The sequence below is a fragment of the Pleionea sp. WD8-19 genome (genome assembly GCF_055326765.1).
Window position 1 is genome coordinate 57672 of sequence record NZ_JBUZOU010000016.1, and the last position, 57671, is coordinate 115342.

Below are 57671 nucleotides of genomic sequence, written 5' to 3' on the forward strand. Positions count from 1 at the left end.
TTCATCTTCTTCCCAGCCAAGCTTGCGCAACATATTCACCATGCGCTCTGGTGCAAAAATCCGCATCAGATCATCATCTAAAGAGAGAAAGAAGCGGCTCAACCCCGGATCACCTTGACGACCAGCACGGCCTCGCAACTGATTGTCGATACGACGAGACTCATGGCGTTCGGAACCGAGTATCGCCAAACCACCAGCATCCAAAACCTGTTGATGGCGTTGTTGCCAATCCTGCTCCAATGCTTCAATTTGTTTTTTAATTTCAGCTTCTGGCTTACCTTGCAATTGAGATTGTAATTGCGCAATTTCAGCTTTTAAATTTCCACCAAGCACAATGTCGGTACCTCGACCAGCCATATTGGTAGCAATGGTCACGACTCCTGGACGACCAGCATCGGCAATAATTTCCGCTTCTTGCGCATGAAATTTGGCATTTAACACCTTATGAGGAAATTTCTTTTTCTTCATAAGAGCAGACAATAATTCGGAAGTTTCAATGGAAGCCGTACCCACTAGAACCGGTTGCCCTTTCTCACGGCACTCTTCGATTTGTTCAAGCAAAGCTTTATATTTCGCGTCTCGCGTTAAGAAAACAAGATCCGCCATATCGTTACGGATCATAGGCTTGTTGGTCGGTATCACCACCACTTCCAATCCGTAGATTTGTTGTAATTCAAAAGCTTCGGTATCAGCGGTACCGGTCATACCTGCAAGCTTGTCATAAATTCGAAAATAATTCTGGAACGTGATTGAAGCCAATGTTTGGTTTTCGTTTTGAATGGAGACACCTTCTTTTGCTTCAACGGCCTGATGCAACCCTTCGGACCAACGCCGACCCGGCATGGTACGGCCAGTGTGTTCGTCAACAATAACAATTTCACCATTTTGGACGATGTAATCGACGTCTTTTTTGAACAAGGTGTGTGCACGTAATGCCGCATTAACGTGATGCAATAACGAAATACTTTGCGCGGAGTAAAGTGACTGCCCCTCTGGTAACAAACCAACTTCTGTCAATAACTCTTCTACTCGAACTTGCCCCTGTTCAGTAAAATGCACTTGGCGAGACTTTTCATCGATGGTGTAATCACCTTCTTTTTCGACCACTTCGCTGTCGTCTTCACCATGAACGATTTGCTGTTCCAGTCGTGGAATCAAGCCATTCATTTGTTTGTAAAGAGCGGAGCTGTCTTCTAACGCGCCAGAAATAATCAATGGTGTACGTGCTTCGTCAATTAATATCGAGTCAACCTCATCGACAATAGCAAAGTTCAATTCACGCTGAACTTTTTCTTCAAGACTAAACGCCATGTTATCGCGTAGATAGTCAAAACCAAATTCATTATTGGTACCGTAAGTAATATCACACCCGTAAGCTTGTTGTTTTTCTGGATGCGACTGCCCGGATAGCACACAACCCACCGACAAACCCAAAAACTCATACAAAGGACGCATCCAATCGGCGTCACGTTGTGCCAAATAATCGTTCACTGTAATGATATGAACCCCTTTACCACTAAGTGCATTTAAGTAAGCGGGTAAAGTGGCTACCAGTGTTTTACCTTCACCGGTACGCATCTCGGAAATTTTGCCTTCGTGCAGCACCATGCCCCCGATTAACTGCACATCGAAATGACGCATTTTCATAACGCGCTTACCAGCTTCGCGAACGACCGCAAAGGCTTCATGCAGCAGCTCATCCAGCGTTTCGCCTTTTTCCAGGCGCTGTTTAAACTCCGTGGTTTTTGATTGCAGTTGTTCGTCGGTTATTTTTTCTAGCTCGGCCTCGAAGCTGTTAATAACATCAACTCGCTTTTGTAATCGTTTTAAAATGCGTTGATTTCGACTACCAAAAATCTTGGTTAAAAATTGTCCGAACATGTCGTTTCTCTTATCTTTATAAAATGCGTTCGCCTTTCTAAGGCACCGCATTGTACCTTATTAACCCGGCCGGTAAAACGCATTACCGACTAGGATACGCACAATCGATGTGTTCCACAGCATCGCCTGGAAGTGAAGCAAACTTAATGGGGCTGTAGCAACAAAAAACAAGGGGACTCAAGCGTGTTTATCTTTCATTTATCATCAATGAAAGATAAACACGCTTTAATACAAAAGAAAAAGACAAAAAAGCCGGCGATTGCCGGCTCTCTTTATGATTTGCTGCTCCGATTAATATATCGCAACGGATTAATCTGCTTACCGTCTTTAAGAATTTCATAATGGACGTGTGCGCCTGTTGAACGGCCAGAGTTGCCCATTTTTGCAATTTGCTGATTTTTCTCAATCACTTGGCCAACTTCAACCAACGCTTCTTTATTATGAGCGTATCGAGTGACGAATCCGTCGCCGTGGCTGATCTCAACCAACAAACCATAGCCGTATCGCTCACCAACAAAAGTCACAACACCCGCTGCGGTTGATATTACTGCCGAACCTTCTTTGCCTGCGAAATCTACCCCAGCATGCCAAGCTGGACGTCCTGTGAAAGGATCAGTACGGCGTCCATAAAAAGATGACATCCATCCTTTTTCAATCGGTCGACCAGAAATATATCGCTCTACCCCAATATGTTTATCTAATACCAATGACTCTAATGCCGATAACTGTTGTTCTCGACTCAGTAACTGCGAGCCTAAATCGTCAAGTAAACTGAAAAAGTCAGGAGAAGTTGCTTTCTCTACGGACTCATCCAACTCCTCTGGCCCACCAATAGCCGGTGGCACACCAAAATTAAACTCTTTCGCATCAAGCCCTGCAATGCCAGCAATACGTGCACCTGCAGCATCCAGTCGACGAACATGTGCTTGTAGAATTCCAAGTCGAGCCGTTAACGCATTCAGTTGCTTTTGCGACATGGCTTTGGCTTTTTCCAGCTCCTGGCGTTGATCACTGAGTTGGTTACGCCAATTATCGATTGTATCTTCATCAACCTTAGCTAGGAGACCTTGGTATTTTGCGAACTGATAACCACCGACGGCAGTGATTACCGGTAACGCTAATGCAAAAGCCACCAGAGCAAAAATGCCTGCTTTGGTCACTTTTAAGCTTCGGATCCCATGACGAGATCGCTGTAAAATGGTAAAACTCATTTATCCAACACCCTTAGCGAATTTAAGTGTCACCCTTTTTGAGAGCGGGGACTTTGTTTTTGTTATAATGCGTTATTCCGTTTTAGATCCCCTAGTTTATCATCTGAGAATCTCAAATGAAGCAACATTTGCCAGAGCCTATCAATATCATATCGGACAAAGCTGAAGGATCTTTAAGGCTAATTTTGGACAATTTAGCAAAAATCAAGCAGTTAGACAAAATAGTTAAAACTAAATTGAGCTCAAAGTTACAACCGCATTGCCGAATTATCAACTATCGAGATAGCGTACTTGTTATTGCAACCGAGTCCAGTATCTGGGCAACCCGGTTAAAGTTCGAATTACCACAGCTACTTTCTCGACTTCGTAACGATGGATTTCCTGGACTTGCAGCAATTGATGTAATCGTTTCGGAGTCGCTACACAAAAACTAGAACGCCATATACCAAAACGCCAAAGTCCTGCAAAAAGACTTTGGCGCAAACCTATTATAAGCCTTCACACCGATAAGATCGGATTCATAATGTAAGAAATCGGTGCTGCTGTAGCGTCTTCAAAAGTGACCGTTTCCCAGGCTTCTTCGTCAGCTATTAAAGCTCTCAACAATTTATTGTTTAAAGCGTGACCCGATTTAAAACCGGAAAAAGCGCCAACGAGACTATTACCTAACAAATAGAGGTCGCCTATCGCATCCAGTATTTTGTGTTTTACGAATTCGTCTTCATAGCGCAAGCCATCTTCATTAAGAATGCGATAATCATCAAGCACTATGGCATTTTCTAGGCTTCCGCCCTGCGCGAGGTTTTTAGATCGCAGATACTCAATATCATTCATAAAGCCAAAGGTACGTGCTCGGCTGACTTCTTTAACAAATGAAGTACTGGAAAAATCGATAACAGATGTTTGTGCACGCTCTTTAAATACTGGGTGCTCAAAGTCAATGGTAAATGAAACTTTGAAGCCATCAAAGGGTTCAAACACGGCTTTCTTGTCGCCATCTTCAACCACCACGCGCTTTTTAATTCGAATGAACTTTTTCGCTTTGCTTTGCTCCTCAATCCCTGCGGATTGAAGCAAAAATACAAATGGCCCTGAACTGCCATCCATAATGGGTACTTCAGGTGCAGATACATCTATATAGGCATTATCAATACCTAATCCGGCCATCGCGGCCAACAAATGTTCAACAGTGGAAATTCGGACATCGCCTTTAACCAGGCAAGTTGATAACGTGGTATCACCTACGTTTTCAGGAGCGGCAGATATTTCTACGACAGGATCGAGATCAACGCGTCGGAATACGATACCGGTATCAACCGGAGCGGGGCGTAAAGTCAGGTACACTTTCTCACCCGTATGCAAACCAACACCGGTTGCCCGAATGGCAGTTCGCAATGTGCGTTGTCTAATCATTAAGCGTTACTCCACAATATTGTCTAACTAGGAGTTCCGTTCCGGATCTGCCATCCATGAAGGGGCGTGATCCTACCAGATCCCATTAGGCATGGAAATAAATTTAGAGCATTTTTTACTCAATATGCAAAATATATCAACTTTTCCATGCCTATTTATCATTTTTACGCATCTCATTGATATTTGAGAAGTTCTCAATATGAGTTATTTATCAATTAAAATGTAACTCACGAATAAAAAACGGCCGCAAACAGACGCAGAAGGGGGGCATCTGTTTGCCAGCATCGTTCACTCAAGCGTGCTTGAGCTGTCGCTCTTGTACCACTAAGATCAGTCGGCTTGTTTTCGCAAAAACGCAGGAATATCGAGGTAGTCCATATCGCTACCGACCGCTTTCGCTTCACCACCGTTTTGTTTACGAATCACCGTTGGCCGATCCAATTTTTGATAATCCGTTGTGCCGTCTGGCTTTTTCGCTTCTTGAGTATTCGAAACCAATTTTACCGCTTGCTCGCCTTTGGCCAGAAGACCCGTTGCCACCACTGTGACTCTCAACTCATCATTAAGTTCCGGATCAATTGCTGTTCCAACAACTACCGTGGCTTCCTCGGAGGCAAAGTCCTGAACGATACTACCCACTTCAGCAAACTCATCAATGCTCAGATCTTCACCACAAGTAATGTTCACCAAAATTCCGCGAGCACCCGACAAATCCACATCTTCCAGCAAAGGACTGGCAACCGCTGTTTCAGCAGCAATTTTTGCACGATTGTCACCAGAAGAAATTCCGGTTCCCATCATGGCCATTCCCTTTTCTGACATGACGGTTTTTACATCGGCAAAATCGACATTGATTAAGCCCGGTCGCGTGATCAATTCGGCAATGCCTTGTACCGCACCGTGCAATACGTCGTTGGCAGCACGAAACGCTTCGGTTAAGGCTTTTCCTTTAAGCACGGATAAAACCTTGTCATTAGGAACAATGATTAACGAATCCACATGACGACGTAATTCAGCGATCCCTTCTTCCGCTACCGTCATCCGTTTCTTCAATTCAAAGAAAAAAGGTTTTGTCACAACCGCAACGGTCAAAATCCCCATTTCTTTTGCAATTTCCGCAACAATAGGTGCCGCGCCGGTTCCGGTACCACCCCCCATTCCCGCTGTGATAAATACCATATCGGTATCTTTTAAAACGTCCTGGATGCGCTCACGATCTTCCAACGCAGCTTGACGTCCCACCTCCGGATTAGCACCTGCTCCCAAACCTTTGGTGATGCTGCCACCCAATTGAATGGTTGTGCGTGCATTAGAACGACCTAGTGCTTGTGCATCGGTATTAGCACAAACAAATTCAACACCGTCGATATTGGCGGCAAGCATGTGTTCTACAGCATTACCTCCACCACCACCCAGGCCGATCACCTTGATAACTGCATTGTCCTGACAGTTATCGATCAGTTCAAACATATTAGGCATAGTTATTTCCCCTTCTTATTACAACTTCTCGATTTACACTTTTAAAAACCACTGAACCAGTTTCTCATACGCTCAAAGATAGAAGTAAAACTTCCATTTTGTCTTGGCGAATAATGGTATTCTTTGGTTTGTTGATGTCCGTACAACAACAGACCGACGCCTGTTGCATAAATCGGATTACGCACGACATCCGACAAACCTTTTACAAACTGTGGCATACCCAATCGCACTGGCATATGAAACACTTCTTCTGCAAGTTCGATCAGCCCTTCCATTTTTGAAGAGCCTCCTGTTAGCACCACTCCTGCCGGAATGATTTCTTCGAAACCACTGCGGCGTAATTCAGCCTGAATTAAGTTAAATAATTCTTCATAACGAGGCTCAACAACTTCCGCTAAAGTTTGACGAGACATACGTCTTGGTGCGCGCTCTCCTACACCCGGAACTTCGATGGTGTCTTCGAGCGAAGTTAACTGTCGCAAAGCACAAGCGTATTTTATTTTGATGTCTTCAGCATGTTGCGTTGGTGTACGTAAAGCAACGGCAATGTCGTTTGTCACTTGATCTCCAGCAATCGGAATGACTGCCGTATGACGAATCGCACCTTCGGTAAAAATGGCTATATCCGTAGTACCGCCTCCAATATCAACCAGACAAACACCCAGCTCTTTTTCATCTTCCGTCAACACCGAATAACTCGATGCCAACTGCTCTAAAATGATATCGTCGGTATCGAGTCCACATCTGCGCACACATTTAACGATGTTTTGCGCTGCGCTTACCGCTCCGGTTACCATATGCACTTTCGCTTCGAGTCGTACACCAGACATACCGATAGGCTCGCGAATACCTTCCTGATTGTCGATCACAAACTCTTGTGGTAATACGTGAAGAATTTTTTGATCCGCCGGAATAGCAACTGCTTTTGCCGCATCAATAACACGATCCACATCCTGCGCGTTCACTTCCTGATCTCGAATCGCTACAATGCCATGCGAGTTCAAACTTTTTATATGGCTTCCCGCAATGCCGGTAAATACAGAATGGATTTGACAACCCGCCATCAACTCGGCTTCTTCTACAGCACGCTGAATCGATTGCACCGTAGATTCAATATTAACAACCACACCTTTTTTCAAACCGCGTGATGGATGCGAACCAATACCAATAATATCGATTTGATCATTTGCATTCACTTCACCAACAATGGCAACCACTTTCGAGGTACCGATATCCAGCCCTACAATCAATTTCTTTTCCGGCGCTCTTGTCATAATAATTCTCTTTTAACCCCGTTACTTTTCGGCAACCTGCTGTTCGGGTAATTCAGGTTGCCAGCCGACCGCAACGCCCGACTGATAACGTAAATCAATGTAAGCCACTTGCGTATTCCGCTGCATTTTTATTTGCTCTATCACTACTAAAAAACGCTCCAATCTTTCCGTTAGATCTTTCTTTCCTAAATGTAATTCAATATTGTTCGCTAGTTTCATCGTCCAGCCATTGTGCGCACTAAACTTTAGATGCGTTATCCGAAAGTCGTCCTGTGGCATTTGCTCAGAAAAAAAGTGATACATGGATAGTAAATCCGAAATCTGTCCATAGTGACCTTCTAATTTTGGCAAATCGGTAAACTGACTTGCATTATCCGGACTGAATACAACGCCTTCTTGACTGATTAATTGACTATCGTTTAAGTTAAGCCAAGGCTGATGCTCTTCAACCTCTACGAGCAATATGTTGGGCCAAACTTTTCTTGCCGAAACCTCTTTTAACCAAGGATGCGTCAGTAAAAGTTTCGATACCTGTTCCACATCAAGGGTAAAAAACGATTGATCAATTTTTTGCTTTATAAACTGTTCAAGTTGTTCGGCAGAAACAAATTCAGCGTGATTGTTAATTCGAACATTCCAAGACTGTACGGACTGATTTTTTGAATCTTGATCGACCACCTCGATTGATGCGCTGGCTCTAAACTCCAATTGTTGCCACCATACCGTGACTTTTGGCGCCGACCAATAAACCAACCCTGCCAAAGCGGTTACAAACACACCGGCAAATGAACGACGCAACAAACCACTCAAATTGCGAGAAGGCGCGCTATTTTTTACGGTCGCCATACGGCGTTTACGGCTACTCATAAACTGGTTTTCAAAATTTCCAATGTCAGTTGGTCAAAATCTATTCCGGCCTGTTTCGCAGCTTTCGGCACCAAGCTAGACTCTGTCATTCCCGGAACTGTGTTGGCTTCAAGTAATTTAAAGCTATTGTTGGCTTTGTCTCGAATAAAATCGACACGTCCCCAACCGCTACATCCCAATGCTTTAAAAGCTTGCAATGCAATATGTTGTATTTCCTGTTCTTCTTCTTCACTCAATCCACTTGGACAAAAATACTGTGTTTCAGTGGAGTGATATTTCGCTTCGTAATCATAAAATTCACGAGGCGTTACCATACTGATACTGGGTAACGCTTTGTCATGTAAAATCGAAACCGTGTATTCACAACCATCAATAAAAGACTCAACCAGAACTTCATTATCGTATTGACGAGCTGACTTTATGGCTTTCGCTAAACTGCTCACCGAGGTTACCTTACTCATCCCTACACTCGAGCCTTCATGTACAGGTTTCACAAAAAGCGTTGGTCCCAATCGCGCAATAATATTACGCAAGCTGTTTTCGTTAACATCAAAATCTAAGTCCACCAAAACATGTGCAGCCACAGGAAGCCCTAACGCTTTCCAAATCATTTTGCTGCGCCATTTATCCATAGCAATGACCGAACTTTGCACACGACAACCGGTGTAAGCAATGCCCATATACTCGAGCACGGCCTGAATGGTGCCGTCTTCTCCGCCACGACCATGTAATGCAATCCATGTGCGATCCACTGCAAGTGATTTAAGCTCGCTGATGTTTTGCTCCTTTGGATCAAATGCAATTGCATCCACACCTTTGCGTAGCAAGCCGTTTAATACTGCAGTTCCTGACTTCAATGAAATATCACGCTCAGCGGAGCTTCCTCCCATAAGTACGGCAACTTTACCAAATTGTTTTTTTACATCGACCGTCATCACATCAACTCTTTATAAAAACCGAATGTTTATTGTCTGCCCAGTTTTTTGCCAGGCGACCAATATCACCCGCCCCCTGAGTTAGCACCAGATCACCGTCTTCCAAAACACCCGCAATTAACTCTTGTAATTTTTCTGTGGATTCCACATAAATAGGATCCAGCTCACCGCGTTGCCGAATACTGCGACACAACGATTTACTATCGGCACCAGCAATCGGCTTTTCCCCTGCAGCATAAACATCAAGCAACAACAACACATCCACTTCCGATAATACAGAAACAAAATCTTCATAGAGATCACGCGTTCGCGTATAACGATGCGGTTGGTAAACCATGACCAATCGCTTATTTGGCCAACCTTCGCGTACTGCTTCAATGGTCGCCTTAACTTCGCGAGGATGATGACCATAATCATCCACCACTTCGACTTCACCTTGGTAATCGGGTGAGCTCGCGCACGGAAACACACCGTAAGAGTGAAACCTTCGACCAATGCCCTGAAAGTTAAGCAATGCTTCTTTGATGGCATCCTCTTTTACACCTTCTTCAATACCCACAGTAATTGCGGCCAGAGCATTTAATACGTTATGTTTACCGGGTAAATTTAAATCGATCGCAATGGGGCGCGAGCCTTTTTTACGCACGACCTGAAAGCGACTCACATTGCCAACTTGCGAAAAGTCTATCGCTCGATAATCCGCTTTTTCATCGAAACCATAAGTTACATAAGGTCGAGATATTTTCGGCAATAACTCTTTAACGATAGGATCATCGATACACAACACTGCAAGTCCATAAAAAGGCAAGTTATGAATAAAGTCGATAAAAGTTTGTTTTAAACTGTCGAAATCACCGTAGGTATCCATATGATCCATATCGATGTTTGTGACAACACTCACCATCGGCTGTAAATGCAAAAAGCTGGCATCGCTTTCATCGGCTTCAGCAATAAAATAACGACTGGTTCCCAATCGTGCGTTACTCCCCGCACTGTTAAGCACACCGCCAATCACAAAGGTTGGATCTAACCCACCTTTCGCACATACGGTTGTGATCAAGCTGGTTGTTGTTGTTTTTCCATGCGTCCCAGCAATCGCAATTCCATGACGATACCGCATCAACTCGGCCAACATTTCAGCTCGACGAACAACCGGTATACGTCGCGTACGGGCGGCCTCAACTTCTGCATTGGAAGACGAAATTGCACTGGATACTACGACTACGTCGGCACCCAACACGTTATTCGCTGCGTGGTTAAACATAATATCCGCGCCCATAGAAACCAAGCGATCGGTGACCGGGCTTTCCGAACGATCCGAACCGGAAATTTCATACCCCTGATTCAAGAGCACTTCGGCAATTCCACTCATTCCAACACCACCGATACCGACAAAGTGAATGCGTCGGATCCGGCGCATTTCAGGAATTGGAAAATTTTGTACTTTTTTCTTCATGCCGCTTTACTCTTTATCAAATCTTCACACAGATCTGCGATTTGGGTACTGGCTTGCAATAAGCCTTTTTGTTTTGCCCTTGTCGCCATTTCTGTTATTTTATTTCGATTCTGAACCAAGTCGATTAATTCTTCTTTCACCCGTGCAATATCCGACTGTGCAACCAACACTGCCGCGTGCTCATTTGCCAGGCTTTCAGCATTTTTCGTTTGATGATTATCCACCGCATAGGGATAAGGGATAAAAATTGCAGCTAAACCAATCGCTGAAACTTCACTGACCGTTAATGCACCAGCACGGCAGATCACTATATCAGCCCATTGATACGCTTGGTCCATATCGTGAATGTACTCTTTAACTTCTGCCTCAACATTTTGATACCTTTGCTTAACGAGTGCTTCATTTCCTTTTCCGGTTTGATGCATCACACAGATTTGCTTCGCCGCAATCATTGGTGATAACAACCCGGGCAATTCGTCGTTAAACACTTTTGCACCGCGGCTCCCACCTACGATTAAAATATTAACGGCTCGACGACCTAAACTGGGCCGTTCAAAATCACGTATATTGACTAACGATGCGCGTAACGGATTGCCCGTTGTTTTTACTTTTTCAGAAGCCGCAAAGGAACCCGAAAAAGCTTCACAAACCACACTAGCAAATTTGGCCAACCAACGATTGGTCATTCCGGCAACAGCGTTTTGCTCGTGGATCAACAACGGCTTTCGACTTAATACTGCAGCCAATCCACCTGGCCCACTCGCAAACCCACCAAAACCGACCACCAACCGAATGTTTCGCTTTCGAATTATCGCCATCGATTTCACAACGCAGTTAGCTATCACAAAGGGAGCTTTAAGCAAGGCCAATTTACCTTTGCCTCGCACACCAGAAACAGCAAGTAGATCCATGTCAATCGCTTCGCGCGAAACTAACTCCTGCTCCATTCCACCTTGAGAGCCCAGCCAACTCACTTGATAGCCCCGTTGCATTAATTCTTTTGCTACCGCTAATGCGGGATAAATATGTCCACCAGTTCCACCCGCCATGATCATGATTGAGGGCATTGACTCAGTCATCTTGCTGCCCTCCTTTATTCACCGGTTGTTTGTTTTGCTGCAATTGCGTTTCGTAGTTAACTCGCAATAAAATCCCAACCGCAATACAACACATGACCAAGCTGTTACCGCCGTAACTGATAAACGGCAATGTCAAGCCCTTGGTTGGTAAAGCACCACTGCTTACTCCGATGTTTACTATCACCTGCAATATAAGCCAGATACTTATGCCATACGCCAAATAGGCGGCATAAGCTTGTTGCTGCTTTAATGCCTCTCGCGCAATTCTCATTCCACGCAAAAACAACATCATAAAAATGGCCATCACTATCGTAACGCCAACAAAACCAAATTCTTCAGCGAAAACAGCAAACACAAAATCGGTATGCGCTTCAGGTAAGTACGACAGTTTTTGAATACTGTTACCCAACCCTTCACCAAACCACTCCCCTCTACCGTAAGCAATCAACGATTGCGTTAACTGATACCCAGAACCATAGGGATCTTTCCAGGGATCCAAATACACCATTAATCGTTCATAACGATACGGCTGACTGATGGCCACACCAAACAAGGCAACACCAACACAACAACTGAGCAAAATAAATTGCCAAAGTTTTGCGCCCGCTAAAAACATCATACTCAATGTGGTTACTGTAATTACCGCTGCCGCTCCAAAGTCGGGTTCTGCTACCAATAAGACGGTGATTAAACTGACAACCAGTAATGGTTTAATAAAACCACGAATCTGTGTTTGCAATTCATCGGTTCGACGTACCAAGTAGCCTGCCATATAGGTAATCACAAACAATTTAACCAGTTCAGAAACCTGTAAAGTTATCGGTCCTAACGCAATCACCCGTTTGCTGCCATTCACTGTTCGACCAACCAACAAAACCACGACCAAAAGCAAAATTGCAAAGATCAATAACCAAGGGCCGTATTTTTGCCACAGCTCAATTTTAATGCCTAAGGTGACAAAACAACCGACTAAAGCAACCGCCAAATAAACAAAATGTCTTTGCACATAATACAAAGGATTCTGCGGCACCATTTTTTCCGCATAAGGTATAGACGTTGACACTATCATCATGCCACCAATTGCCAACAACACCAGTAACATCCACAGTAAGCGTGTGTCTAAGGCTTGGGTTATATTAAGCGTTAGTGCTTTTGAACTGCTCATTCAGCCTCCTGCACTAGTTGCACGAAATGATCACCACGCGCCTGATAGTTCGCATACATATCGAGACTGGCACAGGCCGGAGAAAATAAAACGATATCTCCAGCATTAAGAATGGCTTTGATATTTCGAACCGCTTCATTCAGATCGGAAACCTGTTCACAAACGTCAGCTGGTAGTACTCGCGTAAATAGAGCGGCATCTTTTCCAAATACCCAGGTTTTACGTACATGTTGCAAAATTTTGGGAACCAGCTCTGTAATATCAGCACCTTTCGCGTCGCCACCCGCAATTAAATACAGTGGCCGATTCATTTTCGCAAAGCTATTAATTGCTGCGAGCGCCGCACCAATATTGGTTGCTTTAGAATCATTGATCCATAACACACCATCGTGGCTTGCAACGGTTTGGCAGCGATGAGCAAGCCCCGGATAGTCACACAATGCCCGCTTCATATCGGACGAATAATTAATTTTCACCAACTGCAACAATGCGATACAAGCCGCCAGATTTAACCCGTTGTGAGTGCCTTTTAATTGCGACTCCGTTTCACTTAATAAATGCACATTGTTTTGTGTAATAACAAATCCTTCGGCATTCGACTCCACTCGAATATCCGCACTTTTTCCCGCTCCAAAGCTCAGTCTTTTTTCCGGTAATAAATCATCCAATGTTTTTTCGTCATCCAGATTAATCGCTACCGACTCCGTCATTCGATAGAGTCGTTTTTTCACTGCAGCATATTCTTCCAATGAATGATGACGATCCAGATGATCCGCACTGATATTTAACACCGATGCGGCTTGTGCATGCAGGCTGCTTAATGATTCGATCTGAAAACTCGACAATTCCAAGACATAAAATTCCGGCTGCTGCTCACGCAATAAATCCAACACGGGTGTACCAATATTACCGGCAACTATAGTTTTAATATTCAGTCGATTGAGCACAAAACCCAAACAATCACAGACCGTTGATTTACCATTGGAACCAGTGACAGCGATGATGGGTCGAGTGCATTCCTGTGCAAACAATTCAACATCACCCACTACTGGAATTCCCGCTTTGCGAACTTCTTCGAAAACTGGCGTTTGAGTATCGATTCCCGGACTGACAATGATTAACGAAGTATCGAGCAGCTTTCTTAACTCAAACTCACCACAATGAACTTCAACGCCTGGATAGTCTCGTTTAAACGCTTGTAACTTGGGTGGTTCGCTACGAGAATCCATCACTTTGACCGGCCAGTCTTTATGCAGACAATAGTTCACGCAAGAGATCCCGGTAATACCGAGTCCTATTACGATCACTGGCTTGTCAAAGTGCGTTAACATGATTTCGCTTACCGTATTTTCAATGTCGCTAAACCAACCAAAACCAACACCACGGAAATGATCCAAAAACGGACAATGACTCGCGGTTCAGGCCAACCTTTCAACTCATAATGATGATGCAGTGGCGCCATGTTAAAAATTCTCCGGCCGGTGAGTTTGAACGACGCCACCTGTAAGATGACGGAAACGGTTTCCATAACAAACACACCACCCATAATAAAAAGTACTAGCTCCTGCCTTACCGCCACCGCTAAAGTTCCTAGCGCAGCCCCTAAACCGAGCGCACCCACATCCCCCATAAACACTTGTGCGGGATAAGTGTTAAACCATAAAAATCCAAGTCCTGCGCCGACCAATGCACCACAAAAAATGGTCAGCTCTCCGACGCCTACGACATAAGGTATCGCTAGATACTCCGCAAACTTGACGTGGCCAGTAACATAAGCAAATATCCCTAAAGCACCTGCAACTAAAACGGTTGGCAAAATCGCTAAGCCATCCAATCCATCAGTTAAATTGACGGCGTTACTGGTTCCTACAATCACAAAGTAAGTCAAAGGAATAAATAAAAAAGCACCTAAAGCAATACCTACAGTTTTGAAAAAAGGCACGATTAATGTCGTTTCAACGGGCGAGCCAGCCGAATAAAAGAGATAACAGGCGGCCGTGATACCGACTACCGATTGCCAAAAATATTTCCATCGAGCCGGAAGTCCAGTTGGATCTTTTCGTATTAACTTTCGATAGTCATCCACCCAACCGATCACACCAAAGGCCATCGTGGTTAACAACACCACCCACAAATGTCGATTGTCAAGATCACCCCACAATAATGTCGATAATGCGATAGCCACCAAAATCAATGCACCACCCATAGTCGGTGTACCCGCTTTTGATAAATGCGTCTGTGGTCCGTCGTTTCGCACAGTTTGACCAATTTGATAATGCGTCAGTTTTCGAATCATCACCGGTCCGATAAACAACGAAATACCCAACGCAGTAATCACACTGAGAATGGCTCTTAGCGTCAAATAATTAAAAACATTAAATCCTGAGTAATACTGTTGAAGATACTCTGCAAGCCACAATAACATTATTGCGTTCCCCCTAAATGCTGATTCGACCATTGCAGCAAGGGTTCAACGATTTGCTCCATATGAGCACTGCGAGAACCTTTTAACAGAATGGCCATTTTTGTTTTTTGTAATTGTTCAATTAAATATTCCGTTAATTTTTGCTGCGATGAAAAATGAACAGCCGATTCCCCAAAAGCCTGATAGGCAAACTGACTTAAAACACCGATAGTTAACAATTGATCAACCCTGGCATTACGTGCATATACGCCCGCTTTATGATGATACTCGCGCGCTTCCGAGCCCAGTTCGCCCATATCTCCTAAAGCTAAAACCTTTACACCTTGTTGTTGAATGAGCACATCAATTGCGGCCGTTAGCGAGGTGTAGTTTGCGTTATAACTGTCATCAATGATGACGGAGCCATTTTGTAATCGATGGGTTTGCAGTCGACCTTTCACGCCGGAAAAACTTTGTAAATACTCGATAACTTTTTCCAAAGAAAGATCCAGCGCTTTACAAATACTGATTGCGGCGAGTGCGTTATAGACATTGTGTTTTCCGGGCACAGACAGTTGCACGGTTAATTGCTGAGTACCAACGGTTAGCACAAAGGCAACACCGCTTTCACCCTTTGTCTCAATATGTGACGCCTTCACATCCGCCATTTTTTCAATACCGAAAGTGATGGTGCGTTGCTTAATTTTATTACGCCAAAAATCGGCAAAACGATCATCGGCATTGATGACAGCTATACCTTGTTTTTTTAACCCTTCGTAGATTTCACCTTTTGCTTGAGCGACACCCTGCAAATCACCAAACCCTTCCAGATGCGCAGGTGCAACATTATTAATCAAAGCAACATCGGGTGCGGTCATGCCAGAGGTATAAGCAATTTCCCCCGCGTGATTGGCACCCATTTCAATCACTGCAAACTGTTCATCACCGCTCAATCGAAATAGCGTAAGTGGCACTCCAATGTCGTTGTTCAAATTGCCAAAAGTTGCCAGTGTATTGCCAAAGGATTGAAGCACATGATTCAACATTTCCTTAACCGTGGTTTTTCCGACACTTCCGGTTAGTCCAATAAATTCAGCGGATGATTTCTCTCGCACTCGTTTAGCAATCGCCCCCAAAGCAAGCCGCGAATTCTTAACAATCACCTGCGGGCAATCAAAGCTTACACGATGCTCAACCAATAGCGCTTTTGCACCTTGACTGACTGCTTGGTCAACAAAATCGTGCGCATCGAAATTGGTACCCTTTAAAGCAACAAACAAACTGCCTTCACTGTTTTGTCGAGTATCCGTGTTAATGCAGCTCACTTTTACATCATCACCAATCAATTTACCCTGAGTGACATTCGCAATTTCAGAAAGCATCAGTGAAATCATGCGACTCTCCCCGCTAAAACTTCTTTAGCTGCTTCAATATCACTAAAGTGAATTTTTTCATTTCCCAGAATTTGGTAATCTTCGTGACCTTTTCCCGCCACCAAAATCACATCCTTATCATTTGTGATCGATACGGCTTGCGCAATAGCATCACGACGACTACTGATGTAATTTACCAATTCCGGTTTTTTCAACCCCTCGCGCATATCATTAATGATCACAGCAGCATTTTCAGTCCGAGGGTTATCGTCAGTAAAAATGACTGTGTTGGAATACTTTTCTGCCACTCGCGCCATTAACGGCCGTTTACCCGGATCGCGATCGCCACCACAACCAAAAACGGTGACTATTTTGCCATTACAATGTTCTCGGGTAGCTTTTAATGCCTGTTCCAATGCATCGGGTGTGTGTGCGTAGTCGATGATAATTAATGGTTGCTCGGGTACGCGAACCAACTGCATACGCCCTGTCACCGACTTCAATTGATTGACAATTTCAAAAATGGCATCCGCATTACTTAACTTAATACCGAGTACAGCAACAACAGAAAGTAAGTTATAAAGATTAAAGCGACCAATCAAAGGAACTTTCAGTCGCCCCTTACCCCAAGGCGTAAAAACATTTGCACGAATTCCCTTTAAAGTGAGCCGAATATCTTCTGCCCAAATCCAGTTTTGCAAATCCGCTCCTTCTAATGGTTGCTCTAAGGTTACAAAAAGTTTTCTTGCCTTTATGGTTTTGTCTTTACGTAATTTACGACCAAAACGATCATCGACATTGATCACAGCCCACTTAAGACCTGAATGTAAAAACAATTGTTTTTTGGCGTCACCATAAGCTTCCATGGTTTTATGATAATCAAGATGATCGCGCGATAGGTTAGTAAATACAGCAACATCAAAGTTTACTGCGGTTACCCGACCTTGAACCAGTCCGTGTGACGACACTTCCATTGCGGCATTTGCACAACTGTAACTGACCGCCTTTGCCAATTCTTTTTGCAACGTTATTGCATCGGCCGTAGTGTTTTCATTTGGCATTTGCGCGCCGAACGGCCCACATCCCAAGGTGCCCAATGTCCAGCAACAACCATCTATCAGATGCAACGCTTGTGCTAACATTTGTACGCAACTCGACTTACCATTGGTACCTGTCACGCCAATCATATTCAAAAATTGAGAAGGATGCTGGTAAAAAAGATCTGCAATAGCGCTCAATCGCTGAGACAAATTTGGCACCAGCCAGCAAGTAATCGCTTGTGATTCGCATGCTTTAAGCATCGTATGTTGAACATCGGCTGCATCACACAATACAAAAATAGCTCCCTGAGAAATCGCGCTGTCGATGTAGTTACGTCCATCTTGCAAATGTCCGATCACAGCAACAAACCCATCACCAGGATTTACTTCACGACTGTCTAGTGTAAGATTTTTGATTTCCAGCTGTTTGTCACCACAATAACAGGTCACATCAGGCCATAAAGACTGCAGCTGCTCGAAGTGTATGCGATTAACCACGCGCACCTCCAAGACCCACTTTTTCTTCAGCTATTTGCATGTTTTTATCCGGCTTAACATTCAGTAACCGCAACGCTTGTTCCGCGACTTTAGAGTAAACAGGTGCAGCAACATCACCGCCGTAATAAACATCACCATCCGGCTCATCCAACATAACCACCATTGCAATTTTGGGATTACTTACAGGTGAAATTCCGGCGAAAAATGACAAATACTCATCGCCATAACCACCTTTAATGGCTTTGCGGGCAGTTCCGGTTTTACCCGCTGTTCGATAAGATTCCAATGCAGCACCCGTTGCCGTTCCACCTTCACTAACAACGGTTTCCATCATTGCTAATACTTTTCTGGCGTTCGCTTCTGAAAATATCCGTTGCTCTGCTAATGGCTTTTCTAATTTTAAAAAGGACACAGGCCGTTTGATTCCGCCACTACCTAAAACAGCGTATGCCTGCGCCAGTTGCAGCGGGGTTACTTGAAACCCATACCCATATGCCATAGTTGCTTTTTCAAATTGCGTCCAGTTAGGTCGCACTGAAAATTTTCCGGCACTTTCACCAGGAAAACCGCTACCAGTGTCGAGTCCAAATCCCAGTTTAAAAAACGTATCCAAGAAAGTTTCATCATTCAAAGCCAAGGCCAACTTTGTGACGCCGACGTTGCTGGATTTTTGTAAAATTTTTGTAACGGTCACAGTGCCTAAATTAACACCATCACGCACCCAGTTATTACTGACTTTGAGTTTTCCTGGGCTCGTGGTGATTAATGTATTGGGCTTTACAATTTGATTTTCCAGCGCGGTTAATACAGTAAATGGTTTAACCGTAGAGCCTGGCTCAAACATATCCGTTACGGCACGGTTGCGTGTCAATTGCGGTTTGCGTTGATCGCGACGATTCGGATTATAAGATGGCTGATTCACCATCGCGATAACTTCACCGGTATCAATATCGATAATCACGACACTGCCGGCTCGAGCACCGTGTCTGAGTACTGCCGCTTTTAATTCTCGATAAGCTAAAGCCTGTATACGAGAGTCAAGGCTCAAGATAATATCTTCACCCTGCTTAGCATCATCAACGATCCCTTTGTCTTCGATGACGTTACGTTGCAAATCGACAACGACTTTTTTCTTTCCAGGGTCGCCAATCAATACCTTGTTAAACGCTTTTTCGATACCTTCGAGACCATTTGCATCAATGCCAGTAAACCCCACAATATGAGCATTAATTTCTGCTGTAGGGTAATATCGACGTTGCTCGGCTTGCAAATAAACGCCATCAATAGCTAAACGATGAATAATTTGCGCTTGCTCAGGATGCAGTTGCCGCTTTAACCAAACAAATCGCTTGCCACTGCGCTGTTGAACAAAATGATTCAGTTCCGCTTGTGACATTTCCAGCAAAGTCGCTAATTGTTGCCAAGCTCGGGAATGTAAAATGGAAGGCGATTTTAACAATGTCGCCGGATCAATCCACACCGACTCCACCGGAATACTTCGTGCCAACTCGATACCGTTTCGATCACTGATAACGCCCCGTCGCGTTTCTATACCTTGCAAACGCACACTCCGCTTATCCGCTTCGTCGGACAAGCGACCTGACTGGTAAATTTGTAAATAAGCAGCTCGTCCAAGAATGGCAACAAATACCAAACCAATAACACCCAGCATTACCAGGTAACGCCAGGTGCATAATGGAATGCCTTTTGGTTTTCTTGCTTGCCCCATTTACTGCTTACTCATTGTGTTAATTTTCCACCAACACCTCGTCGTTGGCGACAACATTTTTCATCGCCAATTTATTTTTGGCTAAGCTTTCGATGCGATTGTGTTCAGCCAAAGCCCCCTGTTCGAGTCGCAACGCCTCCCATTCCATTTCCAGCTGATATTGCTCGTGCTTGAGTTGCTCTAGCAAAGCCGTTTTATTTCGAACTTGATGTGTCGTATAAGCGACTAAAATCGCATTAAACCAAACGGCAATTGCCAGCAATAAAACCCATCGACTCATCGATAACTTTTGCAGCAAAATCACTGGCAATGAAATTTCAAGTCGTTGTTTAATGAGCTGCCAAAACTTCATAACTTTTGAGCTACGCGCATAATGGCACTTCGAGATCGAATGTTCTCACCGACTTCGTTCTCACCCGGCTTTACCGGTTTTCCCAATAACTTTAATTGAGGTTTTATATCTTCAGCTCTCACTGGCAAGTCTTTCGGAAAGTCATCGCCTTTTGCGAGCTTTTTAAAAAATCGCTTTACGATGCGATCTTCTAATGAATGAAAACTGATCACCACCAAACGACCACCTACCGCGAGTATATCGAACGCAGCGGCCAATCCTTGCTCAAGATCAGACAGCTCCTGATTAATAAAAATCCGAATCGCCTGAAAACTGCGTGTTGCCGGATGCTTACCCGGATCTTTTTTGGGTACCGCTTCATCTATCAGCTTTGCCAGTTGATGGGTGGTTTGTATCGGATGCTCCTCTCGTGTTTCTATAATTTTTCGTGCAATACGTGTCGCAAATCGTTCTTCACCATACACTTTTAATACATGTCGTATATCCGCTTCTTTTGCCTTTGCCAACCACTGTGCCGCACTTTGGCCTTTCTCGGGATCCATACGCATATCGAGCGGGCCTTGCTTCATAAAGCTGAACCCGCGCTCGGCCTGGTCCAATTGCGGTGAAGACACGCCCAAGTCGAGTAAAATGCCCGTTACGCAGCCTGTCAGTTGTCGCGCTTCGATCTGCGACTTCATATCAGCGAAACTGCAATGACAAATTTCAAAGCGCGCATCGTTAACAAAGTTTTTTTCGGCAAAGTCGATGGCCTGTGGATCTTTGTCAAACGCTACCAAACGACCGTTTTCACCGAGCGCATTGAGGATCAACCGGCTGTGACCACCACGACCGAAAGTGCCATCGATGATCACACCATCGCCTGCAACATCGAGGGCGTCTACCGCTTCTTGCAACAGAACCGAGTCGTGTAATGCCTGAGTACTCATGGTTAAAACGCCAGATCGGGTAATTGTTCGGAGTCGAAGCTTTCGTCAGCCAGCAATGCCAGATCTTGAGCTTCCTGAGCTTTCCACTGAGCCTCATCCCAGATTTGAAAGGTTTCACCCTGACCGACCAACATGAGTTCTTTGTTCAAATCGGCAAACGCTCGAAGTTCGGCCGGCAACAACAAACGACCGTTGGAATCCATATCCACTTCTTTGGCGGAACCTATCGTAACGCGCTTAAACATTCGATAAGCCGGTTTGCTGCTGGGCAATGCACGGACTTGCTCTTCGAAATCTTCCCAGTTGTGGAGTGGGAACAAAAGGAGATTGGGGGTATCGAGTTCGTAGGGGTTTTTAGTGACAACCATGCGTCCGTTGCAAATATCGGCGAGGCGATCGCGATAGCGGGCCGGGATAGCTATCCGACCTTTCGCATCTAAATTGATAGAATTTGCGCCTCGAAACACGATTCACCCTCTTAATGACCCATTCAGCGTCCTGAATGAGCCATTGTGATCCACAATTTGTCACTATTCTCCACTTCTGTACACTATAGGTATGGCCTAAATCACAGTCAAGAAAAAATCTCGCTGAAAGAATAAAATTTTTCCTTATTTCACAATAAGTTAGATGTGGATCACAGAATGCGAGTAAGTACTTATCAATTAGTTCACTTTTTTCAAAGTATTACTACTTAAACTTAAAGTAATTTCTTAAGAAAGGATGAATTAGACAGTTTTGGAATGAATAATTGATTTAATATTACAAGATTAACTTATTGAGTGAGTGCCAACTTGAAAGTAAGCACAGTCTCACTTGAAAATATAAAAAATGGCTGGCCTGTAAGCCGGATTCTGTCGTGGACAGTCATTCTTCTAGGCCTTGTGTCGCCACAAAGCTCGAGCAACCTACCCGGATCCAGCGCGGGTCACGCCAGAGGATCCCTATTTGGTCTTACTTCAGGTGGGGTTTACCCTGCCACTCGTGTTACCACAAGCGCGGTGCGCTCTTACCGCACCATTTCAACCTTACCTGTGAACCGGCGAACCGGAACCATCGGCGGTGTGTTTTCTGTTGCACTAGCCGTAGGCTTTCACCTCCCAGGCGTTACCTGGCACCTTACCCTGCGAAGTCCGGACTTTCCTCCCCTTGCCAAAAGCAAGCAGCGACTGCCCGGCCAGCCAGAATGGATCATGCACTGGAATGAGTTATTTGACAAGCTTCAACCTTAATTAATCAGTGGACAGCTCGCAAAGTGATTCTGGCAGCCTGGAAGACGTAACTGTGGCTCACCCAATGGGTAAATTGCGATGCAGTTAAAGTACTAAGTCATTTTAAAGCGTTATCTTACATTTACTGCTGTCAACTGATTAGGTTCAACTTTGCAACTCCAAAGCACGCTGATACAAATCTCGCTTCGAGAGCCCAGTTAGATTTGCGGCGATTTGCGAAGACAGTTTAGTCGATAGATGTGGTAATAATTCCGACAGCACATGATCGGCGGTAATTTCGCTGACTTCAGGTGCTTCCGGATTGCCTTTCACCATCACCACAAACTCTCCGCGCTGTTGATCGGGATCCTGTTGAACACGTTGCACTAACTCAGCCAAAGGCGCAGATAAAAACGTTTCGAAGCGCTTGGTTAGCTCCCGTGCGATTACAACTTCGCGCTCCGGGCCTAATATTTCCAGCAAGTCTTTAAGACATGCGCTTATACGATGCGAGGACTCGTAAAACACCCAAGTTCTGGGCTCGGACCTCAAAGCGGCCAAACTTTTTTTACGTGCGCCTGTCTTAGCGGGCAAAAACCCTTCGAAACAAAAGCGATCGGTTGGCAGGCCGGCGGCACTCAAAGCGCAGATAATGGCGCTGGGGCCAGGCACAGGAACAATGTTAAAGTTCCGTTCGCGTAACTCGTGAATTAAATGATAGCCAGGATCGCTGATTAACGGTGTTCCGGCATCGGAAACTAAAGCCAGGTTCAAACCCTGCCGTAACCATTCAGCTACCTGCTCAACCCTTTGTCGTTCGTTATGATCATGTAAGGACGTTAACGAACCTTTGATCCCAAAATGAGTCAACAACTGCTGTGTACGCCGAGTATCTTCAGCCAGAACGCGATCAGCAGCCTCAAGGGTTCGCAAGGCGCGTTTGGAGATATCATCCAGATTGCCAATTGGCGTAGCAACCACATACAATGTAGCGGACTGTGAATCCATAGACGTTACACCCTGAAAACTTTGATATGATCGCGGCATCGCGAACATAATAATTGTAAAATCATTACCGGAAATAACCGATGAGCCGATTCGTTACCGTATTGCTGATACTTACGCTGTTATCCTGTGGCAAACAGTCCACAACCAGCAGCGTTAAAGACTCAATTAACAACGCCAATTATTATCTTGGGCTGGCTAGAAACAGTACGGAGCCGAAAAAAAGTGAATACCTGCTTCAAGCGGGGATTATTTTGGCACAAAAAGACCAACACTTGAAAGCGCAGGAAACATTCTCATTATTAAATCCAGAGCATTTATCTTCCCAAGATAAAGAAAGTTACTACCTTTACTTTGGGGCCGCACTCCAAAACCTTTCACAAACTCAAGCCGCACTGAAGTTTTTTAAACGCATTCAATCACCTGAGCAACACCCACTTGAATGGCAAGTCACTTATCGAAAAGTTTTGGCTGAAGCCTTTCTTAGCGACGGAAACTACTATGAAGCAGCCAAAATTCGGATTGAGTTGGAAGATTTACTGTTAACAGAAGAGCAAATAATTGAAAACCACCAGTTTATTTGGAGCGCTTTAAGTCAGATTGGTGATGAGTTTTTACGTCTATATCAAACAGACTTTTCCAACCCCATCATCAATGGCTGGTTAGAAATGGCCTACTTAACTCGAAAACACAAAGAACAACCGACCCAATTATTAAATGCAATAAACTTGTGGAAGCAGCGATTTCCATTACATCCAGCCAATGTACAAATGCCAGAAGAGTTGAAGCAAGTTGCCAATGCAAAAATTTACCGGCCGAATCAAATTGCGTTGTTACTTCCTCTTTCTGGACGACTTGCAGCAGGTGGCCGTATGATTCGCGACGGATTTCTTGCTGCTCATTACTCTCAGGAGCGGTCAAAAAACACCATCATCAAGGTTTATGATACAGCACAAGATTTATCCCCTCTTACACCCTACCAAAAAGCACTTGAAGAAGGGGCCGATTTTATTGTGGGTCCGTTAACAAAAGAAGCGGTTGAAACTATTGCCAAACAAGAGTCATTAGCAGTGCCCCAACTCAGTCTCAATCGCACTGATGAGTTAGTCATTCGGCATCCGGAGTTTTTCCAGTTCGGACTGCCGATCGAAGATGAAGCCCGACAAATTGCTAATTTGGCCATACAACGCCAACACAAAACAGCCACAATACTGGTTCCCGACAACGATCAGGGTGAGCGCATAGTGAATGCTTTTCGCTCAGTATTCGAAGGTATGCAAGGTCAAATAGCCGAAATACAACGTTATAACGACCCGAAAGAAATCAAACTCATTGTCCAGCGGCTGTTAAATATCGATTTAAGTGACACTCGGGCAAAGCGGCTGGAGCAGTTGCTCGGAACGCCTTTAGAATTTGTTCAGCGTCGCCGTCAAGATACCGATATGATTTTTATTGCAGCTTCACCGACTGACGCTCGACGTATCAAACCATTTTTGAACTATTATTTTGCACATGACTTACCGGTTTACTCAGTATCACGGATCAACCCAGGCTCTCATGATCCGCAGCTTAATAATGATCTCAATGGCATTACTTTTACCGACAGTCCTCTATTGATATCTCATCAAAAACAAATACAAAATTTGCGCGAGCAACTAAGCAGCTTGCTTCCAAATATTGACTCTTCACTCGGCCGCTTGTTTGCTCTAGGTTACGACGCATATCAATTGTTACCCGATTTGAACATGTTACAGGGTTTTAAACAATACCAATTGCAAGGTTTGAGCGGTAAATTAACCGTGAATGAAAAAGGTGAAATCGAACGCACCTTATCTATCGCGCATTTCGACAAAGGAGTGGCGCATGAAGTTATGGCCGAGGAAAAAAAATCAAGTCATCAATAGAGAAGAGAAACACCAGTTAAAGATGAACAGCCCATCGCAAAAAACGGGCATTTATTACGAAAAGCTTGCACAAGAGCACTTGAAACAGCAAGGCTTGGAACTCATCACTCAAAACTTTCGCTGTAAACTGGGTGAACTGGATTTAATCATGCGCGATAATGATCAACTGGTATTTGTTGAAGTACGCTATCGCCACACTAATTTATTTGGTGGTGCGCGAGAAAGTATCAGCTATTCAAAGCAAAAAAAATTGATACGAGCTGCAAACTTTTATTTGACCAAACACAGGCTACACAATCAATACTCTTGTCGGTTCGATGTAATAATCTTCGAACAGGAAAACTTAAACTGGATACAAAACGCTTTTTGCGTCGAAACATTATGACCGATCGTATAAGAAACGCTTTTACCGAAAGCATTCAAACCAAAATCGATGCCGCCGATACTTTACCGAGTTATATTTTAAAAGCGGGTGAAATGATGGTTCAATGTTTAATCGATGGCGGAAAAATTTTGACTTGTGGTAATGGAGGCAGTGCCGGAGACGCACAACACTTTGCGAATCTGATGCTCAACTGTTTCGAAAGAGAACGCCCAAGTTTGCCTGCTATCGCACTCAATGCCGACAATCAAACTTTAACCGCCATAGCGAACGACACACACTTTAAAGATGTCTACGCAAAACAAACACGTGCACTCGGAAATGCAGGCGACATTCTATTGGTATTTTCTACCTCCGGTAATTGTAAAAACTCATTAAAAGCAATGGAAGCAGCTTTAAATCGCGATATGTTCATTATTGCCGTAACCGGAAAAGATGGTGGAAGCATGGCCGGATTGATAGGTTCAAATGATGTAGAAATTCGTGCCCCTTCCAGTTCCATACCTCGTATTCATGAGATCCACCGACTGGTGTTACACACACTTTGCGATCACATCGACAACAGTTTATTTGGAGAGGTAATGTCATGATTCTGATTAACCGAATCACTTTGATTATATTGGCACTTTTGCTGGTAGGGTGCGCTACTCATTCTACACAACACACAACGCAGCCTTCATCAAAAGGCCGAGATATTGGTACGTTACTGACCGATGAATCATTGGAATTACAAGCCATTCAGTCAATATTTAAAAATGATAAACTCTGGGATAACAGCGAAATCGAAGTGATCAGTTTTAACAAGACGTTGTTACTCATCGGTCAAACGCCAACTCTTTCATTAAAAAAGCAAGCGGAAAATCTAACGCGTGCCATTCCGAAAGTGAAGCATGTCTATAATGAAATTCGAGTTGCAGCTCCAACAGGAACACTCACCTATTTAAGTGATGTGAGCCTTACATCAAAAGTTAAAACAGCTTTATTTACCGAAGATAACCTTGACTCAGCTAAGGTAAAAGTCGTTACTGAAGACAGTGAAGTATTTTTACTCGGATTAGTAACAAAAGACGAAGCAGCGAAAGCCATTGAGATAACCCGAAAGGTTTCTGGTGTTAAGCGAGTAATTCAAGCATTTGAAATTGTTAATCAATAATTTGGCCAGTTAGAAACTGGCCAAAAACGAAAACATATAAAAATTTTTTATTTCACCACTTTTAAATGAGAGCCTTTACTTGCCTTAGGTCGGGGCTCCTGCTGAACTGGCTCCATGTTATCCAAATCGGAGTCGACGCCCGAGCTCAAGTTGGGCTCAACTTCATCAACATCTTCTGCAGGAAATGCCATACCCTGTGCATTCTCTCGCGCAATGATCGCAAGTATCGATCCAATTGGCAGACGGATCGCACGAGCAACACCGGAAAAACGAGCATTAAAACTGACAAGATCATTTTCCAAAATCAAACCTTGTACTGCGCCTGGCGCAATATTGAGTACTATCTCGCCATTTTGCACATGTTCCCTTGGCACCTGCGCACCAGGATACTCTGCATTTACAATAAGGTGCGGAGTTCCTTGGTTATCCAAAATCCACTCATATAATGCTCGGATTAGATACGGTTTATTACTGGTAAAAGCCGTCATTAAATTTCGTTTAACTCTCGTTCGGTAGATGTCAGGCTTGCTTGAAAAGAATCTCGCTCAAACAATCTTTCCATATAACCTTGTACTTCTTTAGCTCCACGACCACTGAGTTCAATATCCATCGACTTAAGTCGCCATAAAAGTGGTGCCAAGCAACAGTCAACCAAAGAAAACTCTTCACTTAGAAAGAACGGAGTTTCATGGAAAACCGGAGCCAAAGTAATTAAACTTTCTTTCAATTCCTTTCGCGCTCTTTCAGACTCTTTGTCTTTACTGCGATGAATAATGTTAACCAAACTGTACCAGTCTTTCTCGACTCGATGCATCATCAACCTCGAACGAGCGCGTGCTACCGGATATACAGGCATAAGCGGCGGGTGCGGAAAACGTTCGTCCAGATACTCCATAATGATCCTGGCTTCAAATAAGACTAGCTCACGATCAACCAATGTTGGAACTGTATTGTAGGGGTTCAGATCCATTAAGTCTTCGGGCTTATTCTCATCCGTCACTTCGATGGTTTCGAAGTTAACTCCTTTTTCCGCAAGTACTATACGAACCTGATGACTGTAAATATCATCCGCCCCTGAATACATGGTCATTAAAGAACGTTTGGCTACAACTGCCATAGAGAAGATCTCCAAAATATCGAATTTAACTCATCTAAACTGCCGCTGATTCTCAGCGGCAACAATGATTAATGTATGTCTTTCCAGTATTCTTTCTTAAGGAAGAAAGCTAAAACAAAAAATACCAATATAAAGAACAACACGTACACGCCTATCTCTTGGCGCTTTAACTTAATGGGCTCACCAACATAGTCAAGAAAGTTTACCAAGTCGCGTACCGCTTCGTCGTATTCCGCTGGCGACAAACTCCCTTCCGAAATCAGCTTCAGCTCACCTTCTTCAGTTAAAAACTGAGTTCCCTGTAAAGGTTCAAGAACATGTGGCATACCGACATCTGGAAATACTGTATTATTTACACCGTAAGGACGCTCCGGATCTTTATAAAAAGCACGTAAATAATTGTACAACCAATCGGCTCCACGGAAACGAGCAATCAAGCTTAAATCGGGTGGCGCAGCACCAAACCAGTTTTCCGCGTATTTCGTTGGCATTGCAGTATTCATCAGATCATGAATTTTCGAACCATCGAAAATCAAGTTGTCTTTCATCACTTCAAGCGGAATACCTAAATCATCAGATACTCGTTTGTAGCGAGAAAACTCCAGGCCATGACACCCCATACAGTAGTTCATATAAAGCTTTGCCCCATTTTGCAGCGACACCTTATCGCTGCTTCGCAAATTCGCGGGGTCCTTCGGCTTGTAGTCACCACCACCGGCTGCCATTAACGCTACCGAACATACACTGAACGCAATCGCAATTATTTTTTTCATTAGTGCGTCACCCTCTCTGGTACCGGTTTGGTTTTATCGAACTTATGATAAAACGATAAAAATGGGAAGAAGAAGAAGAAATAGTACACGGTACAAATCTGTGCTAATAGCGTTCTTCCTGGCGTTGGTGCTTTCATTCCCAAATAACCAAGAATAAAAAAGCAAACCACAAATAAAGCCAATGCCAGCTTATAAATCCAGCCTTTGTATCGAATCGATTTTACCGGGCTACGGTCGAGCCATGGCAGTAAGAAAAGCACCACAATGGACAGCCCCATGGCAACAACACCTAACGCTTTATCCGGAACGGCTCGTAGTACGGAGTAAAACGGCGTGAAATACCAAACCGGCGCGATATGTTCGGGCGTTTTCAGATTATTAGCCGGCGTAAAATTCGGTGGCTCTAAGAAATAGCCCCAACCTTCTGGAAAATAGAAAATGATCATACAGAAGAAAAATAAGAAACCGGCAACACCGACGATGTCTTTCACGGTGTAATATGGGTGGAATGGAATGCCGTCTAGTGGTATACCTTTGTCGTCTTTCAGCTTCTTGATTTCAACACCATCTGGATTATTAGACCCTACCGCATGCAACGCCACAATATGCAGAAACACCATTAATAACAACGCTATAGGCAAGGCCACAACGTGTAAGGCAAAGAACCGATTCAAAGTAGCACCAGAAATAAGGTAGTCACCACGAATCCACTCGACTAAACCTTCACCATAATATGGAACCGCAGAAAATAAGTTTATGATTACCTGCGCGCCCCAGTAGGACATATTACCCCAAGGTAATAAGTACCCCATAAAAGCTTCGGCCATCAACAGTACGAAAATAACCATACCAAACAACCACACTAACTCTCGTGGCTTACGGTAAGAACCGTACATCATTCCGCGGAACATATGCAGATAAACCACCAGAAAAAATGCCGAAGCGCCGGTAGAGTGCATGTAACGGAGCAACCAACCATAAGGTACATCTCGCATGATGTACTCAACAGAAGCGTAAGCTTGCTCTGCAGATGGGTTGTAATGCATGGTTAGCCATATTCCAGTCAATAACTGATTAACCAGAACCAACAGTGCCAACGAACCAAAGAAATACCAGAAGTTAAAGTTTTTGGGCGCGTAATACTCCGCCAAATGTTCATTCCAGACCTTGGTTGCTGGAAATCGAGCATCGACCCACCCCATAAATGCTTGCATCTTAGTCATTACGCAGCTCCTTGATCGACACCGATTAACAAGGTGTTGTCATCCACAAACGAATAAGGTGGCACTTCCAGATTATCTGAAGCTGGAACGCCGCTGAAAACGCGACCCGCTAAATCAAATTTAGAGCCATGGCAAGGACAGAAAAAGCCGCCACCTTCTTGAGCGGACAGTTCTTTTTTATGTTGCGGAACACATCCAAGGTGCGTGCAGATACCCACTAAAACCACAACATCATCACGAATCGATCGAAGCGGACCTTTTACGTACTCGGGTTGTTTCGTAGTAGGGTTTTGCGACTCAGGATCTTTCAACATGCCGCTTATATCATTCAGCTTGGTCAAGCTTTCGGGTGTTCTTTTCACGACGAAAATTGGTTTGCCACGCCATTCTGTTTTTAATTGTTGGCCTGGCTTAAGTTTTCTAAGATCCACTTCAACCGGTGCTCCGGCAGCCTGTGCCCGCGCACTTGGATACCATGATTGGACAAACGGTACTGCGATACCCACAGCTCCCACTGCGCCTACCGCGGAAGTAGACCATACCAGAAAACGGCGGCGGCCGTTGTCGACTCCGTCTTTACTCATGCGGATTGTCTCCCCATCGGACATCTGGAGTACCTCTAAAAGTCACCGATATTCCACGAAAACCACACTGACATGATGCTCGAACTCTCATGTAACCCATACACATTCCAGTTCTCCGTTCAGTGTCGCCCACAAAAAACGCTTACTTTTAAAGACACCCTTCTGCTTATAAATGAATTGAGTGTGTTATTTTTATTGAAATGCAAACGTCAAATCACCCCTTTTGATTGAAAAGGAGCATTTCAAACGGCGAAATAATATAGAAAACACCCGAATTTTACAAGGAAAATAGCATTTTTGCGTTTTAACACATTGATTTAAATATAGATTTTTTTAGTGGGAAAAGACATTTATGATTTTAAAAATGAGCGAGTTCTTGGGATAAATCGATATTATTTCAAGGATATATTTCTGAAGACGGATAAATAGCAAAAAAGCGCGCGATTTCTCGTGCGCTTTTTTGAAACGAAAAAAGAAAGAACTTTTAACGCTTAGAGAATTGAGGACGCTTACGCGCTTTGTGCAGACCGACTTTCTTACGCTCAACTTCACGTGCGTCTCGAGTCACAAAGCCAGCTTTACGCAATTCTGGACGTAATTCTTCGTTGTAATCCATCAACGCGCGAGTAATTCCGTGACGGATTGCACCCGCTTGACCAGTATTTCCGCCACCAACAACAGTGACAAAAATATCGAATTGCTCCAATGTTTCAGTCAATTCAAGTGGTTGACGAACCACCATGCGTGAAGTTTCGCGACCAAAATATTCGTCTATTGGACGGCCGTTGATAGTGATTGCACCAGAACCTGAGCGTAAGAATACGCGAGCGGTGGAGCTTTTACGACGACCGGTACCGTAATACTGTTCTGCCATCTTCGATTACCTTATTAAATATTCAGTTCTTTAGGTTGCTGAGCAGCATGCGTATGCTCAGGACCCACAAATACACGCAGCTTCTTGAACATTGCGCGTCCAAGAGGGTTACGAGGCAACATGCCTTTCACAGCACTTTGAATGATACGCTCAGGAGCTCGTTCACGAAGCTTGTTCAAAGTGATAGAGCGCAGACCACCAGGGTACTCTGTATGGCGGTGATAAACCTTATCGGTTTCTTTGTTTCCAGTTACGGCCACTTTTTCGGCATTCACTACAATGATGTAGTCACCGGTATCTACATGAGGCGTGTATTCGGCTTTATGCTTACCACGTAAGCGGCGAGCAATTTCGGTAGCAAGACGACCTAGAGTCTTGCCTTCAGCGTCGACGACATACCAGTCGCGCTTTACAGATTCAGGTTTTGCAGTAAATGTTTTCATCGTCTCTTAGCTCCCAAACGGGCTTTGATTGAATTCAGTTAATGTCGCCTTATTTAGTGCGTGTCTGCCAAAGGTAGCCGTACCGCAGACGCCATATTAATAACCAACGGGGTTTGGGACTCGAAATATGGGCAGCTAAAAAGGAGCGCGAATTTTACAGAAAGCCATCGCCAGTTACAAGTGTTTTTCAGGTTAAATTTTGAGTTAATGGGTGGTTGCTTAGAACTCGCTGAATTTTGCTCGAAATTCCTGTTTGCCTCTAAGTTTAGCGCTTTCCGGCAAAATACGAAGATATTTTGGTCGATTCTTCAAAAAAGCGCGACTTTTTCGCTATTTACTCTTTATTTACACGGGTTTTTGTTATAAAAGTTTCGTTGATAAAGAAGTTAGGCGTAATGCCGAATTCAATAACAGGACTAATCAACAAACTAACAAGGGGCTTTGAACCATGGCTGTTAAGAAAAAGAAGGCACCAGCAAAGAAAAAAGCTGCTGCCAAAAAGTCACCCGCGAAGAAAAAAGTAGCTGCGAAAAAAGCACCAGCGAAGAAAAAGGCTGCTGCTAAAAAGGCACCTGCCAAAAAAGCGGCTGCAAAAGCTACCGCAATTACCGAGCGTTTCAACAAGTCACAAATGTTGAATGAAATTGCTGAACGAGCCGAGCTTTCTCGAAAGCAGGTCACTGCGGTAATGGATGAGTTGTCTTTACTGATCGAACGACATATCAAAAAACGTGCGTGTGGCGAGTTTGTAATGCCAGGCCTCTTTAAAGTACAAACGGTTCGCAAACCAGCGACTAAAGCTCGTAAGGGTATCAATCCATTTACGGGTGAAGAAACAGTATTTAAAGCAAAACCAGCTCGTACCGTTGTAAAAGTACGTCCGCTGAAAAAGCTGAAAGAGATGGCTGAGTAACGGTTCCAACTCTCTCTAAAGTTAAAAAAGGGCAAATTGCCCTTTTTTATTTTCTATCATCTTTTATCTATTTATCTCACTCTCTTCAAGATTCCATTTTAAATTCAAGTGTCACTTGTTGATTATTCACCATTTCAGGTTTTCCCGAATTCGTTTTCGGTTGATACTTCCATTTACTTAATGCCCTTTTAGCCGCTTTCTCAAATGTATTACGCGGCTCGGCTTCCAGCACCCGTATATTTGTCACCTTACCATCGGTGTCAATATCAAAAGCCAATGTGACGAAACCTTCCTGGTTATTGATTTGTGCTTTTCTTGGATACTGCGGTTCAATGCGAACCAAAGGTGCAGCAGCACTACCCAGTGCCATACTTGATGAGTCGGTGAACGCTGTCATAATATCTAAGTCCGGTCTGCCATTGGAAAAGCTTGAAGGCAAGTTCAACGTTACTGCTTTAACATTAAGCGCAGTTGCCTTAGTCGACTTTGGAGGCTGTTGAACCGGCTCGACATCAACTGGCTTTTTAATCTTTTCCGGATCTTTTTTTGGCTGCCGAATTTTCTTCAGAACGGAATCATCGACGGTGACAGGTTCTAATATAATACTAGGTGCCGGTTGTCCTTCCAGATGCTTTGCCGATACCAAGTTACTCATCAACACCATTAACCCAAATACCATAACGGTTGCAAAAAACAATGCTGTGATATGTTTCATAAGCCCTCCTCTTAATTATGCTCACGTAAACTAAAAACGCTTTTGAGCAATAAGGAGGGTTAATAGAAAACTATTGAAATAATCATTACCAATGCGATTCGTTTAAAAAGTCGGCCTTAATGATTTGATTAAAGCAGTTTATAAGCGGTTGCGGGTATTCAATATCAGCCAATTGATTAATTGATTTTACCGCGATAAACAGGCTTTTTTTATAGCCTTGTCCTTTGTGTTCTAGAGCAACGGATATAAAACTGTCAACCAGATGCAAGATTTTTGCAGCATCAAGAACGGCGTCCCCTTTCAAACCTCTGGGAAAACCGGAACCGTCGGTTTTTTCATTGGATTGAAACACCAACTCTGACGCTTTTTGCCAACCTGGAATGCGCGCTAACATACTGCCTCCGGAAAACACTCGCCGACGAATTTGGTCTAAATCATTGCCTTTAACGACTCGAAAAAATTCATAAGTGTATAAAGCTGCAAGTAACTGATCTTCTTCTTCTGGTCGCGTCAACGATCGGTTCAATGCTTTTATCAATTCAACTTGCACCGACATACGGGTGTCATGTAACGGATCAACGGCGTGCTGGCATTCAGAAAGATAGTGAAAGAACTCCATATCGGTGGCCTCAAAAATGGAAAACGCCTCCCCTTCAAATTGACTGACTGCAACCAGATCAAGGCTAAAGTGACCATCAAGAATAGCCAATTCGCCACGCATGGCATCTTCTACTCGGCGAGCGTCTGGTGAACTTCTTATTTTTTTTATTAGGGTTTCAATTTGTTGCAGTTTTTCACTGCCAATATCGTTTTCCGACATGGTTTGTGCGAGCAGTTCATCCACAGCATTAATACTGGTGATAACCAGCTTCCCATAAGCTGGTTGGAACGCGTATATACCATTGCGCACATCTTGCACTAATTCTTCGATGATATGAGTCGTGGCAACATAAGGCTCTAAGAACACCATGTTGCAATTGCCTTTAATAGTATGAATGGATCGAAATAGTCGGTTGATTAAAACCTGCGGATCTTCCGAAGATAAAATCGGCATGCAATTGTTAATATCCTGCACGCAATCCTTTACGTCAGAGTAGAACTCCTGCTTAACTTCATCATCGAGTTCGGCAAACTCTCTGCATATCGTCTCAATATCCATACTCAGTTCGCAGGTTTAGTTAACTTTAAATAAACATTGCCAACTCCTTTAGGAGGTTTATGGCAATGTTTAGTAAGTATGGCAAATAATTGAGATTTATCGACAAAGTCGCATTAATTACGTCCCTACAAAGTGCTGATTAATTTACAATTAGTGGCGCTATTACCAGGCTGACAATCGCCATCACGTTAATCAAAATATTCATGGATGGACCCGAAGTATCTTTAAAAGGATCGCCTACGGTATCACCAACGACCGCAGCTTTATGAACATCTGAGCCTTTGCCCCCTAGATTACCTTTTTCAACGTACTTTTTAGCATTGTCCCAGGCGCCGCCCGCATTGGCCATGGTCAAGGCTAAAAGCACACAGCTCACCAAAGCGCCACCAAGCATTCCTCCCAGCGCTTCTGGCCCGATCCCAAAACCTACAACTACTGGTGCAAATACTGCCAATGCGCCAGGTAATATCATCCTTTTTAGTGCGGCATTGGTTGCAATCTCGATACAACGCGCGTTGTCGGGCTCAGCCTTTCCTTCAAGCAATCCAGGAATTTCTTTAAACTGACGCCGAATTTCTTTGATCATATCAAACGCAGCATCACCGACTGCTCGCATGGTAATGGCGCTGACCAGAAAAGGAAAAATACCGCCAATAAACATGCCAGCCAGAACTTCCGGATTATTGATATTTAACGAAAACCCTTCAACCTTTTGACTGATGGTTTCAATAAATGCAGCAATGATGGCGAGTGCGGCAAGGCCGGCTGCACCAATAGCAAATCCTTTTCCAATTGCTGCTGTCGTGTTTCCGACTTCATCAAGGCCATCGGTGATTTTTCGAGTTTCCGGTCCCAACTCCGCCATTTCAGCAATACCGCCCGCATTATCAGCAACAGGCCCGTAGGCATCGATAGCCATGGTGATCCCCACCGTTGCTAACATTCCGACCGCACCGATCCCTACCCCATAAACACCCGCCCCCTCAGGTAATAAGGCGCTACTAAAGAATATGATTCCAGCAATTGTCAACACGGGAATAACCACCGACTCCATTCCAACTGCCAAGCCTGCGATCATTACTGTTGCGGGGCCAGTCTCACCACCACGCGCAATATCCCGCACCGGTTTACTGCCTGTATAATATTCTGTTACCAGTCCAATAATAATGCCGCCAATCGCACCGCAAATGACACACAACCAAACATTAAAATGAATTTCAAAATATCGAATAACAAAATAAGCCGCAATCATTAATAAAATGGTTGCGCCAATAGTCCCTATGCGTAAAGCCTTAGCTGGGTCTGAAGCCGAAAACAGCTTCACTATAACAATGCCAAGAATTGAACAAATAAGCCCGACAGAAGCGATGGCAAGTGGCAAAAACATTAGTACTTCGGCAGTTTCCGCTCCTGACGCTAACGTTGCTACTGCACTTGCAGTCATGGTGGATGCAATAGCTATTGTCGCTATCATAGAGCCGCAATAGGACTCAAAAATATCCGATCCCATACCCGCAACATCTCCAACATTATCGCCTACATTATCGGCAATCACTCCCGGATTTCGAGGATCATCTTCCGGAATACCCGCTTCCACTTTACCCACTAAATCCGCTCCTACATCCGCGCTTTTGGTGAAAATTCCACCGCCGACACGCGAAAAAATAGCAACCGTCGAAGCGCCCATTCCAAAGCCATGTATCGCTTCCGCATGCGTCGGGTCGGCACCAAACAACAGATATAAACCGCCAAGTCCCAATAACCCCATTGAAGCGACTGTTAGTCCCATTATCGAACCACCAAAAAAAGCGATGGACAGCGCTTGTGCAGGCCCTTCTTTGTTGGCTGCGACCGTCGTTCTGACATTCGCGTGGGTTGCTGTATACATACCGATGTAACCCGCAGAAGCAGAGCATAACGCACCAACAACAAAGGCAAAGGGTGTATGCCAACTGCCAAATCCAAAATAGAGAAAAATGGTCAATACCAAAGCAAACACAAACAAAATAGAATATTCACGACGCATGAATACCATCGCCCCAAGATGTATGGCATCGGCAATTTGTTTTACTTTGCCTTCTCCAGCATCATGCTTTTTTACGATCGCAAAAATCAGAAAAGCGCAAAAAATCCCAATTACGCCCAAAATAGGTGGAACATACAGCAAGTCAGACATAGATTACCCCGCAAACTAGAAGAGCAGACATCTCATAATCAAAAAAACAAGAGTAGCCCGCTATATTTGTGTTATTAGCAACACCCCAGTCGCCGACGGACAAGCAATCGCCTTTACTGCAGGCGAACTGCTTCTGGCAAAGCCTCAAAAAGACAGTATAAACAAAGAGAAGAATTGTATTTATATCGATTTACGTTTTTATAACGATATTGTATGGGATAAAAACCGTTCCGCTCGGATTTTTCTATCTATTTGATATTAAACACTTTTTAAATGCCAATATCGCCGATTTATTTTGCAATGCAGTAACGGTATAATACGCGGCTTTTGTATATCAATACTAACCAAAATGAGTGGGAAATCATGAGCCTGAACAAAGTACCATCTGGAAAAAATTTACCTGACGAAATTAATGTCATCATCGAAATTCCAGCGCACGCTGATCCGGTAAAGTACGAAGTAGACAAAGAATCCGGAGCCATATTTGTCGACCGTTTCATGGCAACCTGTATGCACTATCCTTGCAACTATGGTTACGTACCTCACACCCTGTCTGAAGATGGTGACCCCGTTGATGTATTGGTCCCGACGCCTTTCCCACTGTTGGGAGGTTCTGTCATTCGATGTCGCCCGGTAGGCGTTTTAAAAATGACGGATGAGTCTGGCACAGACGCAAAATTGATTGCCGTTCCCGTATCAAAGCTGACACCCGTTTACAAAGACGTAAACGAAACAAAAGACTTACCGGAACTGTTACTCAACCAGATAGAGCACTTCTTCGAACACTACAAAGATCTTGAACCTGGAAAGTGGGTAAAAATTGAAGGCTGGGATAATGCCGATGCCGCTAAAAAAGAAATCGTCGATAGTGTTGAGCGCTACGAATCGAGCGAAGATAAACCCGCATTCTGATTTTTTTTAAAAAAAGCCGCAACAGCGGCTTTTTTATTTCAAAATCAAAGTTCCCGAAACCGTATTCATTTCAAGTAGGCCGTTACCTTTACCTATTTTAAAAAGCAATGACTTATCATTGATCAACGATGAAGTGGGTTGTTGTTGACCGCGTTGATGAACAATATCACCACCAGGTCCGGTTTGCATTCTGACGGATACATCGCTCAAGTGTTCTATTTGAATACTCGCCTCACTGTTTACAGTGGATAGTTTTATGCTCGGCTTATCTGCACTTTTAGCAATCACTTCAATATCTCCCGATACTCCAGAAGCAACAAGTTGCTTAATCGTGTTAAGTTGTAACTTCACATCTCCAGAAATCGCGTTGACTCGTGATGTAGGAGCATCGAGTTGTGCGATAAACTCTCCACTCACCGTAGACCCACGGAGCTCTCCAGAAGAGTCCGAAATTTTGACATCACCACTCACACTATTGATTAATAACTGACTACCGATTTTACTCGCCACCACATCACCACTCACCGAAGTCACTTCAATACCACTTTTAATATTCGTTAAAGTCACTTCCGTCGACACGCCAGTAAAAACGACCGCTACAGACTCGGGAAGAAAAATGCGCAAATCCGACGGTAATCGTCCTCGTAACTGTCGATTTTCGGGGATAACAACTTTAATGGTCACTCTGTTATTTTCTTTTTCAAAAATAAACGACTCAGTAACATCATCCAAATGACCAGTTACTTTTACACGTTTTTCATTATCGCCTTTAATTTGAACTTTTCCTCTCACGTTTTCGATATAAACTTGTGTTACGCCTTCTGCATCGAGTGACTTATCGATGGATTCAGCGTAAGCAAAATTGAAAAAACAAAGCAAAACGAATAATCGCTTCATAGAAATCCTCTAAATGGTCGGATAACGCAAACTTACCTGCTCGATCAGTTGTTGCTCTCGTTTATATGTTTCTTTTAACAGATCGTTCAACCGGTCGTTGGTAGGTTGTTTTATTAAAGCGTTTTTAATATCGGCAATAGCTTGTTCAATAACAACCAAGTTGTTCCGTATATCAGCAACCACGGCAGGATCCATCGATTCAGAAACATCATCGAAATTCGACTGGAACTGGGCTTTCATGAGTTGATGCTGTTGCTCCATCAACAAAAAGCTTTGTTGTTGTTGATACCAAGCCAATTGCTGTTGCTCGAGTTGTTTCGCGTATTGCATACTACTCCATGATACGAACAATGAACAAACAGCTAATAACAAACTGGCAGCCATTGCAAACGACATCCAGCGAGATGGTGTTGCCGCAATCTGGGGCTCTTGGGTAATTCGATTTTCTATTTCTGGCCAGAGATCACTTTTAGTTTCGATGTCTCTCGGCAATTCTCGTATGGCACTTTGAACGCGTTGCCAATTCCGATCATTATCGTCTTTCATGCAAACCTCTCTTTCAAAAGATTGCGAGCTCGATGCAATTGCGCTTTACAAGTTCCTGGCGAAATCGACATTTTTTCAGCAATTTCATGGTGAGCAAAACCTTCAATATCGTGTAACACCAGCACCATTCGAGCCTTAGTGGGAAGTTGAGCTATCGCCACTTCTAAGTCACGACCCAAATCCAATCGCTCTGACTCATGTTCAGTTGACAACTGCTCAATATCTTCCGTTGCATAATCCCAATTTTTTCGACTGCGGAAGTGGCTGATCACCAAGTTAGAGGTAATACGATAAAGCCAAGTACCAAACTGGCTTTCACCTTTAAAACTGCTCAACTTTCGCCAGGCCAATACAAACGCTTCCTGCATCAACTCTTCAGCGAGCGCTTCATTAGCGGCCATTCGAAAGCAGAGGCCAAACACTCGCTTATGGAAATGCCGGTACAACTTTTCAAAAGCCGTAACACTACCATTTTGGGCGGAAGAAACCCAGAGCTCGACTTGCTCAATCTGTTCAGTTGGCTTCAAAGGAACCAATTGTGCGCTCAAAGCTGTTCCTAATTATTTATTTGTTAATTTCATAGACGCAGCGGAAAATGAAAAGGTTTAAACGGAAAAAGCTGCCATCGGCAGCTTTTTTACTAGAAGCCATCTCAAAATAGAAGTTAACCTTGCGATAGCAGTTCGCGTAAATCAATTATCGCAGCATTAGCTCGCGATACATAAGAGGCCATTACCAGAGAATGGTTGGCCAAAAAGCCAAAGCCGCTACCGTTCAAAATTAGCGGGCTCCACACCGATTCCTGCGTTGCTTCCAACTCTCGGATAATCTGCCTTAAACTGACACGTGCATTTTTCTTGTCGAGCACCTGCGCGAAATCAACTTCAACCGCCTTTAATAAATGTATTAGCGCCCAACACGTACCACGAGCTTCGTAAAAATTATCGTCGATTTCCAACCAGGGGGTTTTCACCAGTAATTGCGACTCAGAGGAAGACGATTGTTGAGCCGCCACATCCCCGGCCAGATCGGTATTCACACGCTCCTGACCTACACTGGCAGTTAACCGCTGTGAAAGACTGCCCAGGCGCTTTTCAACCACCTGAAGCCACATTCGTAAGTTATCGGCTCGTGCAAAAAACTGCGCATCCTGATTTTTACTGTCCTTTAAGCTGTCGCGATAAGCAAGCAGTTGTGCGATACCTTCTTCGTATTTCCCTTCAGCCTCTGGCAAAATCCATGACAATCTGTCGTTATTAAATAATGGTTCCGCTTCTTTTAAATGCACATTTTCAATGGATTGCGACTGACTACGGCTCATATGATTTCGAAGAGTCGCGCTAATGTCTCGCAGCTGTACAAGAGCACCGTATTCCCACGATGGCATGTTATCCATAAACACACTGGGCGGCAAAATATCGTTGCTTAAAAACCCACCCGGTTTTTCCAACAAAGTTTCGCCAATACGAATGGCTGTGTTAACGGTCGTAAAGCCAACAACATGGTTATCGGTAGTGCTTTTTACTTCAAACAGTTCGGGTTCAATACTCCAATAAACGGACAGCAAGTAGAATCCGAAAAACAATGCCAGAAGCCCCCACGCAATTGACTTTACCGGGTTAAAAAAGTGGGAAGATTCTGACGTGTTTTTTTGTTCCTGCATAATTTCTCCCGATTAAACAGACTAACGAATGGGCTTAACTGGTGCAGAAAAACGGTACTCGTCACCAGATTCAAACATCAACTTGAATGTGGGTTGACTCTCAACACTCATGGGCTGCTGCAACCCCATCAGCATCACATGTAATCCACCGGGTTTTAATGACACTGTTTGACCAGCTTCTATGGTAATTGAATGTTGATGTTGCATGGTCGCCATGCCATCTTGCTGTAAAGTTTGATGGATCATCGCATGATGCGCAATTTCCGTTTCAATACCAGTCAATACAAACTCAGAGTCGCATGAATTAACCAGCTGAAAATAAAGGGCGCTGGATTTTTGACCGGGTAATGATGCTCTAATCCACGGCTCAGCGACTTCTGGCGTACAGTTCGTTTGAGCGGAAACATTGGTCATTGAAAATAATGTTCCCGCCAAAACAATCTTGAGTGCTATTCTTTTAAACATGCTCAAATATCTCATAATAATTATCAAAAATTCCGGTATTTGAAAACACCGGAATTTTTTATTGAGTGAGCAACATGATACTCAGATTTTGTCCGTTAGAACAGTAGTGATTATATAAGCCACTAACGTTGGAGCGGTAAAAAAGACAAGGCCAAACACAGCAGCAACACGAACCAAAACCAAGTCCCACCCAAAATAGTTGGCGACACCCGCACACACGCCAGTCACCTTTCCTTTTAAACTGGACCGAAAAAAATGACGTTTTACTTGACTACCTTGATAATAACGACTCATAGGTCACCTCGGTTCAAATCCAACTTAGCAACGGCTTTGTAATAGGAAAGCCATTAAGCCGCTTTCCCAGACACTTTCTTCTTAATTTCGTTTAACTCTTGTTTAAGCTTTTCCTCAATGACCAAGTCATCGATTTGATCTTTTAGGTTTTTATTTTTTCCTAAAGACATCGCCTCAATTTCCGCTTCCATCTGATCCATTTTTCGCTCAAAAGCCTCAAACTTTTCGAAAGCCGAATCCAAGCTAGGTCGTAAGATTTGCTGCTGTATCTGCTTTTGCTTCACTAATGTTTGTTGTCTTAGTAACATAGCATCACGTCGCGCGACAGCTTCATTAAGCTTACTTTGCAATCTTGAAATATCCAGCTCCAGCTTTTCTAGCGCACCTTCTAACTCTGCCATTTCTTTTTGTTGCGCCGTGTAAAGGGTTTCTGTTCGGTTTTTTTCCTGTAATGCGGCTCGAGCTAAATCCTCTCGCCCTTTGCTCACTGCAAGTTCGGCTTTTTCCTGCCAAATAGTAATGTCTTTAGCGACCTGTTCCATCTTACGAGTCAGTTCTTTTTTGTCAGCGATGGTTCGAGCAGACGCACTGCGAACTTCAACCAGCGTCTGCTCCATTTCCTGGATGATCATTCGCACTAGTTTTTCCGGATCTTCCGCTTTATCGAGTAGCGCATTGAGATTACTGTTGATGATGTCCGATAAACGACTGAAAACTCCCATGTCTCACCTCTTCTGATTGGTTTCAATTCAGTACCTTTCTGATTTTTATCATCCAGGTTGGTTTGAACAATTCAGAATCTGTGCCAATAGAAAGCGTTAAGGATACTTTATCAAGTATATCAGAGAGTTAAGGTTAGCTTTCTGCTGTATGAACATGACTTTTTATCACACCAATAAAATTGTTTTGGGCAATTTCACTAATTATTAGTCAATATTCAGTGTGGTTGTTGCACAACACTCATTTGCTCTAACGCCTGCAGCAGCGTATCGCTTCCAGCGTCTGGCCGGTGACTGTTTTCACTTAAAAAACGACGCCAAATACGCCCACCCGGTTGTGCGTGAAATAGCCCTAAGAGATGGCGGCTGATCTGATTAAATCGACCACCAGCCTCAATATGTTGCTCAATATACGGTAGCATTTGCTCTGCCACTTGCCGTCGAGTTGGAGGCTGAGTCGTCGCTTGATAAAACCGGGTATCCACTTCCGCCAGAATATAAGGGTTATGATAGGCTTCCCGGCCTATCATCACACCATCCACTTGCTGTAAGTGTTGTTCCGCGGCTTCCAAACTGACAATGCCGCCATTAATGATAATTTCGAGCTGAGGAAAGTCCTGCTTAATCTGGTAAACACGTTCGTAATGCAAAGGTGGGATTTCGCGATTTTGCTTGGGACTTAAGCCCTGCAGCCAAGCTTTGCGGGCATGGATAATAAACGTTTTACAACCGGCAGAGGCAATAGTGTCAATAAAGTGCACCAGATGTTGATAAGAGTCCAAGTCATCAATTCCGGTACGGCACTTGACCGTCACCGGTATGTCCACTTCCGATTGCATGTTACGCACACAATCAGCAACCAGAAGCGGCTCCGCCATGAGGCAGGCGCCGATTTTACCTCGTTGAACGCGATCGCTCGGGCAACCAACATTCAAGTTGATTTCATCATAGCCGAACGCCTGGCAAACTTGCGCTGACTGCGCTAATTCATTGGGATCACTCCCACCTAATTGCACGGCAAGTGGGTGCTCCTCTGAGTGAAAGCCTAACAACCTGTTCCGATCACCATTCAATACCGCTCCCGTCGTGACCATTTCAGTATAGAGCACCGCTTTACGCGAAATTTGACGGAGAAAATACCGATCATGACGGTCTGTCCAGTCCATCATAGGGGCAACACAAAGGGATCGATTCATCTAACTACCTGAACTTGCTACGGCTTCGTCGTCTACCCGACGATTGAAAATAAAGCGAATTGTACTAGATTTATCATATTCATTAACCAAAAAAATGACCGATGCAAACTTCAACATTTCGGATTGCAGCAGTTCAAAGCGATGAGTCAGAGTCCAGCTTGTTGGAGAAACTATTTAAACGCGCCGAGTTTGAACTAGAGGTATTTCGGCAAGCAAGAGACTTTATTCAGTACATGCGGATGCAGCCTGCTGCTCACTGTCTGGTGACTAGTCTGGAGCTCAAAAACGCTTCAGGTTTAGAGTTAATCGAGAAAGTACGCAAAGACCAACGGTGGAAAAACGTCCCGATTATGGTATTGGCCGACTCAATTGACAAAGAAACGTTGGTAAAACTTAACCAGTTTAAAATCAATGGCTACCTCGTCAGGCCTTTTCAACCTACGCGCTTGTTTACCGATACTTTACGATTAATGGGTTTAGAAGTTGTCACTCAAAAAAAGCCCGTACGGAGAGTGAAAGCGAAATAGCCGAAAGACTGAACAAGTTTTCAACAGCTTACTCTTTGTTTATTAAAGATTTTTTGTTCCGTGCCGATACCGAACTTAGATGCTACATGGTGTAATTTAAAGCAGTACCATAGGAGATAATAGAATGAAAACAATTTTAACTTCTACGTTGACCGGTTTGTTGATGATTTCGACGCTATCAACGCCAACACATGCCAGCGATGACCTGTTGCGATTGGCAATCAGCCTTTGTGATTTTGCGAAAGCCGATGATCGCACCTCTATGCGACGAAAGTTGAAAGCAGCCGGTATGAAGTTGCGAGCGATTTACCCTGCTATTAAATGCGGTAGCGATGGCAGCCTGTTACGAGTGGCAACCGTCAATAATGCAATGGAAGCGGCTAAATTTCTAGCTTCAAAAGCGGGAAGCGGGGCAATTACCGATCCAGAAGACGATGGAAAAAACCTGGTGCAATGGGCAGAAGGCTTAGTTGCTGCCGGCGATGCATCGAAGCAACCGTTTGTCGATCTCTTTAAGTCGAAAATGTAACACAAAATTTATCTTAAAATAAAAGCCGCGAAAAGCGGCTTTTTTGATCCATCAATTTCAATTCTAAATTTTAAACTGAGCAACCATTTGCTGTAATTGCTCCGCCAAACGAGCCAACTGCTGGCTAGCCGATAAACTTTCATTGGCCCCCTGAGCGTTTTGCTCTGCCAGAGTTGAAATGGTGGTAATATTTTCATGCATTTCGTTGGTTACTGCACTTTGCTCTTCAGCCGAGCTGGCAATATGGGTGCTCATATCGTTAATGACACCAACAGCTTTAGTTATTGACTCCAAAGCCTCGCCTGCTTTTGCGGTTTGATCCACACTGACTCTGGCTTCTGTCTGACTTTTTTCCATTACACTCACCGCATCTTTGGTGCCGTTTTGTAAGCGCTCAATCATGTCCTGAATTTCCGATGTGGACTCTTGCGTTTTACTCGCCAATGTACGCACTTCATCGGCAACAACAGCAAAACCACGTCCTTGCTCACCAGCACGAGCAGCTTCAATAGCGGCATTTAAAGCGAGTAAATTGGTTTGGTCTGCAATACCGCGAATCACATCGAGAACGGAACCAATATTGTCACTGTATTCATTCAATTTGTTAATCACATGAGATGCGCTTTCAATTTCACCGGCCAGTCGATTAATGGTAGAAATATTTTGACGAACAATGGATTGCCCAGTACTGGTTTCTTGATTGGCGCCTTGCACTTCTTGCAAAGTACTGTTGGCACTGTTGGCGACTTCGTTTACGGTTGCAGTCATTTCAGCCATTGCAGTCGCTACCAATTCAGTTTGTTCTTTCTGCCGATTAATGGACTCGTGCCCCTGCCTAGCAATCGCTTCGGTTTGTTCCGCACTGGCCGCTAACTGTTGCGAACTGCTCGCAATATTACCGAGAATTTCGCGAAGCTTTTTAATTAGATCATTAACGCTGTCGGAAAGCGAACCGAATTCATCGGAACGCTGTACATCGATATATTGCGTTAAATCGCCTTCGGATACTCGAGAAATAACTTCAACCACCTGAGTAAGAGGTTGTCGAATACTGCGAATCACCAACACAGAAATAAACACAGCCGCGGCCACAGCGACCAATGCCAAAATAATAATCAACGACTGACTGTTGGTAACCTGCTCAACAGCCGACGCTTTAGACTCATCGGCAAAGCGCTTAACACTATCAACCCCACTTCGCGCTAACTTAATTGCTTCTGAAAGCTCACTTTCGGCTTGAATCAATAATTCGATTGAGTTATTGCTCGCGTTCAATTGGTCCATATATAACTGAAGTAAACTACTGGCACCAGTCGACATGTTTTTAAATCGATTCAACTCACTGCCCAGTTGCGAGTAATATTCTGAGCTACTCGCTGAAGTCGCCGCTAACTGGTTAAATTTTTCGGTTGCGGACTCAACAATCGCGTTAAGGTCTTTATTGACGGTGTTAATCGTACTCAAATTCTCAAGGTTAAGTGCATCGGTCGCACTGATCGTTCCTTCACGAACCAAGTTACCGATTGATTGCACCACTTTAATATCATCAGCAGAAGTTAGTTCCTCGCTCAAGTCATAAACCAGGCTGTCTATTTCATCTGAAGCATCCTCAAAGTCACTGCGTAAATTATTTATTTTTTGGGCAAGCTCCAAAGACTGTTGATGCAGTGCAAATACTTCAGGAATGTTTTGAAAGTAGCTATCAACACTTTGCTGTGCTTGCTGAAAGACGGTTAAAAGCTTCGGATACTTTTCCGCCAACGCAACCATTCGCTTTTTTAACGACATGTATTTCGACTTAAGCTCATTAAATCCACTTTCCAGAGTAGGCAAATCTTCGAGACGGTTCGTTTTTTGATGGCGATTAACCCGGTCGTTCGCTTCCAATAACGTAGAAATCATTTCTCCACTGGTTTGCAACATAGGCGTCGCTTCATCAACCACACTTTCCAAGTTGCTGTTGATACTGTTTACACCTGACAAGCTGGCAATACTGATCATCAGTAATAAGAGAACAACGACTGCGAAGCCACCGGCAATTCGAGCAGAGACGGTTAAATTCATAGAGCTATCCTGTAACTGCATTATTCTTATGGAGTGAAATCACCAGTGAATATCACAAATATGGGTGCTCGCTGGTGAGAATTTTTTGAGTAAAATCACTGAGATAAGCTTAGAACATTATTTAATTTCTTGCTAAAAATCTCTTAGTTTGGGTTATATCGGCAGGAGAGATGAAAAGTTAAGGTGGAAACTCAATAAACCTTGAAATCCACCTTACTTTATTAAGATTTACGATTGCAAAGCCCTAATCCGCTCATCTAATGGAGGATGCGAGGCCAATAAACTGGCTAATGACATTTTTCCGCCCGTGATCCCGAACGCGGTCATAGTGTCAGGCATCTGATTAGGCAGCTCAGACTCGGCTTTCAATCGAGCCAAAGCACCAATCATGGCTTGCTTACTCACCAGTTTACCTCCCATCGCATCGGCTCGAAACTCTCTGCGACGGCTGAACCAGGCAACAATAATTGCGGCAAGAATACCAAGAATGATTTCCGCCACCCAAGTGACAATGTAAAAACCAATGCCATGGCCACGTTCGGTTTTGAAAATTAACCGATCAACGGTGTGTCCTATAATTCGCGCAAAAAACATGACGAACGTATTCAGTACCCCCTGGATCAAGGTTAACGTAATCATATCGCCATTGGCCACATGGCCAATCTCGTGCCCTAAAACAGCACGCACTTCCTCTTTACTGAATCGAAAGAGCAACCCTTGGCTCACAGCAACCAATGCTTTATTGCGATTCCAACCGGTTGCAAAAGCATTTGATTGCTCGGAAGGAAAAACACCGACCTCGGGCATACCTATCCCAGCTCGTTCCGAAAGATCGGCGACTGTTTCGAGCAACCAACGTTCGTCAGGTGTTCTGGGCTGAGTTATCACTTGAGTACCGGTAAAGCGCTTTGCCATCCACTTCGACAAAAATAATGAAACAAAAGCCCCTCCCATTCCAAAGACAAAACAAAAAACCAAAAGCCCAGGCAAATTTAAATCGATGCCATTTTTCTGCATATAGCCTTCGAAACCAAGCAGGCTTAATGTGATGCTGGCAAGCAAAACAACCGCAAGGTTAGTTAATAGAAACAAACCAATACGCATCATTATTTGGAATACCTTTAAGAAAAAGAGATGTGTTGAAAAAATAAGGGTGGATTATAAAATTTTCAAGCTTTTTAGGATGTGTAATTAAAAAAACCCCGCTGATGCGGGGTTTTTTGGTGTGTGGTTAGAAGGAATATCCTGCTTTAATGTAGTAATAACCTCCGTTAAATCCGTATGGCGAAGTAACCGGGTATTCCGCACCTACGATATCCGCCCAAGGGTTTTTATCTGGGTATTCATCAAATAAATTTTGAGCACCAAGCACAAGGTTTAAGTTACCGGTAACGTCATATCCAACTTCAAGATCAACGGTCGCCGCACGCCCCACTTCAATCGGCAAAGTACCATCGTCCAAGTGCGCTTCATAGAATCCGGAGTAATGGTTATATCTAAGAGTCGTTCTCCAATCATCCAGTTTATAGTTCATGGAAATCGTTGCTCGAACGTCAGGCAAGTTCTCCTCTAACTGCCGAATACGAGTTGCACTCAATGTCCCCGAATTCGCACTGTCCACTTCGGTATCGGTCCAGTTATAAACCAAACCCCAATCAACATCGCCGCCCCACAATTCCATCGAGTAATTCGCCACTAAATCCACACCTTGAGTGGTGGTATCGAAGTCATTGGTAAAAAAGCGCATTGCGGACAGACTGGAAGCACCTATAAAGCCAGCGTTCGATAAATGCGTGCGCTCTTCATCTCCCAGTTCAAAAGTAGAGCTCAGCGCAATACGATCTTCCATTTTAATATTGTAATAGTCGACCGTAATAAACCAATCGTCCCACTCAATTACGGTACCAATCGAAAAGTTTTCCGACTCTTCCGGCGTAAGCGGCTTAGCCCCTAAACCGTTGGGGTAGGTTGTTGTAGACAAGTCAGACAAGCCTGGAGTTGTTGGAGGAAGCGTCGCTTCATCCGCTAACACACCATTTGTAAACGCAGTGGTTACATTGCGTACATTGGATTGCCCTACCGTAGGCGCTCTAAACCCTGTGCTTATGGCCCCACGAAAAGCGAGGTTATCAGTCGTTTGCCAACGAGCAGATAATTTATAGTTGGTGGTGGTACCAAAATCGTCATAATCTTCGTGACGCAGCGCTGCGGTTAATAAAAAGTCGTGTGAAAGATCCCACTCAAAATCAACGTAAGCCGCCCAGTTACCTCGATCCCAAGAGCCGGCATCAACGTCTCTGAACCCTGGAAAACCATTCGACCCGATACCAAAGCCTTGAGCTGCCAAGTTATCGTTGAATTCATAAGACTCGGGATTACCCGCCGAAATTGAGAACTCTTCGTTTCGGCTTTCAACACCTACCGCAATCACACCGTTGGTAATCGGAAAGGTCATATCAAAATTAAGACCGTTTTCTTCCTGAGTATAACTTCCCGGAGTAAATGACGTAGGTGTGTCTTCGCCGTATGCAGAGTTGACGGTATTTTTAATCGCAAAATCAACTTCGTTTTTACCGTAGGTATAGCTTACATCGTAAGTAATCCCAGAATCGGTTTCCCCTTTATAGCCCAAAGCTAAAGATTGATCGGCAACGACACCACCAAAGCGAGGTGTGAAGCCTCCGGGAAAGCGACTGTAGTGGGTAAAACACGTAGGGTGAGCTTCCACCGCGGCGAGCGCCACCGGATCAGGAATTCCAGTTGCGTCATCTATTTGAACAACAGGACATGCACTGTTATCACTACTAGACGGGTCCCCCACCAAAAGAGTCCACATTGTTGTATTAGGGTCATCATCGGTTAAGTAGTTGGCATTATTCGAAAAAACGCCTGGGCGCGTCGTTGGATTACGATAAAAGAATCCGCCTTCAATTTCTCTTTCCGCCCAGTTACCAAAAGCATAAAGCTCGCTGTTATTACCCAGGTCTATACCACTATTAAAGAAGAATTTAGTATCGTCTTTAATTTCCGGAGATCCCCAAATCTGTGCAGGATTTGCCACCGCAGTGTTACCGTTATCAATTAAGAATTGAGCATCGGGTCGTTGTACTGAGCGGTCTGTTGGATCCGCTTGCTTGTATTCCATACTTAAATTTAAAAAGCCACGCTCTGTGAGCTCGAAACCGACATTACCGGAAAGTTGAAAGGACGCTCCATCCCCCTCATAGTGCTGCCCGGTTTTTGCTTCGAAATACCCACCTGAAGCAGAATCATTTAGCACAAAGTTCATTACGCCTGCCACCGCGTCTGAACCGTATTGTGCCGCAGCGCCATCTCGAAGCACTTCAATTTGTTTTAAAGCAACACTAGGAATTACTGAAATGTCGGGGCCTTGTGAGCCGTCGGACAGACCACCACCTAAAAAAGTAATAACGGATGCGCGATGCCGACGCTTTCCATTTACCAAAATGAGAGTACTGTCTGGAGACAAGCCTCTTAAGTTTGCGGGCCGAACCAAAGTTGCGGCATCACTGATAGGTTGCGCATTGACATTAAATGAGGGCACAGAAACCGATAGCATCGAATTCATATCGGTAATGCCCTGACTTTCAAACTCTTCACCTGAAATGATATCCACCGGAACAGCGGACTCACCGATCGATCGCGGTGCGGCTCGAGAGCCTACTATTACCACTTTCACTTCTACTTTATCTTTGTCGTCTTCGTTGTCTGCATCTTCAGCAGCGAACAAAGGAAGAGACAGTGCGGTAGCAACAGCGAGTGCAGTGGACTTGATCCAGAACGGACTTTTTCCTGACTCAGTCTTTCTCATAGGTAGTACTCCCAAGGTTGTTCATTATTATCTTTGGAAGCCATACTGCTTGATTGGCTTGTCGGCATTCTTCTTTATTGAATTACGCAGTTCGCAATTTACCTAATTTTGTTTTTGAATAACAAGGCTATAGAGAAAAAAAGTGTCAAGCAATATCTTTTTGAGATATTTTTAACGGGTGAATTTGATTATAAAAAATTTTATTTAAATAGAAATAAATTATTTAGCGATAACTCACTTACTGATAAGCATTAAGAAATCGTCGATACTCTCCAGGATTCAAGCCAACGACTTGCTTGAAATAGCGCGTTAATGCGCTCTGATCGCAATACCCGCAACGCAGTGCAACTTCTGCTATCGTCAAGTCGGACGATGATAAAAATTCACAAGCTGCATCAACTCGAGTTTTTGTCACAAACTGACTCGGAGTGAGCTGATAAATGCTTTTCATACGGCGCTCAAATTGATTCACCGTTAAACCCGCCATTGTTGCGAGCTGTTCAACACGGTAACTGTTTTGAAAGTGTGTTTTGATAAAATCGATAGTTGCTGCGAATTTTTGATCGAGAAACTGGCGACAAATAGGCTCAGGCAAATCTCTTGAAATACAGGCCAACCCTATCAATTCTCGGTGAGCGTTATGGATTGGTAACTTATGCGTGATACACCAACCTCGTTTTCGATTTTTAAACAAGGTCAGATCAAGTTGATCGAATATAGGATTACCCGTGGTGAAAACGCGTTGGTCTTGTTGGTGGTAACGCTCCGCCATTTGCTTAGGAAACAAATCGAATGCGGTTTTACCAATGGCATCCTGGCGACTTGCCAGTCCACATCGCTCAACACAGGTATCGCTGATTTCGATATAGCGTCCCCGGCGATCTTTCACCGAAAACACGCAGTCGTTTAAGGGGTTAAACAACCGGGTAATCAAATCCAAATCCATCACCCGGTGAAAGTCACGTGAAATATTTTGAGTAGCCAAAGCGCCCATGAGTAATACCCTGTCAACCTACCCAAAAAATGTATACATTATACAAACATAAGTCAAGTATCCATTTAACCCGCTCACTCGAAGGCGGTCAGACAAAACTTCGCTTACGCCAATTTCCCCAAAAATGACCACGGACTTGTTAAATGGATTGCTGCAAAAAATAAATTGAACGCGAGCTTGTCAAAAAGGATAGTCCGTTAAAAAAGGTAATTAATGGAAGGGGCAGAAACTTAAGCACGACTTGCAAGTCGTATGAGGTGCGCTATTTCGAATGTAATCGATTCACTTTATGCCATATGAAGTGCGACTTCGCGCGCCCCACCGTTATGACGGTGCTCCCATAAATAAACACCTTGCCAAGTTCCCAACAGCAACTTTCCTTCCATGACGGGAATAGACAGCGAAGTTGCCGTTAGCGCCGCTTTGATATGAGCGGGCATGTCGTCGGCACCTTCGAAAATATGGGTATATAGTGGATCATTCTCTGGCACCAAACGGTTTAGCCAGTTTTCTAAATCTTGCCGTGCGGAAGGATCCGCGTTTTCCTGGATCAGCAAGCTGCACGAAGTATGACGCACGAATAAGCTGCACAACCCCTGTTCAAGGCCCGATTGCGCCAATATTTGCTCCACTTGAGAAGTGAACTCATACAGTCCTTGACCTCGAGTAGTCACTTTTAGGATCTTAACCATCAGCTCCACCTCGCCATTCAAATTTTACTCGCGAAGTAACACCGCACAACAACGTATAGGAAATGGTATCAGCAAATTGCGCCACCTGTTCTACTGGCAACTCTGGGCCCCACAATACAACCCGATCATCGACTTTATCGGTTGCATCGGGTCCCAGATCGATTGCGATCATATCCATGGATACTCGGCCCGCTATTGGGCAAGTACGTCCATTAATCCACACTGGAGTACCATTAACTGCATGGCGTGGGTAACCATCACCGTAACCGATTGCTACGATGGCAAGTCGCGTATCGCTACCGGCCTCCCAGTTAGCACCGTAACCAACGGTTTGTCCTTTGCTTATGGCCTTTACGGCAATCACTCTCGATTCCAATGTCATCGCCGGCCGCAAATGATGTTCTTGCCCGGTATGACCTATTAATGGCGAACTGCCGTAAAGCATGACACCCGGTCGTATCCATTCAAAGTGCGCTTCTGGCCAAGCCAGAACTGCTGCGGAGTTAGAAGCTGAGCGCTCGCCAATAAGATTGTTAATTAAACGTCGAAACAGGCGCAACTGCTCCCTGGTTTTTGTGTTACCGGTATCGTCGGCACAGGCAAAGTGCGTCATCAGCCGAACTTCCGCGACCTGTGGCATATCGACTAACTGCTGATAGGCATCGAGAAAATACTCACTGCAAAACCCCAGACGATTCATTTCGGAGTCGTGTTTCAACCAGACCACCAGCGGTTCTGCAAAGGTCACTTTTTTAAGCAGCTCAATTTGGTGTTGATGGTGAATAACGGTTTGCAGCGAGTGTTTTTCGATTAACCTGAGTTCGTTGGCTTCAAAAAAGCCTTCCAGCAGTACAATGGGCTGCTCGATGCCACCTTCACGTAACTGGATTGCCTCTTCAATACAGGCGACGGCAAACGCATCAGCTTCATCCAATGCACGCGCGACCGGTACGATACCGTGGCCGTAAGCATCGGCCTTAACCACGGCCATTACCCGACTGGCGGGTGCCATTTGTTTAATCAGTTTGAAATTGTGCTGGATGGCATCAAGATGAATAATCGCCTTGGTAGGACGCATCAGTATCCTTCGTCATCGTAATGTCGGGCCAGATTAGCAAAGCGGTTGTAATGTCCCTGGAACGCCAAATGAACGGTTCCAATCGGGCCGTTACGCTGTTTACCGATGATGACTTCGGCCTGACCTTTTGCTTCGGTTTCTTTATTGTAGACTTCGTCGCGGTAAACAAACATGATGATATCAGCATCCTGCTCTATCGCTCCAGATTCACGCAAGTCAGACATCACAGGTCGACGATCAGCCCGTTGTTCTAACGAGCGGTTAAGCTGTGATAACGCGATGACGGGCACTTTTAACTCCTTCGCTAAAGACTTTAACGAGCGCGAAATTTCGGAGATTTCCAAAGTACGGTTATCAGACAAACCTGGCACTTGCATTAGCTGCAAATAGTCCACAACGATCAACCCAATGTCACCATGCTCACGGGCAATGCGACGTGACCGTGAACGCACTTCCGACGGCGATAATCCGGGTGAGTCATCAATAAACATTTTGCAGTTATTTTTAAGAATGTTGGTCGCCACCATCAGGTTGTCCCAGTCTTTATCGTCCAGATGACCGGTTCGCAAGCGCGTCGCATCAACGCCGCCAATGGACGCGAAAGAACGCATCAGCAGCTGATTCGCCGGCATCTCCATACTGAACACCAACACCGGTTTACCACTGTGGATGGATGCATGTTCGGCAATGTTCATTGAAAAGGTGGTTTTACCCATCGCTGGACGGCCAGCAACTATCAAAAGATCGGTTTTTTGTAAGCCGTTAGTCATCTTATCCAGATCACTGAACCCCGTAGAAAGTCCAGTAATCCCGCCTTTAGAATCAACGGCGTATTGAATCCGATCTAAGGTTTCTTGCAAAAAGGTCGATGCGATTTTTAACCCTGCATCATTGCTTTCACGTTGTTCGGCAATTTTAAAAACTTTAGCTTCGGCGTGATCCAGTAATTCGTCAGGTTTTCGACCTTTTGGAAAGTAGGCTGAATCGGCAATTTCATTCGATACAGAAATAAGCTCTCTGAGTACCGCACGTTCACGCACAATTTGCGCATAGGCTTCAATATTGGCCGCACTGGGCGTGTTTTTAGCGAGCTCACCCAAATAAGCCAGACCACCGACATTATCCGACTCCCCTTCACGCTCCAGAAATTCATGTAACGTGATCACATCCATCGGCTGGTTATTTTCTGCCAAATAATAAACCGCTCGGAAAATGGCTCGATGTTCTTTCGTGTAAAAGTCATCGGCAACCAACTTATCGCTGACTTTTTCCCAAGCATCGTTATCGAGCATCAGCCCACCGAGCACCGATTGTTCGGCTTCTATCGAGTGCGGGGGAACCTTCAATTGTGCGGTGACAGGATCTCTTTCGGCCATGATTTACTGCTTTTTAACCTGTTATTAAACGGTTACCTTTTTCTAAGGGTACTTTAATTAACCTCACCCGAGAAAAATACCAATGACGGACAAATCGATAAATGTTTTATGTTTGGTTAAATCAAAGAAGTTTAATTCGCCATCGCCTGCCGGATTACTTCACTGGCGGCAAAAATAAAACGTTTATCGACTTAATATTTCGATTTTTCGTTTCCCGAACAGAAGTTGGTTCATCTCTCGTACTTATTTCTGCGGAAATCAGAATGACACATTGTATCGAAAAAGAGGCTTCTCGAAAGCTTAAAAATTTAAACAAATAAAAAAGGGACTGGCTTACACCAATCCCTTTTTTGTAACCATCTGATTTCTAAGCTTAAGCTTGCTCAGGAACCACGTTGACAGTCACAGTAGCCGTCACATCAGTGTGCAATTGCAATTCAAGTGGGTACTCACCCGTATTGCGAATCACACCATTTGGCATGCGAACTTCTGCTTTAGCGACTTCAACGCCAGCAGCCGTAATGGCATCAGCAACATCGCGAGTACCAATAGAGCCGAACAATTTACCTTCGTCACCAGCATTGGCAGCGATGGTTACCGTTAAGCTATTCAGCTTCTCAGCACGCGCTTCAGCAGTAGCCAATAATTCAGCAGCCTGCTTTTCCAGCTCAGCACGACGCGCTTCAAACTGTTCAACATTCGATTTGGTAGCAGGTACCGCTTTACCGTGCGGAACCAAGTAGTTACGGCCGTAACCGTTGGCTACCGATACTTGGTCACCCAGATCACCCAGGTTACGGATTTTTTCCAACAGAATGACTTGCATCAGTCTTTCCTCTTATTAAATCTGACAACGAAGACTTACAAAAGGTAAGTCGCTCAAACGCTCTGACTACTTATGCGAATCGCTGTAAGGCAGCAGAGCCAAGAAACGGGCGCGTTTTACCGCACGAGCCAGCTGACGCTGATACTTGGAACTGGTTCCAGTAATACGGCTGGGTACGATTTTGCCGGTTTCAGTAATGTAGCTTTTTAGAGTTGCCAAATCTTTAAAATCTATTTCAGCGATATTTTCTGCAGTGAAACGGCAGAACTTACGACGACGAGAAAAACGAGACATATTCTATTCCTCCGGATTATTCTGCGGCTTCAGTAGCAGCTTCTTTTTTCTTTTCAGAAGCTTCGGGCTTTTCTTTGGCAGGAGCAGCAGCTTCTTTGCTGTCTTCTTTTGCCAGAGGTGAAGCTTCAGTAATGGCTTTTTTGCGGCGGATAGTCATGTGACGCAATACCGCATCGTTGAAACGGAAGATGTTCTCGATCTCTTCTACTGCAGAGAACTCACACTCAAGATTCATTAAGACATAGTGTGCTTTATGAACATTTTCGATTGCATAAGCCAGTTGACGACGGCCCCAGTCTTCAAGACGGTGAACCTGACCACCAGCTTCTTTTACGATGTTGGTGTATCGCTCGATCATCGCGGGAACTTGGTCGCTTTGATCAGGGTGCACCATGAATACGATTTCGTAGTGATTCATTTAAATCTCCTTTTGGATTCCAGCCATTCTCTCAGTCGGTCGGGCGACCACCGGGCAATGACAAGGAGTTAACCAAATTGTAAACACTATCCGATTACTTAAAAGCACTGGGCTCAAGTAAGCCCGGATAAAATGAGCGCGGAATTATACGCACCCACTGCGCAATTGACAACCAAAAACAGTTAATGCCGACACTATCTTTGCTAAACTTAACCTTATAAGCAGAGGGATAAGCAGTGGGCTATACCATTTATTTTAACGAACTTACGTCCTGCATCGAAGTTATTCACGTCGGCCAACTGACCGCCGCCGAGCTAACCCGCTCGGTTCCAGAAATTCACGGTTTGTGCATAGAGTCCCAGTGCTGGTCTATCATTTCCGACATTCGCCAAACCGAGTACCAGCTAAATAACAGCGAAGAATTTGCGGTTGCGCAACATTTGACCGAAGTTTTTCCGGCTCAGTCTCGAATCATCGTTATCCACCAGGAAATGCAAATCCCGATAGAAAATGTACGGCTGCTGGAACAAACCGCGGCCTTGCATTATGTGATGTTACGGTTTACCACCGACGAAGATGAGTGCCGGCGTTTACTTCAACAACCATTTCCGGAGTTCATTCCTCGCGCCGACACCGATCAAGAAGATTTATTCTCAGGCTGATCATTGAGCGTTTGGCTTTGAGTACTTTGATTCTGTATGACCTTCGTCTTGGTGCGCCAGAACCCCTGATGATTCAGGCATTCCCAACCCCATCGTACCCAATTGACTAAAGCAAACGCCAACCACAGCGCCCAAGCTAACATCGCAAGTTGATAAACCCACATCGGCAACGAAAACACATTGATAACGGGTGATTCGTTTATTGATGCATCGAGATACCACTTCAAAACGTGCTGGTTTGATTGATTTCCAACAATGCCCATGTCCGGTTCACTGAGTAAACTAAGCGGTACACTGACAACCAGCGTAAGTAATACGATTACTGAAAAAACCGACAGTATTACCTGTAAAAAATGAAACAGAACGTCTGACTGACGGCTGATATAATTTCGGTGCAGCTGTAATGCAACAAACCAAATCGTCAAAAATACCAGTAACCACCAACTTTGCGTACTTAACCCCAAACCCAGTAGCAACCAGTGCAAAGGAGACACTGGCAATATTCGAGTACGCCATACCAGAAATGCCAAGATTAAAAAGGCCAGCAACTCACCCCAATAAATAATGGCAGGACCGATTACCGGACCGTCTGCCCAGATCACCCATCGATCTCGCGGTATCTGCCACTCAATAGACAAGTTGCTGATCGGTGCATTCAGATTGACGACAGGCAAACTGGAAGAAAACGCCATCGACTCCGGTTCTTTCCAGTCAAGTTTAATAACATGGCTGCCTGGTGCAGTGGTGTAATTGATCACGCCGTCCTGTATTTGAAGGTATTCTTTACGACCGTCAATTTCCGCGTTCAGTTGCTGACCGTTGCCGACATGAATGACGTTTTGACCGCCTCTGCTGCTACGGTAATGAGTTTCCAGTTCAATACGACGTTGCGAGTCACCGGGATAAACCCGCAAATGCAGGTTGTCAAAACTCTGGCTAAAACCTTTTACCGCTTGCGGCGACTCAATGG

At 44.3% G+C, this 57671-nt stretch carries 58 protein-coding genes and 1 other RNA gene (2 of these 59 cut by a window edge); 10 read left to right on the plus strand and 49 right to left on the minus strand.

The features are described from left to right. On the minus strand, window positions 1–1881 hold the 5' portion of the coding sequence (secA, locus tag ACTUJY_RS16605; protein WP_463617244.1) for a preprotein translocase subunit SecA. The gene continues 879 nt to the left of window position 1, outside the view; only the first 1881 of its 2760 coding nucleotides appear in the window; the start codon lies at window positions 1879–1881; the stop codon falls past the left edge of the window. Between the two features lie 272 nt (window positions 1882–2153). After that, window positions 2154–3092, minus strand: coding sequence for a M23 family metallopeptidase (locus ACTUJY_RS16610; protein ID WP_463617245.1), 939 nt, complete (start codon window positions 3090–3092; stop codon window positions 2154–2156). Between the two features lie 116 nt (window positions 3093–3208). Between ACTUJY_RS16610 and ACTUJY_RS16615 the strand changes: the two genes are divergently transcribed. After that, entirely contained in the window at window positions 3209–3526 is a 318-nt protein-coding gene (locus ACTUJY_RS16615; RefSeq protein ID WP_463617246.1) for a DciA family protein, read from the plus strand. Between the two features lie 64 nt (window positions 3527–3590). Here ACTUJY_RS16615 and lpxC read toward each other — a convergent pair whose 3' ends face one another. From lpxC to rsmI, 18 genes are all read right to left on the minus strand, one after another. Then, entirely contained in the window at window positions 3591–4505 is a 915-nt protein-coding gene (gene lpxC / locus ACTUJY_RS16620) for a UDP-3-O-acyl-N-acetylglucosamine deacetylase (RefSeq protein WP_463617247.1), read from the minus strand. 330 nt (window positions 4506–4835) lie between these two features. Then, on the minus strand, window positions 4836–5975 hold the full coding sequence (ftsZ, locus tag ACTUJY_RS16625; RefSeq protein ID WP_463617299.1) for a cell division protein FtsZ: 1140 nt from the start codon (window positions 5973–5975) through the stop codon (window positions 4836–4838). Between the two features lie 50 nt (window positions 5976–6025). After that, on the minus strand, window positions 6026–7258 hold the full coding sequence (gene ftsA / locus ACTUJY_RS16630; protein ID WP_463617248.1) for a cell division protein FtsA: 1233 nt from the start codon (window positions 7256–7258) through the stop codon (window positions 6026–6028). Window positions 7259–7279: 21 nt separating this feature from the next. Continuing rightward, the gene (locus ACTUJY_RS16635; protein ID WP_463617249.1) at window positions 7280–8125 is read right to left on the minus strand and encodes a cell division protein FtsQ/DivIB; all 846 of its coding nucleotides are present in this window, start codon (window positions 8123–8125) and stop codon (window positions 7280–7282) included. Continuing rightward, complete coding sequence (locus tag ACTUJY_RS16640; RefSeq protein ID WP_463617300.1) at window positions 8122–9060, minus strand: D-alanine--D-alanine ligase; 939 nt, start codon at window positions 9058–9060, stop codon at window positions 8122–8124. Before ACTUJY_RS16640 ends, ACTUJY_RS16635 begins: the two co-directional genes overlap by 4 nt. A gap of 4 nt (window positions 9061–9064) precedes the next feature. Next, window positions 9065–10516 carry a UDP-N-acetylmuramate--L-alanine ligase gene (gene murC / locus ACTUJY_RS16645; protein ID WP_463617250.1) on the minus strand — a complete coding sequence of 484 codons (1452 nt, stop codon included), beginning with the start codon at window positions 10514–10516 and terminating at the stop codon, window positions 9065–9067. Next, complete coding sequence (gene murG / locus ACTUJY_RS16650; RefSeq protein ID WP_463617251.1) at window positions 10513–11595, minus strand: undecaprenyldiphospho-muramoylpentapeptide beta-N-acetylglucosaminyltransferase; 1083 nt, start codon at window positions 11593–11595, stop codon at window positions 10513–10515. The genes murC and murG overlap by 4 nt, the downstream gene beginning before the upstream one ends. After that, window positions 11588–12760 (minus strand): putative lipid II flippase FtsW, encoded by a 1173-nt coding sequence (ftsW, locus tag ACTUJY_RS16655; RefSeq protein ID WP_463617252.1) that lies wholly within the window; start codon window positions 12758–12760, stop codon window positions 11588–11590. The genes murG and ftsW overlap by 8 nt, the downstream gene beginning before the upstream one ends. After that, window positions 12757–14157: a UDP-N-acetylmuramoyl-L-alanine--D-glutamate ligase gene (gene murD / locus ACTUJY_RS16660; protein ID WP_463617253.1), complete on the minus strand. Its 1401-nt coding sequence runs from the start codon at window positions 14155–14157 to the stop codon at window positions 12757–12759. The genes ftsW and murD overlap by 4 nt, the downstream gene beginning before the upstream one ends. Continuing rightward, complete coding sequence (gene mraY / locus ACTUJY_RS16665; RefSeq protein ID WP_463617254.1) at window positions 14100–15185, minus strand: phospho-N-acetylmuramoyl-pentapeptide-transferase; 1086 nt, start codon at window positions 15183–15185, stop codon at window positions 14100–14102. Before mraY ends, murD begins: the two co-directional genes overlap by 58 nt. Beyond that, window positions 15185–16558: a UDP-N-acetylmuramoyl-tripeptide--D-alanyl-D-alanine ligase gene (locus ACTUJY_RS16670; protein WP_463617255.1), complete on the minus strand. Its 1374-nt coding sequence runs from the start codon at window positions 16556–16558 to the stop codon at window positions 15185–15187. Before ACTUJY_RS16670 ends, mraY begins: the two co-directional genes overlap by 1 nt. After that, window positions 16555–18075, minus strand: a complete 1521-nt coding sequence (locus ACTUJY_RS16675; protein WP_463617256.1) for a UDP-N-acetylmuramoyl-L-alanyl-D-glutamate--2,6-diaminopimelate ligase — start codon at window positions 18073–18075, stop codon at window positions 16555–16557. The genes ACTUJY_RS16670 and ACTUJY_RS16675 overlap by 4 nt, the downstream gene beginning before the upstream one ends. Further along, window positions 18068–19804 (minus strand): peptidoglycan D,D-transpeptidase FtsI family protein, encoded by a 1737-nt coding sequence (locus ACTUJY_RS16680; protein WP_463617257.1) that lies wholly within the window; start codon window positions 19802–19804, stop codon window positions 18068–18070. The genes ACTUJY_RS16675 and ACTUJY_RS16680 overlap by 8 nt, the downstream gene beginning before the upstream one ends. Window positions 19805–19823: 19 nt before the next feature. Next, complete coding sequence (gene ftsL, locus ACTUJY_RS16685) at window positions 19824–20156, minus strand: cell division protein FtsL (protein ID WP_463617258.1); 333 nt, start codon at window positions 20154–20156, stop codon at window positions 19824–19826. Beyond that, complete coding sequence (gene rsmH / locus ACTUJY_RS16690; protein ID WP_463617259.1) at window positions 20153–21085, minus strand: 16S rRNA (cytosine(1402)-N(4))-methyltransferase RsmH; 933 nt, start codon at window positions 21083–21085, stop codon at window positions 20153–20155. The genes ftsL and rsmH overlap by 4 nt, the downstream gene beginning before the upstream one ends. A gap of 2 nt (window positions 21086–21087) precedes the next feature. Then, window positions 21088–21552: a division/cell wall cluster transcriptional repressor MraZ gene (mraZ, locus tag ACTUJY_RS16695; RefSeq protein ID WP_463617260.1), complete on the minus strand. Its 465-nt coding sequence runs from the start codon at window positions 21550–21552 to the stop codon at window positions 21088–21090. A gap of 360 nt (window positions 21553–21912) precedes the next feature. Next, an RNA gene (gene rnpB, locus ACTUJY_RS16700) (RNase P RNA component class A) lies at window positions 21913–22270 on the minus strand. 191 nt (window positions 22271–22461) lie between these two features. Continuing rightward, the gene (gene rsmI, locus ACTUJY_RS16705; RefSeq protein WP_463617261.1) at window positions 22462–23304 is read right to left on the minus strand and encodes a 16S rRNA (cytidine(1402)-2'-O)-methyltransferase; all 843 of its coding nucleotides are present in this window, start codon (window positions 23302–23304) and stop codon (window positions 22462–22464) included. An 80-nt stretch (window positions 23305–23384) separates the two neighbouring features. Here rsmI and ACTUJY_RS16710 point away from each other — a divergent pair, with 80 nt between their 5' ends. From ACTUJY_RS16710 to ACTUJY_RS16725, 4 genes are read left to right on the plus strand one after another with little or no spacing between them, the layout of a single operon-like run. Further along, entirely contained in the window at window positions 23385–25205 is a 1821-nt protein-coding gene (locus ACTUJY_RS16710; protein ID WP_463617262.1) for a penicillin-binding protein activator, read from the plus strand. Then, window positions 25165–25590 carry a YraN family protein gene (locus ACTUJY_RS16715; RefSeq protein WP_463617263.1) on the plus strand — a complete coding sequence of 142 codons (426 nt, stop codon included), beginning with the start codon at window positions 25165–25167 and terminating at the stop codon, window positions 25588–25590. The genes ACTUJY_RS16710 and ACTUJY_RS16715 overlap by 41 nt, the downstream gene beginning before the upstream one ends. Beyond that, window positions 25587–26177: a D-sedoheptulose-7-phosphate isomerase gene (locus tag ACTUJY_RS16720; protein WP_463617264.1), complete on the plus strand. Its 591-nt coding sequence runs from the start codon at window positions 25587–25589 to the stop codon at window positions 26175–26177. Before ACTUJY_RS16715 ends, ACTUJY_RS16720 begins: the two co-directional genes overlap by 4 nt. Beyond that, window positions 26174–26740 (plus strand): BON domain-containing protein, encoded by a 567-nt coding sequence (locus ACTUJY_RS16725; protein WP_463617265.1) that lies wholly within the window; start codon window positions 26174–26176, stop codon window positions 26738–26740. Before ACTUJY_RS16720 ends, ACTUJY_RS16725 begins: the two co-directional genes overlap by 4 nt. 47 nt (window positions 26741–26787) lie before the next feature. Here ACTUJY_RS16725 and ACTUJY_RS16730 read toward each other — a convergent pair whose 3' ends face one another. From ACTUJY_RS16730 to rplM, 7 genes are all read right to left on the minus strand, one after another. Further along, window positions 26788–27228 (minus strand): ClpXP protease specificity-enhancing factor, encoded by a 441-nt coding sequence (locus tag ACTUJY_RS16730; RefSeq protein WP_463617266.1) that lies wholly within the window; start codon window positions 27226–27228, stop codon window positions 26788–26790. Beyond that, window positions 27228–27857, minus strand: coding sequence for a stringent starvation protein SspA (gene sspA / locus ACTUJY_RS16735; protein WP_463617267.1), 630 nt, complete (start codon window positions 27855–27857; stop codon window positions 27228–27230). Before sspA ends, ACTUJY_RS16730 begins: the two co-directional genes overlap by 1 nt. Window positions 27858–27925: 68 nt before the next feature. After that, on the minus strand, window positions 27926–28630 hold the full coding sequence (locus ACTUJY_RS16740) for a cytochrome c1 (protein ID WP_463617268.1): 705 nt from the start codon (window positions 28628–28630) through the stop codon (window positions 27926–27928). Next, window positions 28630–29844 (minus strand): cytochrome b, encoded by a 1215-nt coding sequence (locus tag ACTUJY_RS16745; RefSeq protein WP_463617301.1) that lies wholly within the window; start codon window positions 29842–29844, stop codon window positions 28630–28632. Before ACTUJY_RS16745 ends, ACTUJY_RS16740 begins: the two co-directional genes overlap by 1 nt. Before the next feature lie 8 nt (window positions 29845–29852). Beyond that, on the minus strand, window positions 29853–30437 hold the full coding sequence (petA, locus tag ACTUJY_RS16750; protein ID WP_463617269.1) for a ubiquinol-cytochrome c reductase iron-sulfur subunit: 585 nt from the start codon (window positions 30435–30437) through the stop codon (window positions 29853–29855). Between the two features lie 484 nt (window positions 30438–30921). After that, entirely contained in the window at window positions 30922–31311 is a 390-nt protein-coding gene (gene rpsI / locus ACTUJY_RS16755; protein ID WP_463617270.1) for a 30S ribosomal protein S9, read from the minus strand. Between the two features lie 14 nt (window positions 31312–31325). Beyond that, the gene (gene rplM, locus ACTUJY_RS16760) at window positions 31326–31754 is read right to left on the minus strand and encodes a 50S ribosomal protein L13 (protein ID WP_463617271.1); all 429 of its coding nucleotides are present in this window, start codon (window positions 31752–31754) and stop codon (window positions 31326–31328) included. Between the two features lie 448 nt (window positions 31755–32202). Between rplM and ACTUJY_RS16765 the strand changes: the two genes are divergently transcribed. Continuing rightward, the gene (locus tag ACTUJY_RS16765; RefSeq protein WP_463617272.1) at window positions 32203–32667 is read left to right on the plus strand and encodes an HU family DNA-binding protein; all 465 of its coding nucleotides are present in this window, start codon (window positions 32203–32205) and stop codon (window positions 32665–32667) included. A gap of 85 nt (window positions 32668–32752) precedes the next feature. Here the strand turns inward: ACTUJY_RS16765 and ACTUJY_RS16770 are convergent, their stop codons facing one another. The 3 genes from ACTUJY_RS16770 to ACTUJY_RS16780 form a co-directional block, all read right to left on the minus strand. Then, window positions 32753–33382, minus strand: a complete 630-nt coding sequence (locus ACTUJY_RS16770) for a TonB family protein (RefSeq protein WP_463617273.1) — start codon at window positions 33380–33382, stop codon at window positions 32753–32755. Between the two features lie 85 nt (window positions 33383–33467). Then, window positions 33468–34541 (minus strand): HD domain-containing phosphohydrolase, encoded by a 1074-nt coding sequence (locus ACTUJY_RS16775; RefSeq protein ID WP_463617274.1) that lies wholly within the window; start codon window positions 34539–34541, stop codon window positions 33468–33470. 139 nt (window positions 34542–34680) lie between these two features. Beyond that, entirely contained in the window at window positions 34681–36717 is a 2037-nt protein-coding gene (locus ACTUJY_RS16780; RefSeq protein WP_463617275.1) for a sodium-translocating pyrophosphatase, read from the minus strand. 363 nt (window positions 36718–37080) lie between these two features. Here ACTUJY_RS16780 and ppa point away from each other — a divergent pair, with 363 nt between their 5' ends. Further along, on the plus strand, window positions 37081–37629 hold the full coding sequence (gene ppa, locus ACTUJY_RS16785) for an inorganic diphosphatase (RefSeq protein WP_463617276.1): 549 nt from the start codon (window positions 37081–37083) through the stop codon (window positions 37627–37629). A gap of 33 nt (window positions 37630–37662) precedes the next feature. On the opposite strand, the gene ACTUJY_RS16790 is transcribed toward ppa, so the two are convergent. The 8 genes from ACTUJY_RS16790 to dusA all read right to left on the minus strand — a co-directional run bounded on the left by ACTUJY_RS16790 (window position 37663) and on the right by dusA (window position 43409). Then, window positions 37663–38526, minus strand: a complete 864-nt coding sequence (locus tag ACTUJY_RS16790; protein WP_463617277.1) for a DUF4097 family beta strand repeat-containing protein — start codon at window positions 38524–38526, stop codon at window positions 37663–37665. A gap of 9 nt (window positions 38527–38535) precedes the next feature. Beyond that, window positions 38536–39072, minus strand: coding sequence for a hypothetical protein (locus ACTUJY_RS16795; protein ID WP_463617278.1), 537 nt, complete (start codon window positions 39070–39072; stop codon window positions 38536–38538). After that, window positions 39069–39620, minus strand: coding sequence for an RNA polymerase sigma factor (locus ACTUJY_RS16800; protein WP_463617279.1), 552 nt, complete (start codon window positions 39618–39620; stop codon window positions 39069–39071). Before ACTUJY_RS16800 ends, ACTUJY_RS16795 begins: the two co-directional genes overlap by 4 nt. A gap of 116 nt (window positions 39621–39736) precedes the next feature. Further along, on the minus strand, window positions 39737–40735 hold the full coding sequence (locus ACTUJY_RS16805) for a DUF2333 family protein (protein WP_463617280.1): 999 nt from the start codon (window positions 40733–40735) through the stop codon (window positions 39737–39739). A gap of 21 nt (window positions 40736–40756) precedes the next feature. Beyond that, entirely contained in the window at window positions 40757–41200 is a 444-nt protein-coding gene (locus ACTUJY_RS16810) for a copper chaperone PCu(A)C (protein ID WP_463617281.1), read from the minus strand. An 81-nt stretch (window positions 41201–41281) separates the two neighbouring features. Then, window positions 41282–41494, minus strand: coding sequence for a PspC domain-containing protein (locus tag ACTUJY_RS16815; RefSeq protein WP_463617282.1), 213 nt, complete (start codon window positions 41492–41494; stop codon window positions 41282–41284). 53 nt (window positions 41495–41547) lie between these two features. Continuing rightward, a complete protein-coding gene (gene pspA, locus ACTUJY_RS16820; protein ID WP_463617283.1) occupies window positions 41548–42216 on the minus strand; it encodes a phage shock protein PspA in 669 nt (222 codons plus the stop codon). Between the two features lie 215 nt (window positions 42217–42431). Further along, a complete protein-coding gene (gene dusA, locus ACTUJY_RS16825; protein ID WP_463617284.1) occupies window positions 42432–43409 on the minus strand; it encodes a tRNA dihydrouridine(20/20a) synthase DusA in 978 nt (325 codons plus the stop codon). A gap of 101 nt (window positions 43410–43510) precedes the next feature. On the opposite strand from dusA, the gene ACTUJY_RS16830 reads away from it, so the two are divergent. Continuing rightward, window positions 43511–43936: a response regulator gene (locus ACTUJY_RS16830; protein ID WP_463617285.1), complete on the plus strand. Its 426-nt coding sequence runs from the start codon at window positions 43511–43513 to the stop codon at window positions 43934–43936. A 124-nt stretch (window positions 43937–44060) separates the two neighbouring features. Further along, window positions 44061–44465: a DUF3718 domain-containing protein gene (locus ACTUJY_RS16835; RefSeq protein WP_463617286.1), complete on the plus strand. Its 405-nt coding sequence runs from the start codon at window positions 44061–44063 to the stop codon at window positions 44463–44465. 63 nt (window positions 44466–44528) lie between these two features. Here ACTUJY_RS16835 and ACTUJY_RS16840 read toward each other — a convergent pair whose 3' ends face one another. The 10 genes from ACTUJY_RS16840 to rpsF all read right to left on the minus strand — a co-directional run bounded on the left by ACTUJY_RS16840 (window position 44529) and on the right by rpsF (window position 56039). Further along, on the minus strand, window positions 44529–46529 hold the full coding sequence (locus ACTUJY_RS16840; protein WP_463617287.1) for a HAMP domain-containing methyl-accepting chemotaxis protein: 2001 nt from the start codon (window positions 46527–46529) through the stop codon (window positions 44529–44531). A gap of 228 nt (window positions 46530–46757) precedes the next feature. Then, window positions 46758–47636 (minus strand): protease HtpX, encoded by an 879-nt coding sequence (htpX, locus tag ACTUJY_RS16845; RefSeq protein ID WP_463617288.1) that lies wholly within the window; start codon window positions 47634–47636, stop codon window positions 46758–46760. 124 nt (window positions 47637–47760) lie between these two features. Next, a complete protein-coding gene (locus ACTUJY_RS16850) occupies window positions 47761–50361 on the minus strand; it encodes a TonB-dependent receptor plug domain-containing protein (protein ID WP_463617289.1) in 2601 nt (866 codons plus the stop codon). Window positions 50362–50599: 238 nt separating this feature from the next. Next, on the minus strand, window positions 50600–51355 hold the full coding sequence (locus ACTUJY_RS16855) for a PAS domain-containing protein (RefSeq protein ID WP_463617290.1): 756 nt from the start codon (window positions 51353–51355) through the stop codon (window positions 50600–50602). Window positions 51356–51642: 287 nt separating this feature from the next. Further along, the gene (locus ACTUJY_RS16860) at window positions 51643–52047 is read right to left on the minus strand and encodes a secondary thiamine-phosphate synthase enzyme YjbQ (protein ID WP_463617291.1); all 405 of its coding nucleotides are present in this window, start codon (window positions 52045–52047) and stop codon (window positions 51643–51645) included. Continuing rightward, window positions 52040–53125 carry an alanine racemase gene (gene alr / locus ACTUJY_RS16865; RefSeq protein ID WP_463617292.1) on the minus strand — a complete coding sequence of 362 codons (1086 nt, stop codon included), beginning with the start codon at window positions 53123–53125 and terminating at the stop codon, window positions 52040–52042. The genes ACTUJY_RS16860 and alr overlap by 8 nt, the downstream gene beginning before the upstream one ends. Beyond that, window positions 53125–54501 carry a replicative DNA helicase gene (dnaB, locus tag ACTUJY_RS16870; protein WP_463617293.1) on the minus strand — a complete coding sequence of 459 codons (1377 nt, stop codon included), beginning with the start codon at window positions 54499–54501 and terminating at the stop codon, window positions 53125–53127. Before dnaB ends, alr begins: the two co-directional genes overlap by 1 nt. A 373-nt stretch (window positions 54502–54874) precedes the next feature. Further along, on the minus strand, window positions 54875–55327 hold the full coding sequence (gene rplI, locus ACTUJY_RS16875) for a 50S ribosomal protein L9 (RefSeq protein ID WP_463617294.1): 453 nt from the start codon (window positions 55325–55327) through the stop codon (window positions 54875–54877). Window positions 55328–55393: 66 nt separating this feature from the next. Then, window positions 55394–55621, minus strand: coding sequence for a 30S ribosomal protein S18 (gene rpsR, locus ACTUJY_RS16880; protein WP_463617295.1), 228 nt, complete (start codon window positions 55619–55621; stop codon window positions 55394–55396). A 16-nt stretch (window positions 55622–55637) separates the two neighbouring features. Then, a complete protein-coding gene (gene rpsF / locus ACTUJY_RS16885) occupies window positions 55638–56039 on the minus strand; it encodes a 30S ribosomal protein S6 (protein WP_463617296.1) in 402 nt (133 codons plus the stop codon). Between the two features lie 236 nt (window positions 56040–56275). Here rpsF and ACTUJY_RS16890 point away from each other — a divergent pair, with 236 nt between their 5' ends. Next, on the plus strand, window positions 56276–56701 hold the full coding sequence (locus ACTUJY_RS16890; protein WP_463617297.1) for a hypothetical protein: 426 nt from the start codon (window positions 56276–56278) through the stop codon (window positions 56699–56701). Here the strand turns inward: ACTUJY_RS16890 and ACTUJY_RS16895 are convergent. Beyond that, a protein-coding gene (locus tag ACTUJY_RS16895) for a hypothetical protein (protein WP_463617298.1) crosses the window boundary here: on the minus strand, window positions 56677–57671 show its final stretch. Its footprint extends 3115 nt past the window's final position; the window shows 995 of its 4110 coding nt (coding positions 3116–4110); its start codon lies beyond the right edge, outside the window; its stop codon occupies window positions 56677–56679. The genes ACTUJY_RS16890 and ACTUJY_RS16895 overlap by 25 nt on opposite strands.

Excerpts from the sequence above, each read along its gene's own strand:
- ACTUJY_RS16610 (WP_463617245.1), bottom strand. The coding sequence starts at position 3,092 with ATGAGTTTTACCATTTTACAGCGATCTCGTCATGGGATCCGAAGCTTA.
- ACTUJY_RS16615 (WP_463617246.1), top strand. The coding sequence starts at position 3,209 with ATGAAGCAACATTTGCCAGAGCCTATCAATATCATATCGGACAAAGCT.
- lpxC (WP_463617247.1), bottom strand. The coding sequence starts at position 4,505 with ATGATTAGACAACGCACATTGCGAACTGCCATTCGGGCAACCGGTGTT.
- ftsZ (WP_463617299.1), bottom strand. The coding sequence starts at position 5,975 with ATGTTTGAACTGATCGATAACTGTCAGGACAATGCAGTTATCAAGGTG.
- ftsA (WP_463617248.1), bottom strand. The coding sequence starts at position 7,258 with ATGACAAGAGCGCCGGAAAAGAAATTGATTGTAGGGCTGGATATCGGT.
- ACTUJY_RS16635 (WP_463617249.1), bottom strand. The coding sequence starts at position 8,125 with ATGAGTAGCCGTAAACGCCGTATGGCGACCGTAAAAAATAGCGCGCCT.
- ACTUJY_RS16640 (WP_463617300.1), bottom strand. The coding sequence starts at position 9,060 with ATGACGGTCGATGTAAAAAAACAATTTGGTAAAGTTGCCGTACTTATG.
- murC (WP_463617250.1), bottom strand. The coding sequence starts at position 10,516 with ATGAAGAAAAAAGTACAAAATTTTCCAATTCCTGAAATGCGCCGGATC.
- murG (WP_463617251.1), bottom strand. The coding sequence starts at position 11,595 with ATGACTGAGTCAATGCCCTCAATCATGATCATGGCGGGTGGAACTGGT.
- ftsW (WP_463617252.1), bottom strand. The coding sequence starts at position 12,760 with ATGAGCAGTTCAAAAGCACTAACGCTTAATATAACCCAAGCCTTAGAC.
- mraY (WP_463617254.1), bottom strand. The coding sequence starts at position 15,185 with ATGTTATTGTGGCTTGCAGAGTATCTTCAACAGTATTACTCAGGATTT.
- ACTUJY_RS16670 (WP_463617255.1), bottom strand. The coding sequence starts at position 16,558 with ATGATTTCACTGATGCTTTCTGAAATTGCGAATGTCACTCAGGGTAAA.
- ACTUJY_RS16680 (WP_463617257.1), bottom strand. The coding sequence starts at position 19,804 with ATGGGGCAAGCAAGAAAACCAAAAGGCATTCCATTATGCACCTGGCGT.
- ftsL (WP_463617258.1), bottom strand. The coding sequence starts at position 20,156 with ATGAAGTTTTGGCAGCTCATTAAACAACGACTTGAAATTTCATTGCCA.
- rsmH (WP_463617259.1), bottom strand. The coding sequence starts at position 21,085 with ATGAGTACTCAGGCATTACACGACTCGGTTCTGTTGCAAGAAGCGGTA.
- rsmI (WP_463617261.1), bottom strand. The coding sequence starts at position 23,304 with ATGGATTCACAGTCCGCTACATTGTATGTGGTTGCTACGCCAATTGGC.
- ACTUJY_RS16710 (WP_463617262.1), top strand. The coding sequence starts at position 23,385 with ATGAGCCGATTCGTTACCGTATTGCTGATACTTACGCTGTTATCCTGT.
- ACTUJY_RS16715 (WP_463617263.1), top strand. The coding sequence starts at position 25,165 with ATGAAGTTATGGCCGAGGAAAAAAAATCAAGTCATCAATAGAGAAGAG.
- ACTUJY_RS16720 (WP_463617264.1), top strand. The coding sequence starts at position 25,587 with ATGACCGATCGTATAAGAAACGCTTTTACCGAAAGCATTCAAACCAAA.
- ACTUJY_RS16725 (WP_463617265.1), top strand. The coding sequence starts at position 26,174 with ATGATTCTGATTAACCGAATCACTTTGATTATATTGGCACTTTTGCTG.
- ACTUJY_RS16730 (WP_463617266.1), bottom strand. The coding sequence starts at position 27,228 with ATGACGGCTTTTACCAGTAATAAACCGTATCTAATCCGAGCATTATAT.
- sspA (WP_463617267.1), bottom strand. The coding sequence starts at position 27,857 with ATGGCAGTTGTAGCCAAACGTTCTTTAATGACCATGTATTCAGGGGCG.
- ACTUJY_RS16740 (WP_463617268.1), bottom strand. The coding sequence starts at position 28,630 with ATGAAAAAAATAATTGCGATTGCGTTCAGTGTATGTTCGGTAGCGTTA.
- ACTUJY_RS16745 (WP_463617301.1), bottom strand. The coding sequence starts at position 29,844 with ATGCAAGCATTTATGGGGTGGGTCGATGCTCGATTTCCAGCAACCAAG.
- petA (WP_463617269.1), bottom strand. The coding sequence starts at position 30,437 with ATGAGTAAAGACGGAGTCGACAACGGCCGCCGCCGTTTTCTGGTATGG.
- rpsI (WP_463617270.1), bottom strand. The coding sequence starts at position 31,311 with ATGGCAGAACAGTATTACGGTACCGGTCGTCGTAAAAGCTCCACCGCT.
- rplM (WP_463617271.1), bottom strand. The coding sequence starts at position 31,754 with ATGAAAACATTTACTGCAAAACCTGAATCTGTAAAGCGCGACTGGTAT.
- ACTUJY_RS16765 (WP_463617272.1), top strand. The coding sequence starts at position 32,203 with ATGGCTGTTAAGAAAAAGAAGGCACCAGCAAAGAAAAAAGCTGCTGCC.
- ACTUJY_RS16770 (WP_463617273.1), bottom strand. The coding sequence starts at position 33,382 with ATGAAACATATCACAGCATTGTTTTTTGCAACCGTTATGGTATTTGGG.
- ACTUJY_RS16775 (WP_463617274.1), bottom strand. The coding sequence starts at position 34,541 with ATGGATATTGAGACGATATGCAGAGAGTTTGCCGAACTCGATGATGAA.
- ACTUJY_RS16780 (WP_463617275.1), bottom strand. The coding sequence starts at position 36,717 with ATGTCTGACTTGCTGTATGTTCCACCTATTTTGGGCGTAATTGGGATT.
- ppa (WP_463617276.1), top strand. The coding sequence starts at position 37,081 with ATGAGCCTGAACAAAGTACCATCTGGAAAAAATTTACCTGACGAAATT.
- ACTUJY_RS16790 (WP_463617277.1), bottom strand. The coding sequence starts at position 38,526 with ATGAAGCGATTATTCGTTTTGCTTTGTTTTTTCAATTTTGCTTACGCT.
- ACTUJY_RS16795 (WP_463617278.1), bottom strand. The coding sequence starts at position 39,072 with ATGAAAGACGATAATGATCGGAATTGGCAACGCGTTCAAAGTGCCATA.
- ACTUJY_RS16805 (WP_463617280.1), bottom strand. The coding sequence starts at position 40,735 with ATGCAGGAACAAAAAAACACGTCAGAATCTTCCCACTTTTTTAACCCG.
- ACTUJY_RS16810 (WP_463617281.1), bottom strand. The coding sequence starts at position 41,200 with ATGTTTAAAAGAATAGCACTCAAGATTGTTTTGGCGGGAACATTATTT.
- ACTUJY_RS16815 (WP_463617282.1), bottom strand. The coding sequence starts at position 41,494 with ATGAGTCGTTATTATCAAGGTAGTCAAGTAAAACGTCATTTTTTTCGG.
- pspA (WP_463617283.1), bottom strand. The coding sequence starts at position 42,216 with ATGGGAGTTTTCAGTCGTTTATCGGACATCATCAACAGTAATCTCAAT.
- dusA (WP_463617284.1), bottom strand. The coding sequence starts at position 43,409 with ATGAATCGATCCCTTTGTGTTGCCCCTATGATGGACTGGACAGACCGT.
- ACTUJY_RS16830 (WP_463617285.1), top strand. The coding sequence starts at position 43,511 with ATGCAAACTTCAACATTTCGGATTGCAGCAGTTCAAAGCGATGAGTCA.
- ACTUJY_RS16835 (WP_463617286.1), top strand. The coding sequence starts at position 44,061 with ATGAAAACAATTTTAACTTCTACGTTGACCGGTTTGTTGATGATTTCG.
- ACTUJY_RS16840 (WP_463617287.1), bottom strand. The coding sequence starts at position 46,529 with ATGAATTTAACCGTCTCTGCTCGAATTGCCGGTGGCTTCGCAGTCGTT.
- htpX (WP_463617288.1), bottom strand. The coding sequence starts at position 47,636 with ATGATGCGTATTGGTTTGTTTCTATTAACTAACCTTGCGGTTGTTTTG.
- ACTUJY_RS16850 (WP_463617289.1), bottom strand. The coding sequence starts at position 50,361 with ATGAGAAAGACTGAGTCAGGAAAAAGTCCGTTCTGGATCAAGTCCACT.
- ACTUJY_RS16855 (WP_463617290.1), bottom strand. The coding sequence starts at position 51,355 with ATGGGCGCTTTGGCTACTCAAAATATTTCACGTGACTTTCACCGGGTG.
- ACTUJY_RS16860 (WP_463617291.1), bottom strand. The coding sequence starts at position 52,047 with ATGGTTAAGATCCTAAAAGTGACTACTCGAGGTCAAGGACTGTATGAG.
- alr (WP_463617292.1), bottom strand. The coding sequence starts at position 53,125 with ATGCGTCCTACCAAGGCGATTATTCATCTTGATGCCATCCAGCACAAT.
- dnaB (WP_463617293.1), bottom strand. The coding sequence starts at position 54,501 with ATGGCCGAAAGAGATCCTGTCACCGCACAATTGAAGGTTCCCCCGCAC.
- rplI (WP_463617294.1), bottom strand. The coding sequence starts at position 55,327 with ATGCAAGTCATTCTGTTGGAAAAAATCCGTAACCTGGGTGATCTGGGT.
- rpsR (WP_463617295.1), bottom strand. The coding sequence starts at position 55,621 with ATGTCTCGTTTTTCTCGTCGTCGTAAGTTCTGCCGTTTCACTGCAGAA.
- rpsF (WP_463617296.1), bottom strand. The coding sequence starts at position 56,039 with ATGAATCACTACGAAATCGTATTCATGGTGCACCCTGATCAAAGCGAC.